The sequence below is a fragment of the Halomonas eurihalina genome (assembly GCF_008274785.1).
Taxonomy (GTDB): Bacteria; Pseudomonadota; Gammaproteobacteria; order Pseudomonadales; family Halomonadaceae; genus Halomonas; species Halomonas eurihalina.
In genome coordinates this window covers 1-55,639 of record NZ_VTPU01000014.1, presented here as the reverse complement: position 1 = coordinate 55,639, position 55,639 = coordinate 1, and the positions used below count along the sequence as shown (strand labels likewise).

Genomic DNA, 55,639 nt, shown 5'->3' with positions numbered 1-55,639 from the left:
TGCCTATGGTGACCTGACGCGACGCTACCGGGACTAGCTTCGAAGCGTACGGGATGCGAGAGGCAAGCACCGTCTCCCACAAGCTCGAAGCTCGAAGCTCGAAGCTCGAAGCTCGAAGCAGCATGCCGATCCTCCCTCAGAAACATCAAACCCTCCGCGGCATCGCCGGGAGGGTTTTTCTTACAGCTTATCGCTTACAGCTCCGGCGAAGCCGGTCACTTCCAGAAATCGCGGATCGATGCGATGCCCTGGGCGCCGACGGCCCGCGCATGGTTGGCATCATGGCGCGTCATGCCGCCCAGCGCGAAGACCGGCATGCCGGCATGCTCGACGAGCTGCTGGAAATCGTGCCAGCCGATCGGCGCCACCTCGGGATGCGAGGGCGTGGTGCGCAACGGCGAGAGCGTGACGAAATCGCAGCCGATCCGGTGGGCCTGGGTCAGTTGCACTTGATCATGCGTCGATGCCGAGAGCCACTTCTCCTCGCTGATCGGCCGGCGTTCCAGGCTCATCATCCGATCACTGGTCAGATGGATACCGTCGGCGTCCACCCGCTCCAGCAGGGACGGCTCGCCGTTGAGCATCAGGCGCGCCCCGAAACGCCGGCACAAGGCCAGCGCCTGCTCGGCCCGAGCCACATAGGCGTCTTCATCCAGCGTTTTGGCGCGCAGTTGCACCAGGCGAACGCTATCCTCGCGCATGGCGCGCTCCAAACGCTCCAGGAATACGTCCTCGTCGTCTTCCTCGGCACTGATCAGGTACTCGGTGGGCAGCATCACCGCGCGTAGGATCGGCAGATTGGCGGCGGGGAATGGATAGCTATGCAGCTCTTCCATGGGCACCCAGCGCACCGCCTGCCCCTCGCGTCCGAAAGGCTCGCCGGCGAAATCATGCACCTGCCAGACATCGAGCAACACGTGCTTGTCGGCGTATTCATGATGGATGCGAATCAACGGCTGGGCACGACGAATCTCCACGCCCAGCTCTTCGTGCAACTCGCGCTTCAGCGCTTCCAGGCCGGTCTCGTAGGGTGCCAGCTTGCCACCGGGAAATTCCCAGAGACCGCCTTGATCCACATTGGACGGACGCCGGGCGAGTAATACTTCACGACCATCGGCGCTGATGATGGCGGCAGCCGCCACATGCACCCTTCTTTTCACCATTGCGTTCATTTACCTTTCCAACGTTTCCGCCGCGTGCGGCGGGGATTGCTATGGGGCTCATCGACTCGCGAACGCTGTCGCCCGCCTCTCAGCTACGGTAGTCGGCATTGATAGCGACATATTCCCGTGTCAGGTCCGTGGTCCATACGGTGGCACCGCGGTCGCCACGTCCCAGGTCGATGCGAATGCCGATCTCTTCCTGGGCCATGACCTCACTACCGGCTTCCTCGGTGTAACCCGGCGCGCATCCACCCTGCTCGACCAGGCGCACGCCACCGAGATCGATGGTCACCCGAGACACATCGAAATCCGCCACCGGCGCTCGGCCCACGGCGGCGAGAATCCGCCCCCAGTTGGCATCGCTGGCCGCCAGTGCCGTCTTGACCAACGGCGAATGCGCCACCGTGAAAGCCACATCCAATGCCTCGTCGCGGGTTACCGCGCCATCCACCTGGAGGGTAACGAACTTGGTTGCACCCTCGCCGTCACGCACGATGGCCTGTGCCAGCTCGTTCATCACCCGCTGCAGACCTTCGCGGAACACGGCCAGGCGATGCTCATCGTTCACTGCCGCGCCACGCCCCGTGGCGATCAGCATGCAGGCATCATTGGTGGAGGTATCACCATCCACGGTGATGCAGTTGAAGGACTGATCCACGGCCCCGCGCAGCACTTCGTCCAGCACGGCCGGCGCGATGGCCGCATCGGTGGCCACGAAACCCAGCATGGTCGCCATGTTCGGCTTGATCATGCCCGAGCCCTTGCTGATGCCGTTGATAGTGATGGTCTCGTCACCCAGGGGCAGCGTGACGCTGGCCCCCTTGGGGCGAGTATCGGTGGTGAGGATTCCCTCACCCGCCGCCGCCCAGCCTGCGGGACCGTCATCCAGGGCACGCAGCGCCTCGGGCAACCCTGCCAGCAGCCGTTCCATGGGGAGCGTTTCGCCGATCACGCCGGTGGAAAACGGCAGCACCGAGGTCGCCTCCACATCGACGAGACCGGCCAGCTCGGTACAGGTGGCCCGAGCATCGCGCAGGCCTGTCTCGCCCGTCCCGGCATTGGCGTTGCCGGTATTGATCACCAGATAGCGCGGTGCCGTGCCGCGGGTGGCACAGGCTGCCAAGTGTTCACGAGCCACCGTCACCGGAGCCGCACAAAAGGCATTGCGCGTGAAGGTACCGGACACGGCGGCGCCTTCCGGCACCTCGATCACCACCAGGTCACGACGGTGCGCCGTCTTGATGCCGGACATCGCTGCACCCAGCCGTAACCCTTCGATCCGGGGCATTGCCGGGAAATGCGTCTCGCCCACCGCCATGCTGAGTTCTCCTGTATTCAGTTGAGCTTCGAGCTTCGAGCTTCGTCCCCCCAAGTCCAAAGCAAGGTTGTCGTGGCTCGGATCTCGTCACTCGGGCCTCGTGGCCATTAACTAAGCTTGCCGCAGCACTGCTTGAACTTCTTCCCGGAACCACAGGGGCAAGAATCGTTGCGCCCGACCTTGGGCCCCTCGCGACGTGCCGGACGACCTTCCCCCCCCGACGCCGGCGCGGGTTCCAACGATTCCTGTGCTTCGTCTTCGACATCGTCTCGCCGATTGGCGGAGGCCGCCTGCTCGCGCTCCAGGGACTCGCGGCGCTGGCGTTCCAGTTCTTCCACTTCCTCGGGGCGGCGCACCTTGACGTGGCTGAGGATGCGCGTGACATCGGCCTTGATGTTGGTGAGCAGCAACTGGAACAGCTCGAAGGACTCGCGCTTGTATTCCTGCTTGGGATTCTTCTGCGCATAGCCTCGCAGGTGAATACCCCGGCGCAGGTGGTCCATGGACTGCAGGTGTTCCTTCCAGCGGGTATCCAGCACCTGCAGCATGACCTGCTTCTCGAAACGCCGCATCAGTTCGGGCCCGGCGACTTCGACCTTCTCCTCGTAGGCTTCGCGGTGCATGGCCTGGAGACGCTCTCGCAGTTGCTCCTCATGGAAGCGCTGGTCATTCTCGGCCCATTCCACCACTGGCGCATCGAGGTTGAACTCGCTCTTGAGGTGCGCCTCGAGGCCTGTCAGGTCCCACTGCTCCGGCAGGCTCTGGGGCGGCACGAAGCTGCTGATGGCTTCATCCATCACCTCTTCGCGGATGCCCATGACATTCTCGGAGACATCTTCCGCCCCGAGGATGTCGTTGCGCTGCTCATAGATCACCCGACGCTGGTCATTGGCCACGTCGTCATATTCAAGCAGCTGCTTGCGGATATCGAAGTTGCGCCCCTCGACCTTCTTCTGGGCTCGCTCCACGGCATTGGAGACCATCTTATGCTCGATGGCCTCGCCCTTTTCCAGCCCCATGGCCTGCATCAACCGCTGCACGCGGTCGGAGCCAAACAGGCGCATCAGGTTGTCTTCCAGGGACAGGAAGAAACGGGTCGAACCCGGATCGCCCTGCCGGCCCGAACGGCCACGCAGCTGATTGTCGATACGACGCGATTCGTGCCGCTCGGAACCGACCACATGCAGCCCGCCCGCGGCCAGCACCGCCTCGTGGCGCGCTTGCCACTCGTTCTTGAGGCGCTCGATCTGCGCCTCATCGGGAGACTCCAGCTTGGCGACCTCGGCTTCCCAGTTACCGCCCAGCACGATGTCGGTACCACGCCCGGCCATGTTGGTGGCAATGGTGATCGCGCCGGGTCGACCAGCCTGGGCGATGATCTCGGCCTCGCTCTGGTGCTGCTTGGCATTGAGCACGTTGAACTCGAGCCCTGCCTTGCGCATCAGCTCGGCCAGATACTCGGATGTCTCGATGGACGCCGTACCCACCAGAACCGGGCGACCGTTCTCGGTCTGCGCCTTGACGTCCTCGATGATGGCGTCGAACTTTTCCTCGGCGCTCAGGTAGACCAGATCGTTCTGATCCTTACGGGCCAGCGGACGGTTGGTCGGGATCACCACGACATCGAGCCCATAGATCTGGCGGAACTCGAAAGCTTCGGTATCGGCGGTGCCGGTCATCCCGGACAGCTTGTCATAGAGGCGGAAGTAATTCTGGAAGGTCGTCGAGGCCAGGGTCTGACTCTCGCGCTGCACGGTCACGCCTTCCTTGGCCTCCACGGCCTGGTGAAGCCCCTCCGACCAGCGGCGCCCGGGCATGCTGCGCCCGGTGTGCTCGTCGACGATCACCACCTGGCCGTCGTTGACGATGTAGTCGACATCGCGGTGGTAAAGGTGACGGGCACGCAGGGCCGAGTGCATGTGCTGAAGCAGGTTGAGGTTCTGGGCTGCATAGAGCGAGTCCTCGGCACCGAGCAGACCCTCGGCGCGCATCAGTTCCTCGACCCGGTGGTGGCCACCCTCGGTGAGCTCCACCTGCTTCTGCTTTTCGTCGAGCGTGAAGTCGCCGCTCTCCGGGTCTTCCTCGTCGCTGCATACCGTCAGGCCAGTGGCCAGGCGGTCGACGATCCGATAGAGCTCGGTGTTCTCGTCCACGGCCCCGGAAATGATCAGAGGCGTGCGCGCCTCATCGATCAGGATCGAGTCGACCTCGTCGACGATGGCGAAGTGCAGGTCGCGCTGAACCTTGTCCTCGAGGGAGAAGGCCATGTTGTCGCGCAGATAGTCGAAACCGAACTCGTTGTTGGTCCCGTAGGTGATGTCGCAGGCGTAGGCACGACGCTTTTCCTCCGGACTCTGGCCGGCATAGATGGTCCCCACCGACAGCCCGAGACTCTCGTACAGGGGGCGCATCCAGTCAGCGTCACGGCACGCCAGATAATCGTTCACCGTCACCACGTGCACGCCCCTGGCGGGCAGCGCATTGAGATAAACAGCCAGGGTCGCCACCAGGGTCTTGCCCTCACCGGTCTTCATCTCGGCGATGCGCCCATTGTGCAGCGTGATACCACCGATCACCTGCACATCGAAATGGCGCATGCCCATGACACGCTTGCTGGCCTCGCGAACCGTGGAGAAGGCCTCGGGCAGCAGGGCATCCAATGTCTCGCCATTGTTCAGGCGCTCGCGGAATACGTCGGTCCGCGCCTTGAGGGTCTCGTCATCGAGGCCCTCGTATTCCGATTCCAGCGCATTGACACGCGTCACCATACGGCTCATGCGCTTGACTTCACGGTCGTTCTTGGAACCGACGACCTTGCGTAGCAGGTTGTTGATCATGAAGGGTCCTGTCACTACATGTGGCATCCGGCCGGCACTCGGGCACGGCCGCTTCGTCGCTCATCCACTCACGGAGGATGGCGGGCCACGGCGGGTCAGGACATCATGGGCAGCGACGGCGCGCAGCGGTTCGCGAGATACCACCGGGCGGGGCTGCCCGGTGGGGCGATACGGCGCTACCCGGGACGGCCAGCGGCGACGCGACCGACGCCTGGCCTGAAGCTGTGAGCTGGCACGGATCAGGGCCGGCGCCAGGATGCACATCTGCACAACACGCTCGATGGGGCGCCATTCGGCCTGGGACAGTCCGGCTGGCAGCAGGCAGCCCACCAGCAAACTGGCCAACCACCAACGCGCCGGCGCCCCACGAGGGCGTCGCGATGGCGCCGCTGGGGCGCGAGTGTCCGCGGTGAGCGTGGTGGCCATGCTGTCGAGAAACTCCCGTGCGTGCTAGGCTCTAGCTATCTGACGGTCGCCAACGTCCGGCGAGACGACCATGCATCATGTCAGGGGGATTACCCCGAGAATCAAGCTGATGAGTATAAAGGTTAAGCGGTTCCGAGCACAGCCCATGTCGAGACTCCTGGAGGGCCGGGGCGAGCTCGGGTCACTGATGCAAATGGCACGGTTGATCGAGCGTGCCCAGGACCACCTGCGGGCCCAGCTTCCCATCGAACTCGGCGAGCATCTTTACGTCGGAGGCTTCCGGGAGGGCCGGCTGACCCTGATCACCGACCGCGCCACCTGGCTGACGAGACTCCGCTACGAACAACCGCGCCTTCTGAAGCGACTGCATGAGCTCGCCGGCTTCGAGGCGGTCAGCGGCTTCGACCTCAAGGTCAGGCCGGTCCGCCCGCCGAAGGCGCCGCTACGCCAGACACGACGTCTCCCCTCACGCGCCGCCGACGAACTGTCCAGCTGTGCCGCCGACGTCGACAACCCGCGCCTGAAGCGCGCCCTGGAGCGCCTCGCGTCGCACGCGGAAACCTGATCACCCGCCGACACCTACGCTACCGAACGCCCATACGAAAACGCCGCCCAGCAAGGGCGGCGTTCAAGGACTGCATTACAGCGAAACACCCTGCGTGACCTCACGCCATGGCGGGCGCCGCGTAGGAGATCGGGGCCTTCTGGGTATCATCCTCGAAAGTGACGATTTCCCAGGCCTGAGGATTGGCCATCAAGGCTCGGCACAGCTGATTATTGAGCGCATGGCCGGATTTCACGCCACGAAACTCACCGATCAGGCTGTGACCCAACTGGTAGAGATCACCGATGGCATCCAGCACCTTGTGTTTGACGAACTCGTCGTCGTAGCGCAGCCCGCCCTCGTTCACGATGCGGTAATCATCGACCACGATGGCGTTATCGAGGCTGCCACCCAGCGCCAGATTGTTCGAGCGCAGATGTTCGAGATCGCGCATGAAGCCAAACGTGCGGGCACGGGACACTTCCTTGACGAAAGACGTCGTGGAGAAGTCGACCGTGGCGGTCTGCTTCTGGTCCTCGAACACCGGGTGGTCGAAGTCGATGGCGAAGGAAACCTTGAAGCCCTGATGAGGCAGGAACATCGCTTCCTTGTCGCCCTCGCGCACCACCACTTCACGCTTGATACGGATGAATTGCTTCGGCGCATCCTGCTCGGCGATGCCCGCCGACTGGATGAGAAACACGAAGGGTCCGGCGCTACCGTCCATGATCGGCACCTCGGGCGCGCTGACATCGACATAGGCATTGTCGATGCCGAGCCCGGCCAGGGCCGACATCAGGTGCTCGACGGTCGCCACCTTGACACCGTCCTGCGACAGGGCCGTGCACAGGGTCGTGTCAGTGACGTTCTCGGCGCGAGCCGGAATCTGTACTTCGGGCTCCAGGTCGGTGCGCACGAAGACGATGCCAGTGTCGACGGGTGCGGGGCGGAGGGTCAGGTAGACCTTCTTGCCCGAATGCAGGCCGACGCCAGTGGCGCGAATGACGTTCTTGAGCGTGCGTTGTCTAATCATGGGCGTTCGCCAGGCAGTCGTTGATTATCAAACACCGTTCACTATAACACCGAACGCACGTTTCAACAAAAATAACATCATCGACTACTGCCTATGCGAACAATAGCCCGCGTCAATCGGCCTGGCGGCGCAGGAAGGCCGGAATGTCCAGGTAATCATCCAGCTCCTGGGACTTGCGCGATTCCGGCTGCGGCTGCGAACGCTGAGACTCCTGCGGTTCGGGCCTGGATGCGGCGGCAGAGCGATTCTGCTGGGCACGGCTGGCGGCAGCCTGCTGCCGGACCGCGGCCGCATCGCTGCGGCGGGTCGTCTCACGGCTCGCCGACGATGCCTGGCGCTGCTGGCCATCCAGACCGGCGGCCACCACGGTGACGCGCAACTCGTCGCTCATTTCCATGTCGATGGACGTACCGACGACGATGGTCGCATCCTGGGAAGCGAATTCCTGAACCGTGGCCCCCACATCGTTGAATTCCCCGATGGAAAGGTCCGGACCGGCCGTGATGTTGACCAGGATGCCCCGGGCGCCATGCAGGTCGATGTCCTCGAGCAAGGGGCTGCGAATGGCCTTCTCGGCCGCTTCACGGGCGCGATTCTCGCCGGTGGCGCCTCCCGTGCCCATCATCGCCATGCCCATCTCGGACATCACGGTACGCACGTCGGCGAAGTCGACGTTGATGATACCCGGGCTGGTGATCAGCTCGGCAATGCCCTGAACGGCACCGAGCAGAACATCATTGGCGGCACTGAAGGCAGACAACAGGCTCGCGCTCTTGCCCAGCACCGACAGCAGCTTCTCGTTGGGAATGGTGATCAGCGAGTCGACGTGCTCGGAGAGCTCCTTCATGCCCTCCTCTGCAGAACGCATCCGCTTGGGCCCCTCGAAGGGGAAAGGCCGGGTCACCACCGCTACGGTGAGGATGCCGAGCTCCTTGGCAACCTGCGCCACCACCGGCGCACCGCCGGTTCCGGTGCCGCCACCCATGCCGGCGGTAATGAAGACCATGTCGGCACCGCCCAGCAATTCGGCGATGCGTTCGCGATCCTCCATGGCCGCCTGGCGCCCGACCTCGGGGCTGGCGCCAGCGCCCAGGCCCTTGGTAATCTCGCTGCCAAGCTGGAGAACGGTCTTGGCCGACACGCTCTTCAGCGCCTGAGCATCGGTATTGGCGCAGATGAACTCCACGCCTTCGATGCTGCTTTCGACCATGTGGTTGACGGCATTACCACCACCGCCACCGACACCGATCACCTTGATAACCGCACTGCTAGAAGGTGCGCTATCCACTAATTCAAACATTAGCCCCGTCTCCTGGACCGCTCGGGCGGCCCTGTCAGAAATTTCCTTTGAACCAGCTCTTGAGCCTTACCAGCGCCGGAGTCCCTTCCTCTGGTCCACGCCGGGAGACGTCATTGCGTCTCGGTTGCGCCGAGAGACCGCCATCGCGCTCCTGGTGGCCGAGCCCCTGACGGGTCTCATTCAGAGCGTAATGTAGCAAACCGACCCCCGTCGAATAAATCGGGTTACGCACCACATCGGCCAGCCCGCGGACATTCTGCGGGCAAGCGATACGTACCGGCATGTGGAAGATCTCTTCAGCCAGTTCGACCACGCCTTCCATGCGTGACGTACCACCGGTCAATACCACACCGGCGGCCACCAGGTCCTCGTAGCCGCTGCGCCGCAATTCGTCGCGCACGAGGGTGAAAAGTTCCTCGTAACGCGGCTCGACGACCTCGGCCAGCGACTGCCGAGACAGATCGCGAGCCGCTCGGTCGCCGACACTGGGCACTTTGATCATTTCATCGCCTGACGCCAGCTGTGTCAGGGCGCAGGCATACTTGACCTTGATTTCCTCGGCATGCTGGGTCGGCGTGCGCAGCGCCATGGCGATGTCGTTGGTGACCTGATCACCAGCGATGGGAATCACTGCGGTATGGCGGATAGCCCCTTCGGTGAACACCGCGATATCCGTCGTGCCGCCGCCGATATCCACCACGCACACGCCGAGCTCTCGCTCGTCTTCGGTGAGGACGGCATGGCTCGACGCCAGTTGCTCGAGAATGATGGCATCGACATCGAGCCCGCAGCGACGCACGCACTTCTCGATGTTCTGCACCGCATTCAGTGCCGCGGTGACCAGGTGCACCCGCGCCTCGAGGCGCACGCCGGACATGCCCAGGGGTTCGCGGATGCCGCCCTGGGTATCGATGGCGAATTCCTGGGGCAGCACATGCAAGACACGCTGCCCCTCGGAAATGGCCCGCGCACGGGCCGAATCAATCACGCGATCGATATCAGAGGGGGCCACCTCGCGTTCCTTGATCGCCACCACGCCGTCGGAGTTCATCGAGCTGATATGGCTCCCGGCGATCCCTACGTACACGGAATGAATATCGCAACCAGCCATGAGTTCGGCTTCTTCCACGGCGCGCTGAATCGACTGCACCGTGGACTCGATATTGATCACCACCCCTTTCTTCATTCCTCGAGAGGGATGGGAGCCGATACCGGCAATTTCAATTCCGCCATCGTCAGTGGGTTGCCCCACGATCGCCACGACCTTGGATGTTCCGATATCCAGCCCGACTACCATATTGGACACATTGGATGGACCTGCCATGAGCCGGGAATTCTCCTCGAGCCAGACCCGCTAGGGGAAATGCATGTTTGTCACGAAAAAAGCTGGACTAATTATAGGAACAATTAGCGCCGTTCCACCAGCCCGTAATCGAAAAACGGGCTTTAACGATACGGTTATTTTCGCATTAAAGGAATCCCCCCAACCCACGTCGGACGGACGATTCGCACAGCCGAGCCTTCACCCTTCCACTTCGGAATCGCTTTCGACGGGTTCGGTTTCACCATGCCAGGCAACGGCGACACCATTAGGATAACGAAGATCGATGTAGCGAATGTGCGACGCCCATTCACCAAGCTCTCGCCTCCAGGCGGCCTCGAATCGTTCCAGGCGACCCGGCCGGTGATTCCGGCCCAGCATCACCCAGACACCATCATCCAATTGGAAGCGCCAGGCCCCCCCTGGGCTCGAGTCGCAACTGACGTACATCGAGCTGTTGGTCGGCAAAACGCGACACCAGTTGATCGTGATAAGCGAGAACCTCAGCGCCGCTGCCTTCAGGGCCGGACAAGTCCGGCAAGCCTTCGGGCGGAGTCACGGGGGCGAAGTCAAAGGGCTCGCCCTGAGCATTCAGCAGCCGGTCATCGTTCCAGCGTGCCACCGGCACCTGCTCCTCCAATTCAAAGCGCAGGGCGTTGGGCCACTCACGGTGAAGCCTCACCTCGTTCAGCCAGCCAATTTTCCGAGCCTGCTCTCGCATGGCATCGATATCCACCGACAGCCAGCTCTGCCCCTGAACGAGCGGTGCCAATCGATCCCGCAGATAATCGGCGCTGACATGGTGAAGCTCGCCGCGGATCGACACTCGTTCGATGGGACGATCCAGCCACAGCCACAGGGCTCGGCCACCGGCACCCAGCAAGAGCGCCAGCAACAGCAGACCGATGAGGGAGGAACGACGCGCCATATCAGTCGCACCGCCCGGCGGTGTCGAGAATGCGCAGCACCAGGGTATCGAAGTCGATACCGGCATGCGCCGCGGCCTGGGGCACCAGGCTGTGATCCGTCATGCCCGGCACGGTGTTGACCTCGAGCAACCAGAAATGGCCTTGGTCATCGCGCATGACATCCACGCGGCCCCAGCCACGGCAACCGATGGCCTCGAAAGCCTCGCGACACAGTTCGGCCAAGGCCTTTTCATGCGTTTCCGACAGACCGCATGGCAGATGGTAAAGCGTTTCATCGGACAGATATTTGGCTTCGTAATCATAGAAGCCGCCCGGTACTTCCACGCGGATCGCAGGCAGCGCCTCGTCGCCAAGCAGCGACACCGTATATTCCTCGCCTCGAATGAAGCGTTCGGCCATGACCCGCGCATCATAGCGCGCCGCATCCCGGTAGGCCGCCGCCAGGGTTTCGGCACTATCGACAATGGTGATTCCCAGCGTCGAGCCTTCGTGGACCGGCTTGACGATCAGCGGCAATCCGAGCCGCTCGACCACCGCGTCCCAGTCGGATTCAGCATTCAGCATCACGCATTCCGGGGTCGGCAGGCCAAGGGCCTGCCAGACCAGCTTGGTGCGTTGCTTGTCCATGCCCAATGCCGAGGCCAGCACACCACTGCCGGTGTAGGGAATGCCCAGCAATTCCAGGGCGCCCTGCAGGGTTCCGTCCTCTCCACCCCGGCCGTGCAAGGCAATGAACACTCGATCCGGTGCCAGGGCCTCGAGCCCTGCCAGCCCGCCCTCGGCCGGATCGAAGGCGATCGGCGCCACACCGCCACGCTGGAGCGCTGCCAATATCGCCTCGCCGCTCTTCAGCGACACTTCGCGTTCGGCGGAATCCCCGCCGTAAAGCACCACCACCCGTCCATGGTCGATCGTCATAGCGTCACCTCGTCAAGCACCAGCCGGGCATCGGACAACTTCTGGGAAATACCACCCACATCACCCGCTCCTTGAGTGATCAGGATATCACCAGGGCACAGCACCTTGGCCAGCAGCTCAGGAAGCTCGCCCTTGTCCTGCACGAAGATGGGATCGACTTCGCCACGCTGGCGAATGGAGCCCGCCAGGGTACGGCCGTCGGCACCCGGCAGCGGCGACTCGCCGGCACTATAGACATCCAGCAGCAGCAGCGTGTCGACCCCCGCCAGCACCCGCACGAAATCCTCGAACAGATCGCGGGTGCGCGAATAGCGATGCGGTTGATAGAGCATCACCAGGCGCCGCTCGGGCCAGCCTTCCCGGACCGCCTTGATCACCATTTCCACTTCCCGGGGATGGTGGCCGTAATCGTCCACCAGCATGATCTCACCCTCGCCTTGCGGTGCGGCGAAGTGGCCATGCACCTGGAAGCGACGGCCGACCCCGGCAAAGCTCGCCAGGCCACGCAGGATGGCCGCGTCCTCGACCCCCGCGTCGCTGGCCACCGCGATGGCGGCCATGGCATTCAACGCATTGTGCTCGCCCGGCATGGCCAGCCGCACTTCGAGCGGGGCCAGCCCATCGGGACGACGCGCGATAAAGCTCACCTCGCCGCCATGCTGAACGAAGTTCTCGAGGCGATAGTCGGCATCCTCGCTGAACCCATAAGTCACGAACTGGCGATTGACCCGCTCGATCAGCCCGCGCACGTTGGCATCATCAATGCACAGCACTGCCAGACCGTAGAACGGCAGGTTGTGCAGGAACTCGATGAAGGTGCCCTTGAGCCGCTCGAAGTCGCCACCATAAGTGGCCATGTGATCAGCATCGATGTTGGTGACGATGGCTACCATGGGCTGCAGGTGCAAGAAGGAAGCATCCGACTCGTCGGCCTCTGCCACCAGATAGTCGCCCTCCCCCAGACGCGCGTTGACACCAGCACTGGTCAGCCGACCACCGATCACGAAGGTCGGGTCAAGCCCACCTTCACCGAGCAGCGTTGCCGTCAGGCTGGTCGTGGTCGTCTTGCCGTGGGTACCGGCCACGGCGATACCGTGGCGAAAGCGCATCAGCTCGGCAAGCATCTCGGCCCGGCGCACCACTGGTATGCGATGCTGCTGGGCCCAGCGGATCTCGGGATTGGTCTCGTCGACAGCGGTCGAGACCACCACGACATCGGCGTCCCGGGCATTCTCCTCGGCATGACCGATGGCGACCGTGATACCGCACTCGCGAAGACGCATCACCACCGGCGAGAGCTTGAGGTCGCTACCGCTGACCGCGTACCCCTGGTTGGCCAGCACCTCGGCGATACCACACATGCCGGCGCCGCCGATGCCGACGAAGTGAATGCGCCGGATGCGACGCATTCCCAGACCATGCCCATGGCGGGGCGGATTCGCCTGACCGGGGACCGGTCCTAGTCTGTCATCACTCAAAACCTGTCTCCATGCAGCCAGCCGCCAGGCGTTCCATGGCATCGAGACGCGCGCAGCGCCGGGCCTGCGACGCCATGGCGGCCAATGTATCGGGGTCCAGCAGCGTCGCCAGGCGTTCGGCCAGCGCCGCCACGGTCATCTCATTCTGGGGCATCAGAGAGGCGGCACCCTCTTCCACCAGCGCCGCAGCATTGGCGGTCTGGTGGTCATCCACCGCATGCGGAAACGGCACGAACAGCGCCGGCTTCGCCGCCGCCGCGAGTTCCGCCACCGTCAGGGCGCCGGCACGACACACCACCAGGTCGGCCCAGTCGTAGGCCTCGGCCATGTCATCGATGAAGGCCGGGACCCGCGCCTGCACGGCGTATTCGTCATAGCGTGCCCGGGTCGGTTCGTCCTTGTCGCGGCCGGCCTGGTGGCACACCTCGGGACGGCGCTCGCGCGCAAGCGTCGCCAGCGCCTCGGGAAGTCGCTCATTCAGGGCCTGGGCGCCCAGCGATCCGCCGACCACCAGCAGGCGCAGGGGACGCTCACGCATCGTCGCCGCCTCGCGGGGATGATCGCCGAGCGCGGCGATCTCGGCACGTACCGGGTTGCCGACCACCTCGCCGCGTCCTGGAAAGGCTTGCGGGAAGGCCGCGAAGGTACGTTTGGCCAGTCGCGACAACACTCGGTTCGTCAGGCCGGCCACGGCATTCTGCTCATGGATCACCAGGGGGCGGCGAGCGAGCCAAGCGGCCAGCCCGCCCGGACCACTGGCGAATCCCCCGAGTCCCACCACCAACTGCGGATCGAAATCGCGCACCACCCGACGCGCCTGGAGAACCGCTCGTACCAGCCGCCAGGGCGCCACCAGCCAGCCGGTCACGCCCTTGCCGCGCAGGCCGCTCACCGCGATGCGGTGCAGCGGAATGCCGGCCTCCGGCACCAGACGATTCTCGATACCTCGCGGACTACCCAGCCACTGCACCTCGACGCCGCGCTCGGCCAATGCGCCGGCCAGCGACAGAGCGGGAATCACATGCCCACCGGTGCCACCGGCCATGATCAACACCCGGCGCGTCTGGTCATCCTTCATGATCGGGCCTCTCCTGTCCTTGGCGCAGCAGGTTGTTCACGTCGCCTGGCCTGCCTCGTCTCGATGTCAACCCTCAGCAGCATGCCGACCATCACGGCACTGATCATCAGGCTCGAGCCGCCGTAACTAAGCAGCGGCAACGTCAACCCCTTGGTCGGCAACATCCCGGTGCTCACCGCGATATTGATGAACGCCTGGGCTCCGATCACCAGGGCAATGCCGTAACAGAGGTAGGCCGCAAAGGGCCGCTTGGCCAGTTCGGCGCGCCGGCCCACTGCCATGGCGCGCCATACCAGCAAGGCAAACAGCCCAATCACGGCAATAGCGCCGATCATGCCCAGTTCCTCGGCCAGTACGGCGAACACGAAGTCGGTATGGGCCTCGGGAAGGTAGAATAACTTCTGCACGCTGTTGCCAAGCCCGGTGCCGAACCACTCGCCGCGCCCGAAGGCGATCAGCGCCTGAGTCAACTGATAGCCGCTGGCGAACTGATCGGCCCAAGGATCGACGAAACTGGTCAGGCGCGCCATCCGATAGGGTTCGGCAATGGCAAGCAAAGCGCCCAGCGCTGCCACCAGTCCCATCAATAGCAAGAAGCGTCCCCAGGGCGCCCCCGCCATCAGCAGCATGCCCATGACGCAGCCCGTCATGACCACCACCGCGCCATAGTCCGGCTCGAAGATCAGCAGGACGCCCATGACCGCCATCACCATCAGCGGGCGGAGAAAGGCGCCCCACTGACGACGCACCTGGGGAAGGAAGCGTTCCAGATACCCCGCCAAATAGACGATCAGGCACAGCTTGGCGATCTCCGAGGCCTGCAGGTTCAAGGGAATGCCGGGAACCGACAGCCAACGCCGACTTCCATTGACCTCGCGCCCCACCAGCAGCACCAGTAGCAGCATGGCCAGGCCGACAAGCAGCAGCAAGGGGCCGTTGGCCTTCCACCAGGCCATCGGTATGCGCAGGACCAGCAGGGCGACCGCCATGGAACACAGCACGAAGACACCATGACGGACGCTGAAGTACCAGGGGTTGCCGGTAAGACTGGTGGCGACTTCCGTGGAGGCGGAGGTGACCATGACCCAACCGATCAGCATCAGGGCCAGAGTGGCCACCAGCAGCCAGCCATCGCAGAAGTGATCTCGGGTCGACAGTTGTTCACGCAAACGGGATAAGCGGCTCATGGAGCCTCCTGACTCGCGCGTCGTTCGACGGCCCGCCGAAAGGCCTCGCCACGCGCTTGATAATTCAGAAATTGATCGAGGCTCGCACAGGCTGGCGACAACAGCACGCAGTCGCCGGGCACCGCGATCTCGGCGGCCCGTTCCATGGCCGTTGCCAGATCCTCGACCCGATGCCGAGGCAAGGCACCCTCGAGCGCGCGCTCGAGCTTGTCCGCGTCGCGCCCGAAGAGGATCGCCTCCCGGCCATATCGCTGCAGCGGCGCGGCCAGCGGCGTGAAGTCCGCCCCCTTGCCGACGCCCCCCGCCAGCAGGATCACGCGCCCTTTCAGGGTCGGTCCGATGCCGGCGATGGCAGCCAGGGCCGCCCCCACATTGGTACCCTTGGAGTCGTTGATCCAGCGTACACCGTCGAGGTCGGCGATCCATTCGCAGCGATGCGCTAGCCCACCGAAACGCTCCAGCACCCGCGTCATGGCGGACAACGACAGGCCCAGGCGGTGGCCCATGGCCAGGGCGGCCAGCGCATTCGCCTGATGGTGCAGCCCCTGCAGGCGCAGGGACTCGGCAGGCATCAAGGGACTGTCGCCATGCATCAACCAGGCACGTTGCCCGCTGCCATCATCGTGGAGCGAAATCCCCCATTCACCCGGCTCAGGCGGCCGGGTGGAAAAACGCTCGAGCGCCGGCAACGGCGACGCCGGCCAGGTCTGCGGATCCTCGGCATTGACCACGCCGTGCTCGGCGCCACGGAAGATGCCGAGCTTGGCGGCTCGATAGCCGGCCATGTCGCCATGGCGATCCAGGTGATCCTCGGAGAGATTGAGAAAGGCCGCCGTGGTGGCACCAAGCCGCGGAGTGGTCTCGAGCTGGAAGCTCGAAACTTCCAGCACATAAAGCTCAGCATCGGGCGATTCGGCCAGCAGATCCAGGGCGGCGGTGCCCAGGTTGCCGCCCACCGCCACGCGCCAGCCCGCCTCGGCCGCCATCTCGCCCAACAGAGTGGTTACCGTGGACTTGGCATTGGCGCCGGTGATGGCGGCGATGGGCGCTCGACAGGCCCGCGTGAACAGGGCCATCTCGCCCACCACCAGCGGATCGCCGGACTCGCCGACACGCCCTTCCAGCACGGCCAGTTCGGGCAGGTGCGGGTCCACGCCCGGACTGAGCACCACCTCATGCGCCTCCTGCATGTCGATACCGGCCAGCGAACCGCAATGAACCTCGACCCCCGGATGCGCATCACGGAAAGCATCGAGCCCCGGCGGTGCCTCTCGGGTATCGGCCACCATGAAACGCCGGCCCAGGCGTTCCAGATGGCGGCAGATGGCGCGCCCGGATATCCCGAGCCCGACCACCAGCGTGACTCCCTTGGGCACCTTGACCATGAATGGCTCCTCGCGTGAACGACGACTTCCGGCTCCGCGCGGGAACCTCAACGAATCTTCAGCGTGGCCAGCCCCAGCAGCACCAGTACGACCGTGATGATCCAGAACCGCACGATGACCCTCGGCTCCGGCCAGCCCTTGAGCTCGAAGTGATGATGCAGCGGTGCCATACGGAAGATCCGCCGGCCGGTCAGCTTGTAGGAGCCCACCTGCAGGATCACCGACACGGTTTCCATGACGAAGATGCCGCCCATGATGAACAGCACGATCTCCTGGCGCACGATGACGGCGACCACGCCAAGCGCCGCCCCCAGGGCCAGGGCGCCCACATCGCCCATGAAGACCTGGGCCGGATAGGTGTTGAACCACAGAAAGCCCAGGCCCGCCCCGGCGATGGTGGCGCAGAACACTGCCAGTTCACCGGCGCCGGGAATCATCGGAATTTGAAGGTATTCGGCGAACACCGCATTGCCACTGGCATAGGCGAACACGGCAAGCCCCATGGCCACCAGCACGGTAGGCATGATGGCCAGGCCGTCGAGGCCGTCGGTGAGATTCACCGCATTGGAACTGCCGACGATCACCAGGTAGCTGAGCAGTATGTAGAAGACGCCCAGGGACAACACGAAGTCCTTGAACAGCGGCACGATCAGGCTCGTTTCCACCGGCGAGGCAGCGGTGACATAGAGGATGACCGCCGCCGCCAGACCGATCACCGACTGCCACAAGTACTTCCAGCGGGCCGGCAGACCACGCGGATTCTTCTCGACCACCTTGCGATAGTCGTCGACCCAGCCGATGGCGCCAAAGCCCAGCGTCACCGCCAGCACGACCCAGACATAATGATTAGAGAGATCCCCCCACAACAGGGTACTGACAGCAATGGCCATTAGGATCATCGCGCCGCCCATGGTCGGCGTGCCAGCCTTGGACAGATGCGATTGGGGGCCATCATCGCGCACGGCCTGCCCGATCTGGCGTTCCACCAGGCGTCGGATGACCACGGGCCCCAGCCAGAGGCACAGGATCAAGGCCGTCAGGGTCCCCAGAATCATCCGCAGGGTCAGATAATTGAATACGTTGAAGGCGCTCTGGAATTGCGCCAGGAATTCAGCCAGAAAAAGCAGCATGTAATGCGTTACCTTGATGCATCCGAGCGCAGCGCGGTCACCACGTGCTCCATTCCAGCACTGCGCGACCCCTTGACCAGCACGCTGGCTCCCGGCGGCAGATGGTGGAGAACATGGCGCGTCAGCGCCTCTCTATCGTCGAAATGGTACCCTCCTTCACCGAAGGCACGGCTGGCCGGCCGTGCCGCCTCACCGAGAGTACCGAGAAAATCGATTCCCAGCTTCCGCGCATGATGCCCGACCTCGGCATGCCAGTACGCGGAAGCATCACCCAGCTCCCCCATGGCGCCCAACAGGCACCAACGAGGGGCTGGCAGCGTTGCCAGGGTCTCCAGCGCCGCCTTCACGGCACCGGGATTGGCGTTATAGGTATCGTCCAGCACCCGTGCGCCATCACGCCCGGCGAACACGCCGAGCCGGCCGGCTACAGGCTCGACCTTTTCCAGCCCGGCCAGCACATCCGCCGGATCGGCCTGCAGGGCCAGTGCCGCCGCCGCCGCTGCCAGGGCATTGGCAACATTGTGCCGTCCCATCAGCGACAACTGTACTCGCCCGAGTTCGCGACCATCGAAAGATAGCGTGAAAGCATAGCGCCCGAACTCATCGCAGACCAGTGTCTCGGCACGCAGACGGGCTTCTTCTCCTTCCAGCCCGAAGTCGAGTACCTCCCTAGGCGCCGCCTGGCTCGCCCAGAGCCTGAAGTAGCGGTCGTCGCGATTGAGTACCGCCACGCCGTCGCGGGACAGCCCGCTCAGTATCTCGCCCTTGGCCTGAGCAATGCGCCCCATGCCGCCGAATTCGCCGACATGGGCACCGGTCACATTGGTGATCACCGCCACGTCGGGCATGGCCAGCGAGGTCGTCCAGGCGATCTCGCCGAGATGATTGGCGCCCAGCTCTACCACCGCCTGGCAGTGCTCCTCGGCCAGCTCGAGCAGCGTCATGGGCGCGCCGAAATCGTTATTGAGGTTGCCCCGCGTGGCCAGTGTCGCGCCGGATCGCGACAGAATGGTCGCCAGCATCTGCTTGACGGTCGTCTTGCCGCTGTTGCCGGTCACGGCCACCAGCGGACCGCCCCAGGCCAGACGCCGGGCCCGCCCCAGCAACCCGAGCGCCAGGCGGGTATCGGCGACCTCCAGTTGCGGCAGCGGATCGTCCTGGCGTTGCTCGACCAGCGCCGCCGCCGCCCCGGCCTCGCGCGCCTGAGCAATGAAGTCATGGGCATCGAAACGCTCGCCGACGAGCGCCACGAACAGCGCCCCCGGCCCCAGACGGCGCGTATCGGTGGTGATCGACGTCAACGCCACTTCGACACCTGGCGGCGTTTCACCCAGCGCCCGGGCCACCGCCCCAAGGGAGTCCAGACCAACAGCGCTCATTGCGGCGCCTCCCCATGCCGCTCGGCCAGCGCAGCCTGTGCCTCATCGAGATCGGAAAATGGATGACGCACACCCTCGATCTCCTGATAAGTTTCGTGCCCCTTGCCGGCGATCAGGATCACGTCCTCGGCATCAGCCTCGGCAATGGTCTCGCGGATGGCCGCTGCCCGACCGCCCCGGACCCGAGCCGAGCGACGCGTGCTCTCGGACAGGCCGGCCAGGACCTGCTCGCGGATCGTCGCCGCCGACTCGCCGCGCGGGTTGTCGTCGGTAATCACCGGCACATCCGAGTACCTCTCTGCGGCGGCGGCCATCAAGGGCCGCTTGCCCGCATCCCGATCACCGCCACAGCCGAACAGGCACCACAGGCGGCCCTGATCCGGCAAGTGCGCCCTCAGTGCCTGCAGGGCATTCTCCAGGGCGTCCGGCGTATGGGCGTAGTCGATCACCACCGTTGGCCCCCGGGCATCGGCCAGTACCTGCATGCGCCCCGGTACCGGCGTCAATTCGGCAGCCGCGGCGAACAATGCCTCGAGGTCCTCGCCCAGGCCGTGGAGGGTCGCGATGGCCAGTAGCACATTGGTCAGGTTGAACCCGCCCATGAGGGCGATTTCCAGCACCCGCTCCCCTTCCGGGGTGGCGATGACGGCGCGCTGCCCCTGTGCCAGGGGCTCGACGCCCACCACACGCAATGTGACCGCCTCGTCGTCACCAACCGCCAGCACGCGCGCACGCTCTCGTTCGCCCGTGGGCAGACCGGCCAACATCAGGCGCGTCAGGGGATCGTCGCCATTGACCACCGCCAGGCGCAGCTCGGGGCGCTGGAACAACCGGGCCTTGGCGGCCGCATAAGCGGCCATGCTGCCGTGATAATCGAGGTGATCGCGGCTCAAGTTGGTGAAGACGGCAGCCGTCAGCCGACACCCCGCGAGCCGCTCCTGCTCCAGAGCGTGGGACGAGGCCTCCATGGCTACGCGCTCGACGCCTTCGGCGGCCAGCTCGCCCAGGGCCGACTGCAGCGCCAGCGGCCCCGGCGTGGTCAACCGGCCTTCGTGCAGCGCGCCGGGGCGCCCATGCCCCAGGGTGCCGACCATGCCGGCATCACGCCCGAGGAGGCGACTCAGCGCGGCGATATAGTGCGTCACCGAACTCTTGCCATTGGTCCCAGTGACGCCGATCAGTTCCAGCGACGCCGGCACCTCGAACAACGATCGCCCGAGTTCACCAAGCTGCCCGGCCAACCCCTCGAGATGGATCACCCGGGCAGCGGCGGATACGGACTCTCCCGACTCGACATGCCTCAGCACCGCAGCGGCACCCGCCGCCAGGGCCTGGTCGATGAAGTCGCGCCCATCGACGCTCACGCCGGGCAACGCCAGAAAGACATCGCCCTCGGCCAGCTCTCGGCTATCCAGGCAGAGGGCGACATCACCGGTAAGCCCGAGCGCTTCCAGCGCGGCGGATTGCTCCGGCCACTGGCTCGCCAGTGCCGCCATCAGTCGTGATGCATTCACGTGCATGGCGGCCTCGCATCGGTCGGGGAAGAAGAATCAAGCATCGTCGTCCTGGCTAGGTCGGTCGGGTGGAACATCCAGTATGCGCAGAGCGTTGCCAGCCACGCGGGAAAAGACCGGTGCGGCGATCGCCCCGCCATAATAGGCGTCGCCACGCGGATGGTCGATCATCACCACGGCGATGATACGCGGATCAGAGACCGGCGCGATGCCGACGAACAAGGCGCGATAGGTGCGTTCCTGGTAACCCCCGCTTCCGCTCTTGCGCACCGTGCCCGTCTTGCCCGCCACACTGTAGCCCGGCACCATGCCGCGACGTGCTCCGGCGCCGGGTGCCACCACCTCGTCCATCATGTCGAGCACGCGATCGGCGATTCGCGGTTCGATGACCGGCTCGCCCTCGGGCGCCTTGGACAAGCGCAACAGCGATGGGGGCAAGCGCCGCCCGTCATTGGCGATGGCCGTATAGGCGCTGGCCAGCTGCAATGCCGACACCGATAGGCCGTATCCATAGGAAAGCGCCGCCCATTGGCTGCTGGACCAGACCTGCGGCGACGGCACACTGCCCGTGGCTTCACCAGGAAAGCCGGTGCCCGGAGCGCGGTCGAAGCCAAGCGCCCGATAACGCTGGGGCACCTTGGGCTCATCGAGCTGCAGTGTCAGCTTGGACATGCCGATGTTGGATGACTTGCGCAGGATACCGGCAAGGGTCAGCTTGCCGTTGTTGGAAACATCCCGGATGGTATAACCATCGATCACCATCCAGCCCGGCGAGGTATCGACGACGGTATCGGGCGGAAACTTGCCGGTTTCCAGCAACGCCGACATGGCCAGTGGCTTCATCACCGACCCCGGCTCGAAGACATCGACGATGGCCTGATTGCGCAACCCCGCCGGGTCGAGGCCGGCACGGTTGTTGGGGTTGTAGGATGGCTGGTTGGCCATCGCCAGGACCTCGCCGGTATCGGCATCGAGCATCACCAGGGTGCCGCCGTCGGCCTCGTTCTCGTCGACCGCCTTCTTGAGCTCCCGGTAGGCCATGTACTGCAGGCTTTGATCGATGGACAGCGTCAGGTCGCCACCGGGCTGGGCCTCCTCGAGCACTTCCAGGTCGCGCACCAGGCGCCCACGACGATCCTTGAGCACCCGGCGCTTGCCCGGCACCCCGGCGAGGTAGGGCTGATAGGCCAATTCAAGCCCTTCCTGGCCTTGATCATCGATGTTGGTCACGCCGAGCAACTGGGCGGTCACCTCCCCGGCCGGGTAATAGCGCTTGTATTCACGCCGTGCATGCACGCCGGGTACGTGGAGATCGAGTACCTCCTGGGCCGCGGCTGGCGTCATGCGACGCTGCAGGTACATGAACTCGCGCTCGGCGTAGCGCTCGATGCGTGCGTCGAGCGCATCGAGATCCTGGCCTAGCGCCTGGGCCAGGCGCAGGCGCTGAATACCATCGTCGGGCAGATCCTGAGGGTTGGCCCATAGCGTCACCACGGGCGTCGAGATAGCCAGCGGATCACCATGGCGGTCGGTAATCATGCCGCGATGGGCGGGAATCTCATCGACACGCAGAGTACGGGCATCGCCCTGGCCCTGCAGGAAGGAGTGATCGAACACGTGCAGATCGACGATGCGCCCCATCAGCAATCCCAGGCCAACGAGCACCAGCGTCATGATCACGACATAGCGAGCCCGCCCCATTGGGGCCATGGGCGGCGGACGACGCGGCGTGACGCCATTCGACGCATCTCGGCTCATGGCTGGATCACCTCCACCTCATCGACATCGGGCAGGCGCATTTCCAGGCGTTGCGAGGCCAGTCGCTCGATCCGCGACGGCGACGACCAGGCGCTTTCCTCCAGCAACAACTGCCCCCACTCGGTCTGTAGTTGCTGTTGCTCGTTCTCGAGCTGCTGGAGGCGCGCGTAGCGCTCGCGGATTTCATGACTGGTGGCAATCACCGCCAGCGCCGTGACCAGACAAAACCCCAACAGCACGCCGTTGAGCAGCAGCTTGAAAGTCGGCCGCGGCCGGGCGGTTGGCCAGCCGAAGTCCGATGTCCTGGTCGTGGAGGCATTGCGTCCCTGTGCCATGTCACTCCCTTCAATAGCGTTTACGCGCCGCACGCATCACGGCGCTGCGGGCGCGGGGGTTGTCCTCGATTTCTTCGCGGGAGGGACGGCGCGCCTTGCCCAGCGCCTCGAGACGGCGCTGAATCTGATCATCACGCAGCGGTATCCCGCGCGGCAAATGAGTATCGCCCCGAACATGATCACGGATGAAGCGCTTGACCCGGCGGTCCTCCAGCGAGTGAAAACTGATCACCACCAGGTGGCCACCCGGCGCCAACGCCTCGAGAGCCGCCCCAAGGGCGAGATCGAGCTGCTCGAGTTCGCCGTTAACCTGAATGCGCAGTGCCTGGAAAGCGCGAGTCGCCGGATGCTTGCCCTTTTCCCAGGCGGGATGTGCGGCCTTGATCACCTCGGCAAGATCCGCCGTGCGCGTGAAGGCACGTTCACCACGCCGCGCCACAATGGCGCGTGCCAGGCGTCGCGCGAAACGCTCCTCGCCGTAGGTCTTGAGCACGCGGACAATCTCGTCTTCACCTGCACGGGCGATCCAGGCCGCCGCGCTCTCGCCGTGCTCCGGATCCATGCGCATGTCCAGTGGGCCATCGCGCAGGAAGCTGAAGCCCCGTTCGGGGTCATCGAGCTGCGGCGAGGAGACCCCGACATCAAGCAGGATACCGTCGAGCTTGCCATGCAGATCATGCGCCTGGGCGAAATCACCGAGGCGCGCGAAATCCCCTCGCTCGAAGGCAAAACGCGCGTCCTCGATGGCGGCCGCTTCCTGGATGGCCTGCGGATCGCGATCGATGGCCAGCAGACGCCCTTGGGGCGAAAGGCGTTCCAAGATAGCGCGGGAGTGCCCGCCGCGTCCGAAAGTGCCGTCCAGATAGCGGCCCGACGGGTCGTGAATCAGGGTCTCGACCGCGCCATCGAGCAATACGCTGGCATGGCGAAATCCGCGGGAGGGTTGTTCGGAAGCGGGTGACGACATGCGGTTCTCGTGGCGGGCTGGGAGGGGCCGTACGTGACGGCGTCATCATGAACGATAGCGGAAATTAGGGGGAGTCGGCCGATAAGCCGGGTTCTGTCTTGGACAGTCATTCGTCTAGGAACGTCGTCACCGTCGTTCTCAAGCGACCTACCCGAACCCAGCGCGGGCCACGCCATTGGGTTCCTATTTGGTCTTGCTCCGAGTGGGGTTTACCGTGCCACGCACTGTTGCCAGGCGCGCGGTGCGCTCTTACCGCACCCTTTCACCCTTACCGGCCTCCCGCGGGAGGCGTAGGCGGTCTACTCTCTGCTGCACTTTCCGTCGGCTCGCACCGCCCAGGCATTACCTGGCACTCTGCCCTATGGAGCCCGGACTTTCCTCCCCCGATCCCGCAAAACGGCGACCGGCGGCGACTGTCTGGCCAACTCCCGGAGGCAAGCATACCAGTGCCGCGACACCCCCTCAATCCCCGTCCTTGAGCTGCTGTGCTCGGGCATACCAGGTTTTCTTTGTACCACCCAACAAACGCGCCGCCGCACTGGCCGCCTGCTTGACACCAACCCCCTCGGCCAGCAGCGAGGCCAGCAGAGCCTCGGCCTCGAGCGTGACGGTCTCGCCGACCTCCCTCAGCGCCGCACCCTCCACCATCACCACAAACTCGCCACGCGCCTGGTCGGGATCAGCCTCCAGGCGGGCGATCAGTTCATCGGCGCTGCCGTCGAGAAACGTCTCGAAGGTCTTGGTCAGCTCTCTCGCCAAGACTAGCCGCCGCTTGCCGAAGACCGTCGAGAGATCGGCGAGCGTGGCTTCGATGCGATGGGGGGACTCGTAGAACACCAGGCTCTCCTCACGTTCGACCAGCGCCTCCAGACGGGCACGCCGGGCGCCTCCCTTGGCCGGCAGAAAGCCGTTGAACAGGAAGCGGTCGGTGGCCAGGCCAGCCGCCGAGAGCGCCGCCACCAGGGCACACGCTCCCGGCACCGGCACCACGCGACGCCCTCTGGCCCGCAACTCGCGCACCAGCACGAATCCCGGGTCACTGATCAACGGTGTGCCGGCATCGCTGACCAGCGCCACGTCCTCACCGGCCGCCAGGCGCGCATCGATATGCTCGACCCGCCCAGCCTCATTATGCTCATGCAAGGACACCACGGCCGGCGCGATGCCCAGATGCCGTAACAAGCGTGACGTATGCCGGGTATCCTCGGCGGCCACCAGCGCCACCTCGCCCAGCACACGGGCGGCTCGCGGGCTAAGGTCCTCCAGATTCCCAATCGGCGTGGCAACCACGTACAATGAACCTGCACTCGCGTCTGACATTTCGGCCCTCTGGGATGCATTCCGGAACAATGGGACAAGGAAGGATCGATGAAGATTTCGTCTCGCGGCCCCCTGGCCGCCGCGCTTCTAGCGCTACTCCTGGCCGGCTGCGGCATGCAACCGAGCATGACCCAACGCCAACCGGCGGATGACCCGGAGCAGCTGCTGCAAGAAGCCAACCAGCAAGCACCGGCCGAGGCCGCTCGCTCTCGGCTGGAAGCCGCCGACATCCTAGCACGCCAGGGACGCGCTCCCCAGGCACTGGAGATCGTCAAGAACCTCGACGACGCGCAACTGTCGGTCGAACAGCGCCGCCGCTGGGCCCTGCTGCTCTCCGAACTGGGCGAATCCCAGAGCGACCCGCATGCCGTGGTCCAGGCGGGCCAACTGCTCAAGAGCGACACTCCGCCCCGCCAGCAGGCAAACCTGCTGCTGGAACGACTCGGCCGCGCTCTCGGCGAGCTCGACAAACCCTTGCCCGCCGCCGCGGCCTTGCTACGCCTCCAGGCCGCCAATGACAGCGAAGACCTCAACGATCCGATCTGGGCACAGCTATCCCGCCTGCCCGCCGGCTCTCTGAGCAAGTTGCGCAGCAGCCAAGAGGCCGATACTCGGGCCTGGCTGACCCTGACCGACCTGGTTCGCGACGGCAGTGGCGACATCGAACGCCTCTTCCAGCAGATCGACAACTGGCGCGATCAGCACCCGGACCACCCCGCCGCGCGCCGCCTGCCGTCCAAGATCCTGGCGCTGCGTGACCTGCGCGGCCGCGAGATCCACCATATCGCCGTCTTCCTGCCCGAGAGCGGGCCACTCGCCAATGTCGCCGAAGCCATCGAGCAAGGCATGCGCGCCCACCACCTCAACGAGGTCAACAGCGGCGCCAGCGGCACCCAACTCAGCTTCATCGATTCTTCCGGCGGCAATCTCGACGAACTCTACCGCGAGGCGCGCAACCGTGGCGCCCAGGCCGTGATCGGCCCGCTGGACAAGGAGCTGGTCAGCCGTCTCGAACAGCGCGAACAAGTTCCCCTGCCGACCCTGGCACTCAACTACGGGACGGCCGACCACAACCAGGCCGAAAACCTCTTCCAATACGGATTGTCCGCCGAGAATGAAGCGCGCCAAGTGGCGCGGCGGGGCCGAGTCGACGGCCTACGCAGCGCCGCCGTGATGGTTCCCGGCAACGACTGGGGACGCCGGGTCGGCGAAGCCTTCCGCGACACCTGGCTCGCTAACGGCGGCGAGATTACCCGCACCGAACGCTACAACCCCGGGCAACCGGCCACCGAGAGCACCCGGCAAGCCGTCGGCTCTCCCAAGCCCGACATGCTCTTTTTGCTGGCGTTGCCGGAATACGCTCGCCAGGTACCGCCAACCCTCGATTATTATTCCGCCTCGGAGCTGCCGGTCTACGCCACCTCCCATCTCTACGAAGGGCGTCCCCAGCCACGCCTGGACAAGGACCTCGACGGCGTTCGATTCATCGATATCCCCTGGCAGATTCCGGATGCCGCCGTGGGAGGCGAGGACGCTCTGCCCTTCCTCGACAGCTATCACCAGCTGCGCCAGGAATCCGAACCCTCGCTGTTCCGGCTGATGGCCATGGGGGTGGATGCCTATGAGCTGACACGCCGCCTGCCTCAGTTCCAGGCCATCCCGGGTAGCGAACTGTTCGGCGCCACCGGCACCCTGAGCGTGGGCGAGGACGGTCGTATCCAGCGCCAGCTGCCCTGGGCCCGCTTCAGCGACGGCGTTCCTCAGCCGATGATCGTAGGCCCCCTCGGCGATGCCCTGCGCTGACGCCCGCACCCGGGGAGCCCGGATCGAGCGGCTCGCCGCCGACTGGCTGGTGGCGCGAGGGCTTTCCCTCGTGGCCACCAACCAGCATGCCAAGGGCGGTGAGCTCGACCTGGTCATGCGTGACGGCGACACATTGGTGTTCGTGGAGGTGCGGCATCGTGCCGACATCCGCCACGGCCATCCGCTGGAAACCGTCACCGCCACCAAGCGTCGCCGCCTGATCAAGGCAGCGCGTTTTTATCTCCAGCGCAACCGGCTATCATGTGCGTGCCGCTTCGATGTACTGGCCGTGACCGGCACGCCCCCCAAGCTCGAGTTCGAATGGGTGGCAGGGGCCTTCGAAGCGTTCTGACCCAAGGACCAGGAAGCCAAGATGGATTTCCAGACCCGCATTCTCGGACACTTCAACGCCAGCATCGACACCAAGACCTATGCCAGCGAGGTGCTGCCACCCTTCATCGAGGTGGCCAGCCAGATGATGGTGCAGGCCCTGGTCAACGAAGGAAAGATACTGGCCTGCGGCAACGGCGGCAGCGCCGGCGACAGCCAGCACTTCTCCTCGGAGCTGCTCAACCGCTTCGAGCGGGAACGCCCCAGCCTGCCCGCTCTGGCTCTGACCACCGACACCTCGACCCTGACCTCCATCGCCAACGATTACAGTTACAACGATGTCTATTCCAAGCAGATACGCGCACTGGGACAACCCGGCGACGTACTGCTGGCCATCTCCACCAGCGGCAACTCCGGTAATGTCATCCAGGCCATCCAGGCCGCCCACGATCGCGAAATGACCGTGGTCGCACTGACCGGCCGCGATGGTGGCAACATGGCCTCCTTGCTGGGCCAGGACGACTGCGAGATTCGCGTCCCGGCCACTTCCACCGCACGCATCCAGGAGGTTCACCTGCTGGTGATCCACTGTCTGTGCGACCTGATCGACGAACAGCTTTTCGGCGCAAGCGAGTGACCCCCATGTCCTATAAATCCCTGTGTACCGTCCTGACCCTCATCTGCCTGCTCGTCCTGACCGGCTGCGCCAGTTCGGCCCCCGTCAGCGAGCACTACGGCCAGCGTACCGAAGGCACCAAGGTCGAGGACTCGAACATCGAGGACAAGATCTACCATAACCTCAAGGCCAACGATGCCCGACTCGGCGACGCCCGCATCAATGTCAACGCCTTCAATGGCGTGGTCCTGCTCACCGGCCAGGTACCCAGCCAGGAACTCAAGGACATGGCCGTGCAGGTGGCCGAGCAGGTACGCAATGTGCGCAAGGTACACAACGAGCTCACCATTGCCGCCAACCTGCCCCACAGCCAACGGCTCACCGACACCTGGATCACCACCAAGGTGCGCACGGCCCTGGTCGCCAACGAGGCCATCGACTCCGGTCGACTCCTCGTCGTCACCGAGAATGCCACCGTCTACCTGATGGGCATCGTCAGCCGAGCCGAGGCCGAGCGCATCGTCTCGGTAGCCTCGAATGCCGGCGGCATGCAGCGCATCATCAAAGTCTTCGACTACCTCGACTGATCGTCCGGACATCACATACGCAAACGGCAGGCCCTGAGGCCTGCCGTTTGCATTTTTCCGCTCGGCCGGTGCCGAAACAACGGCCGGCGACTCACCGGCTCACTTGATGACGCGCAGGGAGGGACGCCCCTTCTTGGGCGCCTCGCCTTCCTTCTCCGAAGACGACGCTTCGGTCTCGTCGACACTGGCCAGCGCCGGTCCCGTCTTCTCATCCTCCACGGTCTCGGTCTCGCTATCGTTGTGGCCAGCATCGGGCATCACCGGCTCATGACCGAAGACCATGCCAACACCATTCTCGCGAGCGTATATAGCGATCAGCGCTTCCATCGGCACCATGAGCTGCATCGGCTTGCCGCCGAAACGCGCCGAGAAGGCAATCGCCTCATTCTCCATCGACAAATCATGAATCGCCGACACGCTCATGTTGAGCACGATCTGGCCATTCTGGACGAATTGCCTGGGAACCTCGACGCCTTCCTGCTCGGCATCGACCACGATATAAGGCGTCAACTCGTTGTCCAGCAACCACTGATAAAGGGCCCGGGCAATATAGGGACGGCTTGAATGCATCGTTCGGCCCTCCTGGGTCAGTACCTCGAACGGGGTGAAAATTCAGGGGCGCATCTCGCGCTCGCCCTCACTCAACGCGGCCTTGAAGCCCTCGCGCTCGAAGACTCGCTCCATATACCCCATCAACGGCTGAACCTGCTTTTCGGGCAGCTCGATGCCCAGCGACGGCAGACGCCACAGGATCGGTGCCAGGCAGCAATCCACCAGGGTAAATTCCTCACTCATGAAGAACGGCATGTCCTCGAAGATCGGCGAAATCCCGATCAGACTCTCGCGCAGCTCCTTGCGCGCCTTGTCGGCGTCCTTCTTCGACCCGTTACGGACCTGTTCGACCAGCGGACACCACTCGCGTTCAATGCGGTGCATCCACAGTCGACTCTGGGCGCGGGCCACCGGATAGACCGGCAACAGCGGCGGATGCGGGAAACGCTCGTCCAGATACTCCATCATCACCTTGGACTCGTAGAGCACCAGATCGCGGTCGAGCAGCGTGGGGACACTGTTGTACGGATTGAGATCGGCGAGTTCCTCGGGATGGTTATCCTCGGTTACCTCGACGATGTCCACGGCCACGCCCTTCTCGGCGAGCACAATACGCACACGATGACTGTAATGATCATCGCCCCCGGAATAGAAGATCATCGATGACCGCTTGGCCACTACACCCATGAAACAATCCTCGCATCAGTTCGTCGCGGAATGATAACACGACGCACCCCCGACGGGGGGCGTCGTGAAATGTCGCATCAACAAATCGGAACGACTCAGTGAACGTCGCGCCAGTACTCTCGTTTGAGCAGATAGGCCACGACAGCGAAGACGAAGAGGAAGATCAGAACCTTGGGTGCCAACGCCTGGGCCTTCAGCTTCGACGGCTCACTGGCATAGGCCAGAAAATTGGTCAAATCGAACATCGCGCGCTCGAACTCATCGGGTGACATGGAGCCCTCGTGGACGAGTTCGAGGTGGCAATCCGAGCCGTCTCCTTCATGCTCCGCATCGCCACACACCTGCCGCTGCACGCCCTGGAGTGGCTCCAGTACATTGGGCATGGCCACCAGCGGGAAAACGGTATTGTTCACGCCCGTGGGTCGCTCTGGATCACGGTAGAAACCCAATAGATAGGAATACACCCAGTCGACTCCATGCAGGCGAGTCGTCAGGGTCAAGTCAGGCGGTGCAGCACCGAACCAGGCCTCGCCCTGCGCGGTTTCCAGCGCATTGCTCATCTGATCATTGAAGGCATGAGCATCGGCGAAGATCAGGTTGTCCTCGACCAGTTCTCGCGGCATCTCCAGATCCTCGGCAGCCCGCGAGAAACGTTGATGCTTCAGGGAATGACATCCCATGCAGTAGTTGACGAAGAGTTTCATGCCATTCTGCAACGAGGCCTTGTCGTGCAGATCCGGCGTCATGTCCCGCAGGTGGGCATCACCGCCACTGGCGGCGAGACCGGTTACCGGCAGCAAGACGATACACAGTACAAGCAGTGATTTTCTCATCAGTCGGTCACCCTTTCCGGCACAGGCCTGGTCTTTTCCAGACGGGTGTAGAACGGCATCAGCAGGAAGTAGGCGAAATACCCCAACGTGCATAGCTGGGCGATCGTCGTGCGTGTTTCGGTGGACGGCAGCACACCGAGCACGCCGAGCACGCTAAAACAGATCACGAACAGCCCCAGCATCACCCGGGAGATCCACCCCTTGTAGCGCATTGAGCGCACCGGGCTGCGATCCAGCCAGGGCAGCACGAACAACAGCCCGATCGCCAGCCCCATGCAGACGACACCGAGGAACTTGGCCTCCAGCCCGAACACCGAAAAGGTGACGCCACGCAGAATCGCGTAGAAAGGCGTGAAGTACCATACCGGCGCGATATGATCCGGCGTCTGCAAGGGATCGGCTGGCTCGAAATTGGGCTTCTCGATGAAATAGCCGCCCCCTTCGGGGAAATAGAAGACCACCACGCAGAACACGAACAGGAAAACGGCTACGCCGACCAGATCCTTGACCGTGTAGTAAGGATGAAACGGAATGCCATCCAGCGGTTTGCCATTGCTATCGGTCTTGTCCTTGATCTCGATGCCATCGGGATTGTTGGAGCCGACCTCGTGCAACGCCACGATATGCAATACCACCAGCGCCAGAATGACGATCGGTAGCGCCACCACATGCAGGGCAAAGAAGCGATTCAGGGTAATCCCCGTGACCAGATAGTCGCCACGAATCCACTCAGCCAGCCCCGGCCCGATGGCCGGAATGGCCGAGAACAGCGATGTGATCACCTGGGCTCCCCAGTAGGACATCTGCCCCCAGGGCAGCAGATAGCCCATGAAGGCCTCGGCCATGAGCGCCAGGTAGATGGCCATACCGAAGACCCAGACCAACTCTCGGGGCGCCTTGTAGGAGCCGTACAGCAGGCCACGGAACATGTGCAGATAGATCACCACAAAGAACGCCGACGCCCCAGTGGTGTGGAGGTAACGAATCAGCCAGCCCCACTCCACATCACGCATGATGTACTCGACGGAGTCGAAGGCCCCCTCGGCCGTCGGCGTGAAGCTCATGGTCAACCAGATGCCGGTGAGAATCTGGTTGACCAGCATCAATAACGCCAACGAGCCGAAGAAGTACCAGAAGTTGAAGTTTCTCGGCGCGTAATAACGCGACAGGTGATCCTGCCACAACTGCGTGGCCGGAAATCGCTCATCGACCCAGCGCATCACGCCACGCTGCGCCTTGGGCTTGTTGGGATTTCCCATCAGGCAGCCTCCTCGTCTTCACCGACACCGACGACGATCACCGCGTCGCTCTCGAAGTAATAAGGGGGAACCTCGAGGTTGAGCGGCGCAGGCACGTTACGAAAGACCCGCCCCGCCAGGTCGAAACGCGAGCCATGACAAGGACAGAAGAAACCGCCTGGCCAGTCATCGACGCCGACACCTTCGGCATTGGGTTCCGGCTTGAAAAGCGGCGAACAGCCCAGGTGGGTACAGATACCGATGAAGACACCGATCTCGGGCCGGATGGAACGTAGCGGCCCCTGGGCGTAGCCTGGCTGCTGCGGCTCTCTGGAATCTGGATCGGCCAGGCGGTCGCTGCCCAGCCCCTCGGTGCGCTGAATCATTTCCGCGGAACGGTCGAGAATCCAGACCGGCCGGCCACGCCATTCAACGACCATCCGCTGGCCGGGCTCGAGCTTGGAAATATCCGCCTTGACGGGCGCTCCCGCGGCCCTTGCCCTGGCGCTGGGCTGCCAGGAAGACAAGAAGGGAACTGCCACACCGACCGCTCCCACCGCCCCGATGACCGTGGTCGCCGCCACGAGGAAACGGCGTCGTCCCTTGTTCACGCCATCGTCTGCCATGTGCTGGTTTCTCCGTCGGCTTGTCCGTCCGGAAAACGCTGACGAGCGACGACACGGCTGGCTCCTGGGCCGGCGCACCATGTTGTCATGCGCCCTGAACGATGCCGCACGCCGAAATGCTCAGCGTCTCCTTATTGTTGTCATCCGCCTTATTGTTGTCATTCGTCACGCCTGGGCGCCACGTAATCACGGATCTCGCAGATAGCTAAAGCTAACATAGCAATAAAAACGACCACCTCGCACGATAATGCATTCCACGCGACCAAAGATAATGCCTACAAAAATCATACCCATAAAAAAACGCCCGGGTCGCAAGACCCGGGCGCTCATCTCGACGAGCGTCGAAAAACTTAACGCTTGGAGAACTGCGGACGGCGACGCGCCTTGCGCAGGCCGATCTTCTTACGCTCGACCTCACGAGCGTCACGCGTCACGTAACCAGCGGCGCGCAGCGGCTTGCGGAAGTCCTCGTTGTACTCCATCAGGGCACGGGTAATGCCGTGGCGGATGGCGCCAGCCTGGGCTGAACCACCGCCGCCCTTGACGGTAACATAGACGTCGAACTGATCGAGGGTCTCGGTCAGCTCGAGGGGCTGACGCACCACCATATGACCGGTAACGCGACCGAAATAATCGTTCAACTCACGATTATTGACGGTGATCTTGCCGGTACCCGCTTTCAGGAACACGCGGGCGGTGGAGGTCTTGCGGCGACCGGTACCGTAATACTGCTGTGTCATGGCGAAGACTCCCTCAGAGGTTCAATTCTTGCGGCTGCTGGGCGGCGTGGGGGTGCTCGGTGCCGGCATAGACCTTGAGCTTGGAATGCATGGCGCGACCCAGCGGGCCCTTCGGGAGCATGCCCTTGACCGCGAACTCGATGACCCGCTCCGGAGCGTGATCGATCATCTGTTCGAAATTCATGGAACGCAGACCACCCGGATAACCGGTGTGGCGATAATAGTTCTTGGCGGTGGCCTTGTTGCCGGTGACCTTCACCTTCTCGGCATTGATCACGACGATGTAATCGCCGGTATCGACATGCGGGGTGTATTCCGGCTTGTGCTTGCCGCGCAGGCGACGAGCGATTTCAGTGGCCAGGCGACCAAGCGTCTTGTCCGCAGCGTCGACGACGTACCAGTCACGCTGGACAGACTGCGGTTTGGCAGTGAACGTCTTCATGGGTGAATCACCAGATTGATGCGTTGGGTCCTGACCGGCATGCGGTGGAGGACCATCCCTATTTTTCTTGGTTGTCGCCCCGGCCCATCGAGCCGAACGACAACTTTCGAGCGAGCGCGCATTCTACACGACACGCCACAGCCATGGCAATCGCGGGAAGGCCACGAGATACGAGCTGCGAGATACGAAACCCGAAAACCCAGCTCGAAGCTCGGGCGCAGCGGACGATCCTCCAGCTCCTGGATGAAGTCCGGGTCAAGGCTTGTGCGGCAGTGCGAGGTAGTCGTGGGACTGCATTTCCTGAAGCCTCGACAGGGTCCGCTGGAACTCGAATTCCAGCTTGCCGTTGTGATACAGCCGTTCCGCCGGTGCTTCGGCGGACATCAGCAACTTGACGCCGCGGTCGTAGAATTCATCGACCATGTTGATGAAGCGCCGTGCCAGGTCATCGGTGGCGCCGTCCATGCAGGTGACGTTGGAGACCAGCACGCTGTGGTACTCGCGCGCCAGTTCGATGTAATCGTTCTGGCTCCGGGGGCCATCACACAACTCGGCGAACTCGAACCACACCACATCCTCGTGCAACCGGCGCGCCTGCAGCATGCGGTGATTGACCTCGACCGCGACATCCCGCTCGCCCTCACCACCAGCCAAGGAACGGAAGCTGCGCTCCAGTTCGGCCTCGGCAGCCTCGTCCAGCGGCGAATGGAAGATCTCGGCCTGCTCCAGGGCGCGCAGCCGGTAGTCGACGCCCGAATCCACATTGACCACCTCACAGTGGCGCTCGAGCAGGTCAATAGCCGGCAGGAAGCGAGCACGTTGCAGACCGTCCTTGTAGAGATCGGCAGGCACGATGTTGGAGGTCGCCACCAGCACCACGCCCCGGGCGAACAACGCCTCGAGCAGGTTGGCCAGGATCATGGCGTCAGTGATGTCCTTGACGAAGAACTCATCGAAGCAGATCACCCGCGCCTCGTCGGCGAACTTGTCGGCGACCAGCGTCAGAGGGTTGCGCTGCCCCTTGTAATGCTCGAGCTCATTGTGCACCCGCTGCATGAAGCGATGGAAATGGGTGCGGATCTTCTCGGGAAAGGGCAAGGCCTCGAAGAAGGCGTCCACCAGATAAGTCTTGCCACGGCCCACGCCGCCCCAGAAATAAAGACCGGAAATCGACGGCATGACGGGCTCTTCCGGCGCCTCACGCTTGCCGAGCCAGTTCGACATGCGTGCCTTCAGGCCCTTGGCGGCGGATGCCGGTGCGCTGTGGGTACGTGGCGTCGCCAGCAGCTCATCAAAAAGGCGCTGCAGATGCTCAACGGCCCGCTCCTGGGCCGGGTCGTACTGAAAACCATCCCGCTTGAGGTCGGCGCGGTAGCGCGCCAGAGGCGACCCCGCTCGCGGCGCTTCTTGAGTCCTGTCGCTATCGCTCATGGACATTCCTGGCGATCCATCCTGGCATGACGAAAGACAAGCATTATACGCATCGCGAACGGGCTTTGGCACCGTCACCGCGGGTCGTTGACCCCGGCTCTAGCCCTGGCTCTATAATGGGATGCCATGCGGCTTCGCCAGGAGGTCGTCGTCATCGCAGGACAGTTCAGGGAGACGAATGTGGAACAAGGCAATATCAATTGGGTACTGGCCATCGCTTGCTTGCTGGCCGGCGTGGGCATCGGCGCCCTGGGCTATCACCTGCTCAACGGCGGCGCCAGGACCGCACAGAAACTGCGACAGCGGCTCGCCGAGCGCGACCGCGAACTCAGTGAGCTACGCGCCGGGCTGAGCGAGTACTTCGAGCGTGCGGACGGATTGCTCGACGCCCTGCTCGCCAATGGGCAGAACCTGCAGCAGGAAATGCGCGACAGCGCCACCCGGCTCGGCTCATCACAGCCGCGCAAGCCCGACCTCCACCAGGCCGACGAGACGAATGACAACCTCGACACTCCCCGCGATTATGCCGATGGCAACCGCGGCACGCTTTCCGAGGACTTCGGCCTAAAGTCCAAGAGCGACGAGTCTCCCGCCCAGCCGCCACGTTACTGATGTGCCGACGGGCCCGCCCCGGCTGGGGCGGGCCTGCACGTCGCTTCAGGCCGGGTTGTCGATATCCACGAAGCGGTGCTCGATGCCAAAACGCTCGGCCAGCCATTCGCCGAGCGCCTGGACGCCGTAACGCTCGGTGGCATGATGCCCCGCCGCCAGGTAGTGAATGCCCATCTCGCGGGCCAGATGCGTCGTGCGCTCGGAGATTTCGCCGGAGATGAAGGCATCGGCACCGGCCTCGGCAGCTTGAACGATCATGTCCTGGGCACCACCGGTGCACCAGGCCACGCGCCGCACCTCACCCGCCTCCGGCGACTCGATCAGCAGCGGCGAACGCGCCAGGCGCTCACCGACATGCTCGGCTAGATGCTGCGGCGCCATGGGTTCGGACAGTGTGCCGTGCCAGATCAACCCTTCACCGAGCGCGCCATCGACGCAACCCTCGACACGAAACCCCAGACGCCCGGCCAGAGTCGCGTTATTGCCCAGAATGGCATGGGCATCCAGTGGCAAGTGATAGGCGAGCAGGTTGATATCGTGGCGCATCAGGGTCGCCAAACGTCGCCGCTTCATGCCAACGATATTGGCCGGCTCGTTCTTCCAGAAATAGCCGTGATGCACCAGCACCAGGTCGGCCTGCCAGGCAACCGCCTCGTCGAGCAGCGCCTGGCAGGCCGTGACGCCACTCATCACCCGGCAGACGCGCTCGCCACCACTCACCTGGAGGCCGTTGACGGTGTAATCCTTGAAACGTGCGGAAGCCAATTCCTGATCGCAGGCTGCCACCAGATCATCGCATGTCGTCATGAACCCTCCGGGCGTGGTACAGGATGAAATGTTACAATCGCGGCATTGTAACCAGCACTCACTCCCCCCGCGACCACGCAGAAGGAACCACGCCGCATGCGACGCGCCCTCCCCTACCTCTGGCCTGCCCTGATCGGTGTGCTGGCGGCCATTGTGCTGCTCAATGCCTTTCCGCAATTACTGGGACGCCAGGACAGCGATGGCGAGGCCGACTCCATCCTCCAGATTGGCCAACAGGATGAAAACACCGCCGCCGACCGCCCAGCGCCGGATATTCGTCAGGCAGCTCCAATGTCTCGTGACGCGGGGCCGGTAAGCTATGCCGAGGCAGTCGAGCGTGCAGCGCCCGCCGTGGTCAACATCTACTCGTCGCGGGTGGTCGAGCGCGATTCTCATCCGTTGATGTCGGATCCCTTCTTTCGTCAGTTCTTCAGCGACAACGCCCCCAGCCGCCAACGCATGCTCTCAAGCCTGGGTTCCGGCGTCATCGTCAGCGAACAGGGGTATGTGCTCACCAATCACCACGTGATCAGCGGAGCCGACCAGATACAGGTGGCACTGCGCGACGGCCGCGAGACCCTGGCCGAGGTCGTGGGTACCGACCCGGAAAGCGATCTGGCGGTACTGCATATCGACCTCGAAGACCTGCCGGTGATCGAGCTCACCGACTCCCGAGAAGTCGCCATAGGCGATGTATCACTGGCTATCGGCAATCCGTTCGGTGTCGGCCAGACCGTCACCATGGGCATCATCAGCGCCACCGGCCGCAGCCATCTGGGCCTCAGCGCCTACGAGGATTTCATCCAGACCGACGCGGCCATCAACCCCGGCAACTCCGGCGGCGCCCTGATCAACCCCGAAGGTGCCCTGGTCGGTATCAACACTGCCATCTTCTCGCGTTCGGGCGGCTCCCAGGGCATCGGCTTCGCCATTCCGGCCAACCTGGCCAGCAATATCCTCGAAGAGATCGTCACCAAGGGGCGGGTCATACGTGGCTGGCTGGGGATCGAAGCGCAGAAGCTCGACACCGAACTGGCCGCGTCCTTCGGACTCGAAGCTCCCAACGGCGTGGTCATCGCCAGTATCGTGCCGAATGGCCCGGCGGCCCAGGCGGGGCTGCAACCCGGCGACATCATGCTCAAGGTCGACAACGAGGCGATCCTCGATCCGCGTCAGACCATGAGCGACATTGCCGCCGTGGCGCCGGGCACCGAGCTGCCGGTGACGATTGTACGCGGCGGCGAGACCATGGAAGTCACTCTCGAAGTCGCCGAACGGCCCACACCGAGCCGCCCTTTCCTCTCCGAGCCTCAGGATCCCTCTCAGGATGAAGATGACGAATAAAAAGACGCCCCGCGATGCGGGGCGTCAGTGAGCCTGAGCCGAGAGAACGTGAGCCGAAAAATGCTGCCGGCTGTCGTCGCCCAGAAGGTGCTTACCAAAGTCACGAGAACGGCCAGGGCTAGGGTTAGGCCCGCTCCCTACGGGCCAACGCATTCCCCACATCCATGTAGGCCACAAGGCGACATTCAGCAAGAAGGCGGAGCGTAGCCGCACCAAATGAGCACTTCGAGCTGAACTTCAACGCCGTATGGACGAGCGCAGTAATTTGTACACGCCCTCTCAGTCTCGAATACGATACTCGGCACTACGGGCATGAGCAGTCAACGACTCCCCCCGTGCCAACACCGAGGCAGTCGGCCCCAGGCTGGAGGCTCCCTTCGCCGAGCAGTGAATCAAGGAGGAACGCTTCTGGAAGTCGTAGACCCCCAGCGGTGACGAGAACCGTGCCGTGCCGGACGTCGGCAGGACGTGATTCGGCCCGGCGCAATAATCCCCGAGCGCCTCGGCGGTATGCCGGCCCATGAAAATGGCGCCGGCATGTCGTACCTCGGGTAACCATGACTCTGGCTCCGCCACCGAGAGCTCCAGGTGTTCGGGAGCAATGCGATTGATCAAGGCCAGCGCCTCGTCACGGTCGCGGCATTGTATCAAGGCACCACGGGCGGCCAGCGAGGCACGCACGATCTCCTCGCGCTCCAGGGTCGGCAACTGGCGCGCCATGGAATCGGCTACCGCGTCCAGGTGCGACGCGTCCCAGCTTACCAGGATGGCCTGGGCATCCTCGTCGTGCTCGGCCTGAGAGAAGAGATCCATGGCTAGCCAGTCGGGATCGGTCTCGCCGTCGGAAACCACCATGATCTCCGAGGGTCCGGCGATCATGTCGATGCCGACCCGCCCGAACACCGCCCGCTTGGCGGTGGCTACGTAGATGTTGCCGGGCCCGACGATCTTGTCCACCCGTGGTACGGTCTCGGTGCCATAGGCCAGCGCCGCCACCGCCTGGGCGCCACCGATGGTGAATACATGATCGACCCCGGCCAGGTGGGCAGCGGCCAGCACCAGGTCGTTGAGCACGCCATCCGGCGTCGGTACCACCATGACGATCTCGCCGACTCCGGCGACATGCGCCGGGATGGCGTTCATCAGCACCGATGACGGGTAAGCCGCCTTGCCGCCGGGCACGTAGATGCCGGCCCGGTCCAGCGGGGTCACCTGCTGCCCCAGGACGGTACCGTCCTCCTCGGTGTACTGCCAGGACTGCGGTTTCTGGCGCTCGTGGTAGCGCCGGATTCGCTCGGCGGCATCGGCCAGCGCCTGGCGCTGTATTGGCGGCAGGCTGTCGTAGGCCTGGCGCAGCCGATCGGGGCCCAGGGTCAATTCCGCCATGCTCTCGACGGACAGGCGGTCGAGACGGTTGCTGTAATCCACCAGGGCGGCGTCGCCATGCTGCTTCACCGCCGCCAGGATCTCGTCGACGCGCTGCTGAACCTCGGCATCGGAGACGCCCTCCCAGGCCAGCAAGTCATCGAGGCGCACCTCGAAATCAGCATCCGTGGTAGCCAGGCGGGCAATGTCCAGGGCACCGGCAGGGGATTCGCTCATGGCGGTTCCGTCCTCTCGCAACGGTTAAAAGATGAGGCTCAGGCGGAGGCCTGTTCGCGACGATGCGCGACCGCCTCCTGCAGGCGCTGTATCAGCGGCTTGAGCCTGTCATGCTTCATGGTCATGGCCGCCTTGTTGACCACCAGGCGCGTGCTGATCGGCGCGATCAATTCGCGCGGCTCCATGCCATTGGCGCGCAGCGTGTTACCGGTGTCGACGATATCGACGATCTCGTCGGCCAGATTCATCAAGGGGGCCAGCTCCATGGCGCCGTACAGCTTGATCACTTCGGCCTGGATACCCTGCTCCGCGTAATAGCGGCGGGCCACCTCAACGAACTTGGTGGCCACTCGACGCCGGGCCCGCGCCGGCTCAGCTCCGGTGACGCCGGCCGTCATCAGTTTGCAACGAGCGATCTCCAGGTCCAGAGGCTCATAGAGCCCCTCGGCGCCATGCTCCAGCAGCACGTCCTTGCCGGCCACACCGACATCGGCCGCACCGAGCTGCACATAGGTCGGCACATCGGTGGCGCGTATCACCACCAGCTTGACGTCCGGTAGGTTAGTGTCGAACAGCAGCTTGCGGCTGGCCGACAGATCCTCGGCCGGCGTGATGCCGGCATCGGCCAGCAGCGGCAGAGTCTCGTCGAGAATGCGGCCCTTGGAGAGGGCCAGAATCAATTGCTTGCTCATGGTATTGCCCGTTGTCGGCTTAGCCCGGCACGCGTCGAATCTTCGCACCCAGCAGTTGCAGCTTTTCCTCGATGCACTCGTAGCCGCGATCGATATGATAGATACGATCCACCAAGGTCTCGCCGGCCGCCATCATCGCCGCTATCACCAGCGAAGCCGAAGCGCGCAGGTCGGTGGCCATCACCGGCGCACCGGATAGGCTTTCGACACCGGTGATCACGGCGGTATTGCCCTCCAGGGCAATGTCGGCGCCCATGCGGTTGAGTTCCTGGACATGCATGAAGCGATTCTCGAAGATCGTCTCGACGACCCGCGCGGTTCCCTCGGCCACCGCATTCAGCGCCACGAACTGGGCCTGCATATCGGTGGGAAAAGCCGGATAAGGAGCCGTACGCACGCTGACCGCCCTGGGACGCTGCCCATGCATGTCCAGCGCGATCCAGCCGTCGCCGGACGTAACCTCCGCACCAGCTTCTTCCAGCTTGGCCAGGACTGCATCGAGCAGATCGGCACGAGTGTTGCGCACCCTGACCCTCCCTCGCGACAGCGCTGCCGCGACCAGGAAAGTCCCCGTCTCGATACGGTCGGGCATGACATCGTGGACCGCCCCGTGCAGGCGCTCGACACCCTCGATGACGATGGTGTCAGTGCCATGACCCTGGATATTGGCGCCCATCTTGATCAGGCACTCGGCCAAGTCGACCACCTCGGGCTCGCGGGCAGCATTCTCGAGTACCGTGGTGCCTTCGGCCAACGCGGCGGCCATCAGCAGGTTCTCGGTGCCGGTCACCGTCACGGTGTCGAGGAAGATGGTCGCCCCTTTTAGGCGTCCGTTGACCCGCGCCCGGATATAGCCGCCCTCGACGCGGATGTCGGCGCCCATGGCTTCGAGCCCGCGAAGGTGCAGATCGACCGGCCGCGAGCCGATGGCACAGCCGCCGGGCAACGACACGTCGGCCTGGCCGAAATGTGCCAGCAAGGGACCCAGCACCAGGATGGAAGCACGCATCTTCTTGACCAGCTCATAGGGCGCGTGACAGTCATGCACCTGGGAACCGTCGAGCTGGATGCTCATGCGCTCGCCCATTACCGGCTGCACGCCCATGTGGCCGAGCAGTTCCAGAGTCGTGGTGATATCCTGCAGATGTGGCAGGTTTCCGATGGTCACCGGCTCATCGGCCAGCAGGGTCGCGCAGAGTATCGGCAAGGCGGCATTCTTGGCGCCGCTTGCCCAGACCTCGCCATCGACGGGTCCGTTACCGGTAATGATCAGCTTGTCCATGATTGGGTCGACCCTCAGGCCCCCTTGTTCTCGGCAGCGTCTTGCCACTGTTGCGGAGTATAGGTACGGATGGTTACCGCATGCAGCGCACCGGAGGCAATTTCCTCCGACAGGGCGCCATAGATCAGTTGCTGGCGCTTGACTCGCGACAGTCCCTCGAAGACCTCGCCCACGGCGACCACCTGGAAGTCACAGCCCTCGCCCTGGATATGAAATTCGCAATCGTCGAGCCGGCTCTCGAGCAGCGCCTTGACCTCACTGGGGTGCATCGAATCCTCACTTGTCTGTTATTGACCTGGCTAGTTCGGCATCAAGAAGTTCGCACAGAACGCCTTGATGGTCAGCAAAAGGCAGACCCGACATGGTAAAGAAAAGCGTGGCACTTGGCGATGGCAGGCGGGGGAATGCTTCAGGCACCGGCACCGGCCGGCTCGACCACGGGCAACAGGCTGTCCAGGTCGGCGACGTCGGTCAAGCGCGCCAAGGGAGCCGAAAGGCGCACCTCAGCCACCTCCAGCCCCGAATGGCGAGCCTGACGCAACCATTCGAGCAGCACGCTGACAGCGGCACTGCTGACGCGGTCGACGCCGCTCAGATCGAAGGTCACCTGCTCACCGCGACCACAACCCTCGAGCCAGCGACGACCGGCCTCGGCCAGGGCAGAAGCTCCCTCGAAATCGGCGCTGCCGACCACCGTCAGGGTGTCGTCGGCAGCGTCCAGGCGATTGGCACCATCCTCGAGCAGGACGCTCACTCGCCCTCCTCCAACTGCTCCACGTCGAGCTCCGGCGACCAGCCACCGATTACCGCGTCATAATCGCGGTTGTGCTGGCGCATGGCCTCATCGAACTGATTGCGGAAGGTCAGGCCGAGATTGATGCCATTGACGATCACGTTGACGACTTTCCACTGTCCGTCGTCGAGACGCATCGTATAGCTGACCGGATAGATGGTGCCATCGACCCCGACGACTTCCATGGACACGCTGGCCTGGTCGTCATAGCGCGATGCCTGCTGCGCCTCCGGCACGCGAATCTCGCGGTAGTCGAAGGTAACCAGTCCCTTGGCATAAGTATCGATCAAGGACTGGCGGAAAACCTTGACGAAGCGCGAACGCTGCTCAGGGGTCGCGTTGCCGAAATAGCGGCCCATCACGCTGGCACCGATGTAGCGGAAATCGGCCACGTCGGCCAGGTTGTCCTCAACGACCGCCTCGAGCTCGTCGGGATTCTGGGCAAAATGGTCCCTGCGCCCCTCGATCTGCGACATCAGCGCCTCGACACTATCGCGTATCAGCGCCTCGGGATGTTCGACATCCTGCGCCTGGGCCGGCAGGGCCGCCGTCAGCAGAATGAGAAGCAGCAGGCCGGCATTCAGCCGAACCAGTGGGGAAATCGACATCATTATCGTCACTCCTTGGCTATGTTGGACACGAACTGCTGGATAAGCTCCTCCAGCACCAGGGCGGACTGGGTGTCGCGAATGCGGTCGCCGTCGCCCAGGGTCTCGGGGGCGCCTCCCACCGAGAGCCCGATGTATTGCTCTCCCAGAAGCCCGGAAGTCAGGATCGCGGCAGTACTGTCCTCGGGGAGTGTGTCCTCAAGCCTGCCATCGAGTTCCATGACCACATGGGCATCGTACCAGTCGGTATCCAGCTCGATGCTCCGCACTCGTCCCACGGTGACACCGGCCATGGTGATTCGAGCACGTGGCTTCAGGCCACCGATATTGGCGAAGTTGGCTTCCAGCTCAAAGCTGCTTGCGGGACGCTCGAGACTGAGACCGCTAACCCTCAGGCCGAGAAATACCAGCCCGAGAATACCGGCCAGCATGAACAGCCCGACCCCCAGCTCCATCGTCTTGCTACGCTTCATTGCGTGTCTCCGAACATCAGGATAGGCCTCCGAACATTACCGCAGTCAGTATGAAATCCAGCCCCAGCACCGCCAGGGATGCATAGACCACCGTGCGCGTCGTGGCCCGGGAGATTCCCTCCGAGGTCGGCACCAGGGCATAGCCCTGATACACCGCGATCCAGGTCACCACCAGGGCAAATACCAGACTCTTGAGCAAGCCATTGCCGACATCCGCGACGAAATCGACGCTCGCCTGCATATTGCCCCAATAGGAGCCCTCGAAGACACCGAGCCACTGAACTCCTACCAGTTGACCGCCCCAGACACCGACCACGCCGAAGCCGATGGTCAGCAGCGGCAGCGCCACGAACCCGGCCCAAAGACGCGGCGCCACCACGCGACGCAAGGGGTCGACACCGATCATCTCCATGCTGGTGAGCTGCTCGGTAGCCTTCATCAGGCCGATCTCGGCGGTCAGCGCCGACCCCGCGCGACCAGCGAACAACAGAGCCGCAACCACCGGCGCCAGCTCGCGCAGCAACGACAGGGCCACCATCTGGCCCAGGGCGTCCTCGGCACCGAAATCAACCAGGATGGTATAGCCCTGCAGCGCCAGCACCATGCCGATGAACAACCCCGACACCAGCACGATGGCCAGCGACATCACACCGACGAAGTGCATCTGGCGCAGCCACAGCCGCATGCCCTCCGCCGAGGGCTTGCCGAACATCGACTGGGCCAGGAAGATGCCAGCGTCCCCGAGGCTCTCGAGGGTGTCGCATCCCCAGCGTCCCAGTCGCGCGATGCGCTCGATCATCGTAGCTCCCCCTCACCCAGCAGATCGGCATAGAAATCACGGGCCGGGTAATGGAACGGTACCGGCCCATCGGCTTCACCATGGATAAACTGCCGCACCCGAGGGTCACGATCCACGTCGAGTTCGGATGGCGCCCCGCGGGCCATGACCTGACCATCGGAGATCACATAGACATAGTCGGCGATGGACAGTGTCTCCTTGATGTCATGGGAGACCACCACGGCGGTCAGCCCGAGGGCATCGTTGAGCCGACGAATCAACTGCACCAGCACGCCCATGGAAATCGGGTCCTGGCCGACGAAGGGCTCGTCATAGAGGATCAATTCCGGGTCCAGGGCAATAGCACGCGCCAGCGCCACCCGGCGCGCCATGCCACCGGACAGCTCGGCGGGCGTCAGCTTGCGGGCGCCGCGCAGCCCGACCGCCTGCAGCTTCAGCAGTACCAGGTCGCGAATCATCGACTCGGGGAGATCGGTATGCACGCGCAACGGGAAAGCCACGTTCTCGTACACATCGAGATCCGAGAACAACGCACCGCTCTGGAACAGCATGCCCATGCGCCGGCGCAGCTTGAACAGCGCCTTGCGCGACAACGCATGCACATCCTCGCCGGCGATGCACACGCGTCCGGCATCCGGCGTGAGCTGCCCTCCGATCAACTTGAGAAGGGTCGTCTTGCCAGTACCGCTAGGGCCCATGATGGCGGTGATCTTCCCACGCGGTATGACCATGTCGACGCCACGGAAAATCGACGTCTCGCCGCGGGAGTAATGCAGGCCCTCCACTGTAACAAAGGGGGAGTCGCTCATCCGTTCGCTTTCCCAAGAATAATTATCGAACATCGTATCCTAACCAGGTCTCGGCGCGCCAGCATAGCGGCCGTCTGCTTGCGCCGGCATGACGCAGCATGTTCAATAGGCCCTTTTCTCCACCACGGATCGCTTGCTTCCGATGCTGATTCCCAGCCTTCTCATACTTGCCGGCCTCATTGGCCTGCTATGGAGTGCCGACCGCTTCGTCGGCGCCGCCGCCGCCACGGCCTGCCGTGCTGGCATGAGTACCATGCTGGTCGGCATGACCATCGTTTCCATCGGCACTTCGGCCCCCGAGATCGTCGTCTCGCTCATGGCCTCGCTGGATGGTGTCCCCAATCTCGCCACCGGCAACGCCCTGGGCTCGAACATCGCCAACATCGGCCTGGTACTGGGCGTGACCGCCATGGTCGTGCCGATCCCCGTGCGCTTTTCCATCGTGCGCAAGGAACTGCCGTTACTACTCGGCGCCACGGGGCTCGCCGGTTACGCGCTGGCCAACAGCCAACTCGACCGCCCTGACGGCCTGCTGCTGATTCTCCTGCTGATCTTCAGCCTCTGGTGGCTATTTCGCGCCGATACGCCCGGCGTGGCAGATACCGACGCCGACATTCCCGACATGTCCCTGCTGCGTGCCCTGGCCTGGCTCACCCTGACCCTGATCGTGATGATAGCCAGTTCCCGCGCCCTGGTCTGGGGAGCCAGCGAAATGGCCCGCGCCTTCGGTATCAGCGAGTTGGTGATCGGCCTGACCATCGTTGCCATCGGCACCAGCCTACCCGAACTCGCCGCCTGCGTGGCCAGCGCCCTGAAGCGCCACCACGACCTGGCCATCGGCAATGTCATCGGCTCGAACCTGTTCAACATGCTCGCCGTGCTTCCCATCCCGGCACTGATACGTCCGGGCGCCACTGACCCGGCCGCGGCTGGACGCGACTACCCGGTGATGCTGCTGATGACCCTGGCACTGGGCATGCTGTTACTGTGGCAGCGCCACGGAAAGATCAACCGCCTGCCGGGCGCCGTACTGACCCTGTCCTACCTCGCCTACCTGATCTGGCTGGGTAGTGGCCAGAACATCACCGGCGTCTGATCCTTGAGTGAAACCCCATGACGGGCAACAATCTCTACTATGAATGACGCTACCTTTTCTTCCAGCCAGCTGCGTGCCAGTGCCATCCGCACCCTGACGCTGGAACAGCAGGCCATCGGCGCCTTGATCGAGCACATCGACGAGGGCTTCGAGCATGCCTGCGAACTCATCCTGGCCTGCTCGGGCCGGGTCGTGGTCACCGGCATGGGCAAGTCCGGCCACATCGGCGGCAAGATCGCCGCCACCCTGGCCAGCACCGGCACGCCGGCCTTCTTCGTGCACCCCGGTGAAGCCAGTCACGGCGATCTGGGCATGATTACGCCGGGCGATGTGGTCCTGGCGCTGTCGCACTCGGGCGAAACCGCCGAGGTCACCGCCCTGTTGCCGCTGCTCAAGCGCCTGGGCACGCCGTTGATCAGTATGACGGGGCGCCCCGCCTCGACACTGGGCCGCCATGCCGAAGCCCATCTCTACGCCGGCGTCGAACGCGAGGCCTGCCCGCTCGACCTGGCGCCCACGTCATCGACCACCGCCGCCCTGGCGCTCGGCGACGCCCTGGCCGTAGCCCTGCTCGAATCGCGGGGCTTCACCGCCGAGGACTTCGCCCTTTCCCACCCCGGCGGCAGCTTGGGAAAGCGGCTGCTGCTGCGCGTCTCGGACCTCATGCATCAGGGGACCCGCCTGCCCAGGGTGGCATCCGGCAGCCCGCTGCGCGATGCCCTGCTGGAAATCACCCGTCAGGGGCTGGGCTTCACCTGTGTCGTCGACCCCGATGACCGCCTGGTCGGCGTCTACACTGATGGCGACCTGCGGCGCACCCTTGACCAACATGCCGACTTGAGCGACCTCAAGGTCGATGACGTCATGACCGCACCGGGCAAGCGCATCTCACCCGACACCCTGGCCGCCGAAGCCGTACGCATCATGGAAGACAATCGCATCACCGCGCTGGCCGTGGTTGACGACGACGGCCACCCGGTCGGCGCCCTGCACATGCACGACCTGCTGGCCAGCGGCGTCATCTGAATCCAAGGAGTAGCCATGCGTCACGATGCCCCCTCACTCGCCCCCCAGTTGCTCGATCGCCTGCGGCAGGTGCGCCTGTTGGCACTGGATGTAGACGGCGTGCTCAGTGACGGACGGCTCTACTTCCAGACCGACGGCAACGAGATCAAGGCTTTCCACACCCTGGACGGCCATGGCATCAAACTGGTCCAGTCTGCCGGTGTCGAAGTGGCATTGATCACCGGGCGCGACTCACCGATGGTTAGCCGGCGCGCTGACGCACTCGGCATTTCCCACCTCCATCAGGGCATCTCGCACAAGCTACCCGTGCTGCGCCAGCTCTGCGAGCAACTCGGCATCGAGCTCGACCAGGTCGCTTACTGCGGCGATGACATGCCCGACCTCGCGGCCATTCATCAGGCCGGCGTCGGCATCAGCGTACCCGGCGCGCCGAGCTACATCCGCCAGCATGCCGACTGGGTCACCGAACGCCCCGGCGGTCACGGCGCCGTTCGCGAGATCTGCGATGCCCTGTTGCAGGCCCAGGGGCAATGGGATGCCATACTCGACACCTACCTGAACGATCGGGCCTGATCCCATGCAACTGCCGCGCCCCGGTTTTCGCACCTGGCTCTTCCTGCTGCTGCTGGCGCTCGGCGGCGGCCTGACCGTGCTCGACTTGCGTGACGACGACGCTCCCGGCCCAGTGCCCCGGGATGCCGCCGGCGAACCGGACTATTACCTGGAAGACGTCGAGGCGACGCGCTTCGATGCCGAGGGCTACCCTCACCAGCGGCTTGACACCCCGCGCCTGGTGCACACGCCCATCGACGACGTCACGCGGCTGGAAAACCCCGACGTGAAGCTGCGCGACGACGATGGCCGGCACTGGACCGCCCGGAGCGAACAGGGGCGCCTGGAAACGGGCGGCAATCCCCTGATACTCAGCGGTGACGTGCGGCTCGAAGCACCCAGGGAACACTGGCAACTGAGCACTCAAAGGCTGCACTACGATGCTGACACCGGCCACGCCTGGAGCGACACACCGGCCACGCTGAGCCAACCGCCCCAGTCGATGCAGGGCGATCGTTTCGACGCCTGGCTTCATGACAATCGCGCCCGACTGACCGACAATGTTCGCGGTCATCATCCGCCGGCAACCGACAAGGACCCCGAGTCATGACGCGACCGACTATCGCCTCCCTACTGGGCCTGACACTGGCCATCCTGACACTCGCCGCCTCCCAGGCACAGGCACTCGAGGGCGACGCTAGTGCGCCGATCCAGGTCGAAGCCGACCGCCTGGACCTCGACGACCGCGCCGGCACCGCCGTCTACCAGGGCGACGTACGCATCCAGCAGGGCAGCATGCTGCTGACCGGCGCACGGGTGGAAATCCGCCGCAACGACGCCGGCCAGTTATCCCAGGCCATCGCCACCGGCCAACGCGCCTACATCGAACAGCAACCCGCTCCCGACGAATCCGTGGTGCGCGGCTGGGGGCAACGCATCGTCTATCATGTTGCCGAGCGCCGCATGGAGCTCGTCGACCAGGCCGAACTGCACCGGGGCGGCGATACGTTCGATGGTGGCTACCTGGAATACTTCCTCGATCGCCGCGTGGTCCAGGCGCGCTCCTCCGCCGAGGGCGTCGAAGGCAACCAGCGAGTACGCATGACCCTGGAGCCCGAGAAGCAGGATTCTCAATGAAGACACTCCATGCACGCCACCTGGCCAAGAGCTACAAGCGCCGCCGTGTGGTCCACGACATCAGCCTGGAGATCGACCAGGGGCGTATCGTCGGCCTGCTCGGCCCCAACGGGGCCGGCAAGACCACCTCCTTCTACATGATCATAGGACTGGTCCGCGCCGATGCCGGGCAAGTCGCCATTGGCGACCACGACCTGTCCGGCACCGCCATGCACGAGCGCGCCCAGGCCGGGATCGGCTACCTGCCCCAGGAAGCCTCGATCTTTCGCAAGCTCAGCGTGGCCGACAACATCATGGCCATCCTCGAGACCCGCAAGGACCTCGATCGCGCCGGGCGTCGGGCCCAACTGGAATCGTTGCTGGAAGACTTCCACATCACCCATATCCGCCACAACCTCGGCATGAGCCTGTCCGGTGGCGAACGTCGTCGAGTGGAAATCGCCCGCGCCCTGGCCACCGAACCCGACTTCATCCTCCTGGATGAACCCTTCGCGGGCGTGGATCCCATTTCCGTCGGCGAAATCAAGGCCATCATCCGCCAACTCAAGGCACGCGGCATCGGCGTGCTGATCACCGACCACAATGTCCGCGAAACGCTCGATATCTGCGACGGCGCCTACATCGTCGGCGACGGCCAGATCATCGCCGAGGGCGATGCCGAGGCAATCCTCGCCAACCAGCGGGTGCGCGATGTCTATCTGGGCCAGGACTTCCGGCTCTGACCCCCATGCCTGTCGCTGGCAGGCATGGCCCTATTCTCCCGCATCATCCATGCACGTCTGATCACAACAAGCTGATATAAGGAATGCTTTATCACCAAGGCACGAAAATTGCCAATGGCATGATAATTGCTTAGAACAGGGCTTGCATGCGTCGAACCAGCGGACTAGGGTGGGGACTTTCTCGCACGTTGAGCGGATCTCTTTTCTATGGCCATGAAGGCTTCCCTGCAACTGCGGCTTGGCACCCAGCTCACCATGACACCTCAGCTGCAGCAGGCCATTGCCCTGCTGCAGCTTTCTACCCTCGACCTGCGCCAGGAAGTCCAGCAGGCCCTGGAAGCCAACCCCATGCTGGAGCTCGACGAAGACTTCGGCGAGATGGCGGTCGGCGAGACAGCCGAAGACGACTGGGCCAGCGAGATTCCCGATGAACTGACCGTCGACAGCGACTGGTCCGACACCTATCAGGATGCTGGCCTGGGAAGCCTGAGCGGCTCAGGCAGTGGCGAAGCCCCTGACTTTGAACGTCAGGCGGCCGGCCAGAGCCTGCAGGGCCACCTGGCCTGGCAACTGGCCATGAGCGGCCTCGAGGAACGCGCCTCGCGTATCGCCGAAAGCCTGATCGATGCGGTAAACGACGACGGCTACCTGGACCAGCCGCTGGACGACATCCGTGACGGCCTGCGCGCCCAGGAACTGGAAGGGCTGTCCAGCCGTGAGGTCGAAGCCGTCCTGCTGCGTGTGCAGCAATTCGAACCCACCGGCGTCTTCGCCCGCGACCTGCGGGAATGCCTGTTGCTGCAACTCGCCGCTCTGCCCCAGGACACCCCTCGGCTCCCGCAGGCCCGGCGTCTGGCCCGCCAGTTCCTCGAGGCCCTGGCCGGCGATGACCGGCGCCTGCTGAAGCGACGCCTGAGCCTGGACGACGACGCCCTCGACGAAGTGATCGCCCTGATCAGAGGACTCGACCCACGCCCCGGCAGTGCCTTCGCCAGCGACAGCGATGACTATGTCATCCCCGACCTGATCGCCCGACGCGACGAGCAAGGCTGGCAGGTCGAACTCAATCCCGAGGCCATGCCACGACTACGCATTCAGCCCGACTACGCCGCCCTGATCCGGCGCGCCGACAAGAGCCAGGACAACCAGTTCCTCAAGGACCACCTGCAGGAAGCCCGCTGGTTGCTCAAGAGCCTGTCCAGCCGCAACGACACCCTGCTGCGGGTTGGCCGCGAGATCATGGTTCGCCAACTGGACTTTCTGGAGCACGGCGAGGAAGCCATGAAACCGCTGATACTGGCCGACATCGCCCAGACCGTGGAGATGCATGAATCGACCATTTCGCGGGTGACCACCCAGAAATACATCCACACACCGCGTGGCGTTTTCGAGCTCAAGTACTTCTTCTCCAGTCATGTCGGCGGTGGCGACGACGCTCACTCCAGCACCGCCATCCGTGCTCGGATCCGCAAACTCATTCAGGAAGAGCCGGCCCGCAAGCCACTCTCCGACAACAAGCTCGTCACCCTGCTCGCCGAGGAAGACATCGACGTAGCACGGCGAACGGTCGCCAAGTATCGCGAATCGATGAACATCCCCTCCTCGAGCCAACGCAAGCGCCTTCGTTGACTCTCTGCTGGAAGGCGAGCAAGGCGCTTTCCACAGGGGGTTTGCTCGGCTCCAAAAAGGGTTACAATCGAGGCACAATCCCAGGAGCAAGGAGCGTGTCATGCAAGTCAACCTCACCGGCCATCATGTGGAATTGACCGACGCCCTGCGTGACTATGTCCAAGAGAAACTCGCGCGCCTCGAACGTCATTACGACAACATCACCACCGTGCAAGTCACGCTCTCCGTGGAGAAGGAACGCCAACAAGCTGCCTGTACCCTGCATGCTGCCGGTGCCGACCTGCATGCCGAAGCAATGGACGGCGACATGTACGCCGCCATCGACGCCCTCGCCGACAAGCTCGATCGCCAGTTGGTGAAGCACAAGGAAAAATCCCAAGCGCGCGCCCAGGGCGCCGCCGGCGCACGCTGACCTGCCATGTCACTGGAAACCATCCTACCCCCCGAGCGCACCCTGTTCGACGTGCCCGGGGGGAGCAAAAAGCGCGTGCTGGAATTCTTCAGCACCTTCATCGCCCAGAACACCCCCAGCCTGGATAGCCAGGAGGTCTTCAGCCGCCTGATCGGTCGGGAACGCCTGGGCAGTACAGGCATCGGGCATGGGGTCGCCATTCCCCATTCCCGCAACCCGCACTGCAAAGCCCCCATCGCCGGCTTCCTGAAGCTCTCCGAGCCGATCGATTTCGACGCCATCGACGGCGACCCCGTCGACCTGGTGTTCGTCCTGCTGGTTCCCGAGCAGGCCGACGACGCTCATCTGGCACTGCTCGGCCAAGTCGCCGCCGTGATGAACGACGCCGACACACGCAATGCCCTGCGTCGCGCGGATAGCCAACAGGCCCTGCACGAACGGCTCATCGAGGCGATTCGCCGACAGGCATCGGCCGAAAACAACTGACGCAACCACTCAGCGGCCTCGCCCCGGCCAGCATTCGACCAGGAGACCGCCATGCAGATCGTGATCATCAGTGGCCGTTCAGGCTCGGGCAAGTCGATCGCCCTGCAGGCGCTGGAAGATCTCGGCTTCTACGCCATCGACAACCTGCCGGCGATGCTGCTCGGCTCACTGGCGAAAGAGTTGCGTGATGGCCAGACGCGCAGCTCCATCGCCGTCAGTATCGATGCCCGCAACCTGCCACACGCCCTGCAGCGCTTCCCAAGCTTGCTGCATGACCTGCGTGCCCAGGGCATACAATGCCAGGTCGTCTACCTGACCACCGACGCGCGTATCCTGCTTGAGCGCTACTCGACCACTCGACGACGCCATCCGTTGACCCGCAATAACCGGATGACGCTGGCCGAAGCCATTGAGCAGGAAGAAGTGTCCCTGACGGACATTCGCGATCTCGCTGACCTGGTGATCGATACCTCGCGACTCTCGGTGCATGAACTTCGCGGCCGCATCGCCGACCAACTGGCCGATCGCGGGCAGGAAAGCCTGACCCTGACCATCGAATCCTTCGGCTTCAAGCGCGGCGTGCCCCTCGACGCCGACATCGTCTTCGACGCGCGCTGCCTGCCGAACCCCTACTGGGATCCCTCGCTGCGTGACGCCACCGGACGCGACGAGAGCGTCATCGCCTTTCTCGATAGCTACCCGATGGTCGAGGAGATGCACCAGGATATCCTCGCTTGGGTGGAACGCTGGCTCCCCCGCTACCAGGCCAGCCAGCGCAGCTACCTGACGGTGGCTGTCGGCTGTACCGGCGGCCAGCATCGCTCGGTCTACCTGGCCGAGCATCTGGCCCACGATCTCTCCACCCGACAATCCGGCGTTCGTCTGCGGCACCGCGAACTCGGCATCCACCTCAGCCGCCTCCCCCCGGAAACGGCTCTCGAACAAGACGACCCAGACCACGACCATGAAAAGGAACCCTGAGTCCGTGCCGAGTCGCAAGCTCACCCTGACCAACAAGCGCGGCCTGCACGCCCGCGCTGCTACCCGCCTGGTCCAGTGCTGCCAGCCCTACAACGCCAGCGTCACCGTCTCCCACGGCGGCCAGCGGGCCGACGCCACCAACATCATGTCGCTGCTGATGCTCGCCGCCCCCTGCGGCACCGAACTGACGCTGGACGCCGAAGGCGATGACAGCGAAGCGGTTCTGGATGCCCTCGAGACACTGTTCAACGCCCGGTTCGACGAGGAAGCCTGACCGCGTGAGGCGAGACGCGAGATGCGAGATGCGAGATGCGAGATGCGAGATGCGAGATGCGAGATGCGAGCACTATGATGAATGCTCGAGAGCTTAAAGGCCCGCGACATTGTCGCGGGCCTTTGCTCGAAGCTCGAAGCTCGAAGCTCAGCCGCCCGCGACCGTCATTTCGTCGATCAGCCAACTGCCGGTATGAATACTACCGCGGGTATCGATGTCGTCGCCGACGCCAATCAGCCCCTGGAACATCGTCTCGAGGTTGCCAGCGATGGTGAACTCTTCCACGGGGTGCTGTATCCGGCCGTTCTCGACCCAGAAACCAGCGGCACCGCGGGAATAATCCCCGGTCACGCCATTGACGCCCTGTCCCATCAACTCGGTCACCAGCACACCGCGATCCATCCGCGCCAAAAGCGTCTCGAGCGACTCCAGCGGTGCAGCAATGCGCAGGTTGCGGGCACCGCCGGCATTGCCGGTGGTCGACATGCCCAGGCGACGCGCGCTATAGGCGGAAAGCAGGTAGCTGGCCAGGCGCCCCTGATCGACGAAGACATTGTCACGCGTCTGGACGCCGTCGGCATCGAAAGAGCTACTGGCCATGGCGCCGACTTCCATCGGGCGCTCGCTCAACGAGAACCACTCCGGGAACAGCATGGTGTTCAAGCGTTCGCACAAGAAGGAGGACTGGCGATACAGGGCGCCGCCGGCGATGGCTCCCATCAGGTGTCCGACCAGCCCTGAGGCCAGCGAAGGGTCGAACAACACCGGCATGCGACCGGTGGCCGGACGCCCGGCACCCAAACGCTGCAGGGTACGTTGCGCCGCGCTCTCCCCCACGGCGGCGGGATCGCGCAGGGCACGTGGATCACGCGCTGTAGTGTAGTCGTAGTCGCGCTGCATGCCCGAGTCATCCTCGGCGATCAGCAGGCAGGACAGCGAGTGTCGGCTGCCACGCTGCCCGCCCAGGAAACCGTGACTGTTGGAATAGACATGAACGCCCTCGCCGCTGGACAAGCTGGCGCCCTCGGAACTACGAATCCCCTCGACGCCACGACCGGCGCTCTCGCAGGTCAGGGCCAGCTCGATGGCCTCCTCGGTGGACAGCGGCCAAGGGTGGTGCACGTCGAGATTCGGAAAGCGAGTGGCCATCAGCTCGGCATCTGCCAGGCCGGCGGCCGGATCCTCGCCGGTATAGCGCGCAATGGCCAACGCCTTCTCGACCACATCACGCACCGAGGCCTCGCTGGCGTCGGACGACGAGGCACTCCCCTTGCGCTGGCCCACGTAGACGGTCACCGCGATGCCCTGATCCCGCGACAGTTCCACGGTTTCCACATCGCCCTCGCGCACGCTGACGCCGATGCCCTGATCGACGCTGGCGCCCACCTCGCAGGCATCGGCCCCCAACCGGCGAGCCAGGGCCAGGGCCGCTTCGGCGCGAGTTTCCAGCAGGGCCTGCTGATCGGCGGCATCGAAAGCCTGTGTCATCGATCTGTCTCCTCACTCGGCCGGCGCTCAGGGCCGGCACTTCACAATAGCGTGTTTGTCCAGCCCATGACGATGGGCTGGTATACTGGGCCGATGCGCCACGCCCCGATGTTGGCAACCCCGTTGGCAACCCTGCAGGCAATCCAAGTTTCATAACCCCAGGACACGGCATGACCCAGGACGATTCCTTCCCGGCCGACGAGCGGCCCAGCAAGTCCCAGCTCAAGCGCGAGATGCACGCTCTCCAGGCACTCGGCGAGCGGCTCATCGCCATGAACGAGAGCGAGCGGGCTCGCTTTCCCCTCTCCGACGAGCTCCTGGCCGCCATCGAGGAGACCGGCCGCATTCGCGCTCGGGAGGCTCGCCGGCGCCACATGCAATACGTCGGCAAGCTGATGCGCCGCGAAGACCTCGACGGCATCCAGGCGGTGTTCGACGAAATCGACCGCGAACAGCTGCAACGCGACCACGCCTTCCACCGCCTCGAGAAATGGCGGGACCGGCTGATCGACGAAGGCGACGACGCCGTCGCCGCCTTCATCGAGGCCTTCCCCGACACCGACCGCCAGGCCCTGCGCCAGTTGATCCGCAACGCCCGCCGCGAACGCGACCAGGGCAAGCCCCCCACCAACGCCCGCCGGCTGTTCAAACTGATCCGCGAGACGGCCGGACTCTAAAGCAACGAGCCGCGAGCCGCGAGCCGCGAGCCGGATGGTGCCACCGCCCTCTAAAGCGTCAACCCTTCAGCTCGTAGCTCGTAGCTCGTAGCTCGTAGCTCGTAGCTCGTAGCTCGTAGCTCGTAGCTCGTAG

The 55,639-nt window shown here is 64.0% G+C and carries 58 protein-coding genes, 1 other RNA gene and 1 pseudogene (1 of these 60 cut by a window edge); 20 read left to right on the top strand and 40 right to left on the bottom strand.

From position 1 onward, the window contains the following. Window positions 1-37: the final stretch of a carbon-nitrogen hydrolase gene (locus FZZ93_RS13815; RefSeq protein ID WP_149322902.1), read on the top strand. 866 nt of this gene lie to the left of the window's left edge; the window shows 37 of its 903 coding nt (coding positions 867-903); its start codon lies beyond the left edge, outside the window; the stop codon is at window positions 35-37. A 178-nt stretch (window positions 38-215) separates the two neighbouring features. On the opposite strand, the gene FZZ93_RS13810 is transcribed toward FZZ93_RS13815, so the two are convergent. From FZZ93_RS13810 to FZZ93_RS13795, 4 genes are all read right to left on the bottom strand, one after another. Continuing rightward, window positions 216-1,163 carry a Nudix family hydrolase gene (locus FZZ93_RS13810; protein ID WP_149322941.1) on the bottom strand — a complete coding sequence of 316 codons (948 nt, stop codon included), beginning with the start codon at window positions 1,161-1,163 and terminating at the stop codon, window positions 216-218. Between the two features lie 88 nt (window positions 1,164-1,251). Further along, window positions 1,252-2,481, bottom strand: a complete 1,230-nt coding sequence (argJ, locus tag FZZ93_RS13805; protein ID WP_149322901.1) for a bifunctional glutamate N-acetyltransferase/amino-acid acetyltransferase ArgJ — start codon at window positions 2,479-2,481, stop codon at window positions 1,252-1,254. Window positions 2,482-2,588: 107 nt separating this feature from the next. Further along, entirely contained in the window at window positions 2,589-5,318 is a 2,730-nt protein-coding gene (secA, locus tag FZZ93_RS13800) for a preprotein translocase subunit SecA (RefSeq protein ID WP_149322900.1), read from the bottom strand. Between the two features lie 60 nt (window positions 5,319-5,378). After that, a complete protein-coding gene (locus FZZ93_RS13795; protein WP_149322899.1) occupies window positions 5,379-5,744 on the bottom strand; it encodes a hypothetical protein in 366 nt (121 codons plus the stop codon). 145 nt (window positions 5,745-5,889) lie between these two features. Here FZZ93_RS13795 and FZZ93_RS13790 point away from each other — a divergent pair, with 145 nt between their 5' ends. Continuing rightward, window positions 5,890-6,309, top strand: coding sequence for a DUF721 domain-containing protein (locus tag FZZ93_RS13790; protein WP_149322898.1), 420 nt, complete (start codon window positions 5,890-5,892; stop codon window positions 6,307-6,309). A gap of 100 nt (window positions 6,310-6,409) precedes the next feature. Here FZZ93_RS13790 and lpxC read toward each other — a convergent pair whose 3' ends face one another. From lpxC to rsmI, 17 genes and pseudogenes are all read right to left on the bottom strand, one after another. Continuing rightward, entirely contained in the window at window positions 6,410-7,321 is a 912-nt protein-coding gene (lpxC, locus tag FZZ93_RS13785; RefSeq protein ID WP_149322897.1) for a UDP-3-O-acyl-N-acetylglucosamine deacetylase, read from the bottom strand. Between the two features lie 112 nt (window positions 7,322-7,433). Beyond that, window positions 7,434-8,621: a cell division protein FtsZ gene (gene ftsZ, locus FZZ93_RS13780; protein WP_149322896.1), complete on the bottom strand. Its 1,188-nt coding sequence runs from the start codon at window positions 8,619-8,621 to the stop codon at window positions 7,434-7,436. A gap of 34 nt (window positions 8,622-8,655) precedes the next feature. Continuing rightward, window positions 8,656-9,945 (bottom strand): cell division protein FtsA, encoded by a 1,290-nt coding sequence (gene ftsA, locus FZZ93_RS13775; protein WP_149322895.1) that lies wholly within the window; start codon window positions 9,943-9,945, stop codon window positions 8,656-8,658. Between the two features lie 198 nt (window positions 9,946-10,143). After that, a pseudogene (locus FZZ93_RS13770) lies at window positions 10,144-10,870 on the bottom strand (cell division protein FtsQ/DivIB). Window position 10,871: 1 nt separating this feature from the next. Next, a complete protein-coding gene (locus FZZ93_RS13765) occupies window positions 10,872-11,789 on the bottom strand; it encodes a D-alanine--D-alanine ligase (RefSeq protein ID WP_149322894.1) in 918 nt (305 codons plus the stop codon). Continuing rightward, complete coding sequence (murC, locus tag FZZ93_RS13760; protein WP_149322940.1) at window positions 11,786-13,198, bottom strand: UDP-N-acetylmuramate--L-alanine ligase; 1,413 nt, start codon at window positions 13,196-13,198, stop codon at window positions 11,786-11,788. Before murC ends, FZZ93_RS13765 begins: the two co-directional genes overlap by 4 nt. Before the next feature lie 61 nt (window positions 13,199-13,259). Continuing rightward, on the bottom strand, window positions 13,260-14,345 hold the full coding sequence (gene murG / locus FZZ93_RS13755) for an undecaprenyldiphospho-muramoylpentapeptide beta-N-acetylglucosaminyltransferase (RefSeq protein WP_149322893.1): 1,086 nt from the start codon (window positions 14,343-14,345) through the stop codon (window positions 13,260-13,262). After that, window positions 14,342-15,532 carry a putative lipid II flippase FtsW gene (gene ftsW / locus FZZ93_RS13750; protein ID WP_149322892.1) on the bottom strand — a complete coding sequence of 397 codons (1,191 nt, stop codon included), beginning with the start codon at window positions 15,530-15,532 and terminating at the stop codon, window positions 14,342-14,344. Before ftsW ends, murG begins: the two co-directional genes overlap by 4 nt. Beyond that, complete coding sequence (gene murD / locus FZZ93_RS13745) at window positions 15,529-16,917, bottom strand: UDP-N-acetylmuramoyl-L-alanine--D-glutamate ligase (RefSeq protein WP_149322891.1); 1,389 nt, start codon at window positions 16,915-16,917, stop codon at window positions 15,529-15,531. Before murD ends, ftsW begins: the two co-directional genes overlap by 4 nt. Before the next feature lie 47 nt (window positions 16,918-16,964). Next, complete coding sequence (gene mraY, locus FZZ93_RS13740) at window positions 16,965-18,047, bottom strand: phospho-N-acetylmuramoyl-pentapeptide-transferase (protein ID WP_149322890.1); 1,083 nt, start codon at window positions 18,045-18,047, stop codon at window positions 16,965-16,967. Window positions 18,048-18,055: 8 nt separating this feature from the next. Beyond that, window positions 18,056-19,426, bottom strand: coding sequence for a UDP-N-acetylmuramoyl-tripeptide--D-alanyl-D-alanine ligase (locus FZZ93_RS13735; protein WP_149322889.1), 1,371 nt, complete (start codon window positions 19,424-19,426; stop codon window positions 18,056-18,058). Further along, entirely contained in the window at window positions 19,423-20,946 is a 1,524-nt protein-coding gene (locus FZZ93_RS13730) for a UDP-N-acetylmuramoyl-L-alanyl-D-glutamate--2,6-diaminopimelate ligase (RefSeq protein WP_149322888.1), read from the bottom strand. Before FZZ93_RS13730 ends, FZZ93_RS13735 begins: the two co-directional genes overlap by 4 nt. A 30-nt stretch (window positions 20,947-20,976) precedes the next feature. Next, window positions 20,977-22,698, bottom strand: a complete 1,722-nt coding sequence (locus FZZ93_RS13725; protein ID WP_149322887.1) for a peptidoglycan D,D-transpeptidase FtsI family protein — start codon at window positions 22,696-22,698, stop codon at window positions 20,977-20,979. Continuing rightward, a complete protein-coding gene (gene ftsL / locus FZZ93_RS13720; protein ID WP_149322886.1) occupies window positions 22,695-23,033 on the bottom strand; it encodes a cell division protein FtsL in 339 nt (112 codons plus the stop codon). The genes FZZ93_RS13725 and ftsL overlap by 4 nt, the downstream gene beginning before the upstream one ends. Before the next feature lie 10 nt (window positions 23,034-23,043). Beyond that, a complete protein-coding gene (gene rsmH, locus FZZ93_RS13715) occupies window positions 23,044-24,000 on the bottom strand; it encodes a 16S rRNA (cytosine(1402)-N(4))-methyltransferase RsmH (RefSeq protein ID WP_149322885.1) in 957 nt (318 codons plus the stop codon). Window positions 24,001-24,066: 66 nt separating this feature from the next. Beyond that, window positions 24,067-24,429: RNase P RNA component class A (gene rnpB, locus FZZ93_RS13710), an RNA gene on the bottom strand. Between the two features lie 33 nt (window positions 24,430-24,462). Further along, window positions 24,463-25,320 carry a 16S rRNA (cytidine(1402)-2'-O)-methyltransferase gene (rsmI, locus tag FZZ93_RS13705; RefSeq protein ID WP_149322884.1) on the bottom strand — a complete coding sequence of 286 codons (858 nt, stop codon included), beginning with the start codon at window positions 25,318-25,320 and terminating at the stop codon, window positions 24,463-24,465. Window positions 25,321-25,368: 48 nt separating this feature from the next. On the opposite strand from rsmI, the gene FZZ93_RS13700 reads away from it, so the two are divergent. The 4 genes from FZZ93_RS13700 to FZZ93_RS13685 are packed head-to-tail and all read left to right on the top strand — an operon-like array spanning window position 25,369 to window position 28,656. After that, complete coding sequence (locus tag FZZ93_RS13700; RefSeq protein ID WP_149322883.1) at window positions 25,369-27,123, top strand: penicillin-binding protein activator; 1,755 nt, start codon at window positions 25,369-25,371, stop codon at window positions 27,121-27,123. Continuing rightward, window positions 27,110-27,475 carry a YraN family protein gene (locus tag FZZ93_RS13695; protein ID WP_149322882.1) on the top strand — a complete coding sequence of 122 codons (366 nt, stop codon included), beginning with the start codon at window positions 27,110-27,112 and terminating at the stop codon, window positions 27,473-27,475. Before FZZ93_RS13700 ends, FZZ93_RS13695 begins: the two co-directional genes overlap by 14 nt. 21 nt (window positions 27,476-27,496) lie before the next feature. After that, entirely contained in the window at window positions 27,497-28,090 is a 594-nt protein-coding gene (locus FZZ93_RS13690; RefSeq protein WP_149322881.1) for a phosphoheptose isomerase, read from the top strand. A 5-nt stretch (window positions 28,091-28,095) separates the two neighbouring features. Then, complete coding sequence (locus FZZ93_RS13685) at window positions 28,096-28,656, top strand: BON domain-containing protein (protein ID WP_149322880.1); 561 nt, start codon at window positions 28,096-28,098, stop codon at window positions 28,654-28,656. A gap of 99 nt (window positions 28,657-28,755) precedes the next feature. Here FZZ93_RS13685 and FZZ93_RS13680 read toward each other — a convergent pair whose 3' ends face one another. The 8 genes from FZZ93_RS13680 to zapE all read right to left on the bottom strand — a co-directional run bounded on the left by FZZ93_RS13680 (window position 28,756) and on the right by zapE (window position 35,205). Then, window positions 28,756-29,226 carry a ClpXP protease specificity-enhancing factor gene (locus FZZ93_RS13680; RefSeq protein ID WP_149322879.1) on the bottom strand — a complete coding sequence of 157 codons (471 nt, stop codon included), beginning with the start codon at window positions 29,224-29,226 and terminating at the stop codon, window positions 28,756-28,758. Between the two features lie 42 nt (window positions 29,227-29,268). Continuing rightward, entirely contained in the window at window positions 29,269-29,895 is a 627-nt protein-coding gene (gene sspA / locus FZZ93_RS13675) for a stringent starvation protein SspA (protein WP_149322878.1), read from the bottom strand. Window positions 29,896-29,990: 95 nt separating this feature from the next. After that, window positions 29,991-30,728 carry a cytochrome c1 gene (locus FZZ93_RS13670; protein ID WP_149322877.1) on the bottom strand — a complete coding sequence of 246 codons (738 nt, stop codon included), beginning with the start codon at window positions 30,726-30,728 and terminating at the stop codon, window positions 29,991-29,993. Continuing rightward, window positions 30,728-31,987: a cytochrome b gene (locus tag FZZ93_RS13665; RefSeq protein ID WP_149322876.1), complete on the bottom strand. Its 1,260-nt coding sequence runs from the start codon at window positions 31,985-31,987 to the stop codon at window positions 30,728-30,730. The genes FZZ93_RS13670 and FZZ93_RS13665 overlap by 1 nt, the downstream gene beginning before the upstream one ends. Next, on the bottom strand, window positions 31,987-32,592 hold the full coding sequence (petA, locus tag FZZ93_RS13660; RefSeq protein ID WP_149322875.1) for a ubiquinol-cytochrome c reductase iron-sulfur subunit: 606 nt from the start codon (window positions 32,590-32,592) through the stop codon (window positions 31,987-31,989). The genes FZZ93_RS13665 and petA overlap by 1 nt, the downstream gene beginning before the upstream one ends. A 350-nt stretch (window positions 32,593-32,942) precedes the next feature. Continuing rightward, on the bottom strand, window positions 32,943-33,332 hold the full coding sequence (gene rpsI / locus FZZ93_RS13655) for a 30S ribosomal protein S9 (protein ID WP_149322874.1): 390 nt from the start codon (window positions 33,330-33,332) through the stop codon (window positions 32,943-32,945). A gap of 13 nt (window positions 33,333-33,345) precedes the next feature. After that, window positions 33,346-33,774, bottom strand: coding sequence for a 50S ribosomal protein L13 (gene rplM, locus FZZ93_RS13650; RefSeq protein ID WP_149322873.1), 429 nt, complete (start codon window positions 33,772-33,774; stop codon window positions 33,346-33,348). Between the two features lie 255 nt (window positions 33,775-34,029). Continuing rightward, entirely contained in the window at window positions 34,030-35,205 is a 1,176-nt protein-coding gene (gene zapE / locus FZZ93_RS13645) for a cell division protein ZapE (RefSeq protein WP_149322872.1), read from the bottom strand. Window positions 35,206-35,385: 180 nt separating this feature from the next. Between zapE and FZZ93_RS13640 the strand changes: the two genes are divergently transcribed. Beyond that, the gene (locus FZZ93_RS13640) at window positions 35,386-35,817 is read left to right on the top strand and encodes a Z-ring associated ZapG family protein (protein ID WP_187774537.1); all 432 of its coding nucleotides are present in this window, start codon (window positions 35,386-35,388) and stop codon (window positions 35,815-35,817) included. A 45-nt stretch (window positions 35,818-35,862) separates the two neighbouring features. Here the strand turns inward: FZZ93_RS13640 and FZZ93_RS13635 are convergent, their stop codons facing one another. Beyond that, complete coding sequence (locus tag FZZ93_RS13635; RefSeq protein WP_149322870.1) at window positions 35,863-36,624, bottom strand: Nif3-like dinuclear metal center hexameric protein; 762 nt, start codon at window positions 36,622-36,624, stop codon at window positions 35,863-35,865. A 96-nt stretch (window positions 36,625-36,720) separates the two neighbouring features. Between FZZ93_RS13635 and FZZ93_RS13630 the strand changes: the two genes are divergently transcribed. Then, window positions 36,721-37,968 (top strand): Do family serine endopeptidase, encoded by a 1,248-nt coding sequence (locus FZZ93_RS13630; RefSeq protein WP_149322869.1) that lies wholly within the window; start codon window positions 36,721-36,723, stop codon window positions 37,966-37,968. Between the two features lie 279 nt (window positions 37,969-38,247). Here FZZ93_RS13630 and hisD read toward each other — a convergent pair whose 3' ends face one another. The 9 genes from hisD to FZZ93_RS13585 form a co-directional block, all read right to left on the bottom strand. Further along, window positions 38,248-39,570 carry a histidinol dehydrogenase gene (hisD, locus tag FZZ93_RS13625; RefSeq protein WP_149322868.1) on the bottom strand — a complete coding sequence of 441 codons (1,323 nt, stop codon included), beginning with the start codon at window positions 39,568-39,570 and terminating at the stop codon, window positions 38,248-38,250. 38 nt (window positions 39,571-39,608) lie between these two features. Continuing rightward, window positions 39,609-40,262, bottom strand: a complete 654-nt coding sequence (hisG, locus tag FZZ93_RS13620) for an ATP phosphoribosyltransferase (protein ID WP_149322867.1) — start codon at window positions 40,260-40,262, stop codon at window positions 39,609-39,611. A 19-nt stretch (window positions 40,263-40,281) separates the two neighbouring features. Further along, window positions 40,282-41,544, bottom strand: a complete 1,263-nt coding sequence (gene murA / locus FZZ93_RS13615) for a UDP-N-acetylglucosamine 1-carboxyvinyltransferase (RefSeq protein ID WP_149322866.1) — start codon at window positions 41,542-41,544, stop codon at window positions 40,282-40,284. Between the two features lie 14 nt (window positions 41,545-41,558). Beyond that, window positions 41,559-41,813, bottom strand: coding sequence for a BolA family protein (locus FZZ93_RS13610; protein ID WP_013331690.1), 255 nt, complete (start codon window positions 41,811-41,813; stop codon window positions 41,559-41,561). A gap of 140 nt (window positions 41,814-41,953) precedes the next feature. Beyond that, window positions 41,954-42,298: an STAS domain-containing protein gene (locus FZZ93_RS13605; protein WP_149322865.1), complete on the bottom strand. Its 345-nt coding sequence runs from the start codon at window positions 42,296-42,298 to the stop codon at window positions 41,954-41,956. Then, the gene (locus FZZ93_RS13600) at window positions 42,295-42,948 is read right to left on the bottom strand and encodes an MlaC/ttg2D family ABC transporter substrate-binding protein (RefSeq protein ID WP_407650239.1); all 654 of its coding nucleotides are present in this window, start codon (window positions 42,946-42,948) and stop codon (window positions 42,295-42,297) included. The genes FZZ93_RS13605 and FZZ93_RS13600 overlap by 4 nt, the downstream gene beginning before the upstream one ends. Before the next feature lie 5 nt (window positions 42,949-42,953). After that, complete coding sequence (gene mlaD, locus FZZ93_RS13595; protein ID WP_149322864.1) at window positions 42,954-43,418, bottom strand: outer membrane lipid asymmetry maintenance protein MlaD; 465 nt, start codon at window positions 43,416-43,418, stop codon at window positions 42,954-42,956. 16 nt (window positions 43,419-43,434) lie between these two features. Next, entirely contained in the window at window positions 43,435-44,217 is a 783-nt protein-coding gene (gene mlaE / locus FZZ93_RS13590) for a lipid asymmetry maintenance ABC transporter permease subunit MlaE (protein ID WP_149322863.1), read from the bottom strand. Beyond that, window positions 44,214-45,026 carry an ATP-binding cassette domain-containing protein gene (locus FZZ93_RS13585; RefSeq protein ID WP_149322862.1) on the bottom strand — a complete coding sequence of 271 codons (813 nt, stop codon included), beginning with the start codon at window positions 45,024-45,026 and terminating at the stop codon, window positions 44,214-44,216. Before FZZ93_RS13585 ends, mlaE begins: the two co-directional genes overlap by 4 nt. A 142-nt stretch (window positions 45,027-45,168) precedes the next feature. Between FZZ93_RS13585 and FZZ93_RS13580 the strand changes: the two genes are divergently transcribed. The 11 genes from FZZ93_RS13580 (at window position 45,169) to FZZ93_RS13530 (ending at window position 53,341) form a co-directional block, all read left to right on the top strand. Further along, window positions 45,169-46,122: a calcium/sodium antiporter gene (locus FZZ93_RS13580; protein ID WP_149322861.1), complete on the top strand. Its 954-nt coding sequence runs from the start codon at window positions 45,169-45,171 to the stop codon at window positions 46,120-46,122. Between the two features lie 39 nt (window positions 46,123-46,161). Continuing rightward, window positions 46,162-47,148, top strand: coding sequence for a KpsF/GutQ family sugar-phosphate isomerase (locus FZZ93_RS13575; protein WP_149322860.1), 987 nt, complete (start codon window positions 46,162-46,164; stop codon window positions 47,146-47,148). 15 nt (window positions 47,149-47,163) lie between these two features. Further along, window positions 47,164-47,721: a KdsC family phosphatase gene (locus tag FZZ93_RS13570; RefSeq protein WP_149322859.1), complete on the top strand. Its 558-nt coding sequence runs from the start codon at window positions 47,164-47,166 to the stop codon at window positions 47,719-47,721. A 4-nt stretch (window positions 47,722-47,725) separates the two neighbouring features. After that, window positions 47,726-48,310: an LPS export ABC transporter periplasmic protein LptC gene (lptC, locus tag FZZ93_RS13565; protein ID WP_149322858.1), complete on the top strand. Its 585-nt coding sequence runs from the start codon at window positions 47,726-47,728 to the stop codon at window positions 48,308-48,310. Continuing rightward, complete coding sequence (lptA, locus tag FZZ93_RS13560; RefSeq protein ID WP_149322857.1) at window positions 48,307-48,837, top strand: lipopolysaccharide transport periplasmic protein LptA; 531 nt, start codon at window positions 48,307-48,309, stop codon at window positions 48,835-48,837. Before lptC ends, lptA begins: the two co-directional genes overlap by 4 nt. Further along, complete coding sequence (lptB, locus tag FZZ93_RS13555) at window positions 48,834-49,559, top strand: LPS export ABC transporter ATP-binding protein (protein ID WP_149322856.1); 726 nt, start codon at window positions 48,834-48,836, stop codon at window positions 49,557-49,559. The genes lptA and lptB overlap by 4 nt, the downstream gene beginning before the upstream one ends. Before the next feature lie 207 nt (window positions 49,560-49,766). After that, window positions 49,767-51,188, top strand: coding sequence for an RNA polymerase factor sigma-54 (locus FZZ93_RS13550; protein WP_149322855.1), 1,422 nt, complete (start codon window positions 49,767-49,769; stop codon window positions 51,186-51,188). A gap of 100 nt (window positions 51,189-51,288) precedes the next feature. Then, window positions 51,289-51,600: a ribosome hibernation-promoting factor, HPF/YfiA family gene (hpf, locus tag FZZ93_RS13545; RefSeq protein ID WP_013331678.1), complete on the top strand. Its 312-nt coding sequence runs from the start codon at window positions 51,289-51,291 to the stop codon at window positions 51,598-51,600. A gap of 6 nt (window positions 51,601-51,606) precedes the next feature. After that, window positions 51,607-52,086 (top strand): PTS sugar transporter subunit IIA, encoded by a 480-nt coding sequence (locus tag FZZ93_RS13540; RefSeq protein WP_149322854.1) that lies wholly within the window; start codon window positions 51,607-51,609, stop codon window positions 52,084-52,086. Between the two features lie 51 nt (window positions 52,087-52,137). Continuing rightward, window positions 52,138-53,067: an RNase adapter RapZ gene (rapZ, locus tag FZZ93_RS13535; RefSeq protein ID WP_149322853.1), complete on the top strand. Its 930-nt coding sequence runs from the start codon at window positions 52,138-52,140 to the stop codon at window positions 53,065-53,067. A gap of 4 nt (window positions 53,068-53,071) precedes the next feature. Next, complete coding sequence (locus FZZ93_RS13530) at window positions 53,072-53,341, top strand: HPr family phosphocarrier protein (RefSeq protein WP_149322852.1); 270 nt, start codon at window positions 53,072-53,074, stop codon at window positions 53,339-53,341. A gap of 147 nt (window positions 53,342-53,488) precedes the next feature. Here the strand turns inward: FZZ93_RS13530 and pmbA are convergent, their stop codons facing one another. Further along, window positions 53,489-54,829: a metalloprotease PmbA gene (gene pmbA, locus FZZ93_RS13525; protein ID WP_149322851.1), complete on the bottom strand. Its 1,341-nt coding sequence runs from the start codon at window positions 54,827-54,829 to the stop codon at window positions 53,489-53,491. 170 nt (window positions 54,830-54,999) lie between these two features. Here pmbA and yjgA point away from each other — a divergent pair, with 170 nt between their 5' ends. Continuing rightward, complete coding sequence (gene yjgA, locus FZZ93_RS13520; RefSeq protein WP_149322850.1) at window positions 55,000-55,506, top strand: ribosome biogenesis factor YjgA; 507 nt, start codon at window positions 55,000-55,002, stop codon at window positions 55,504-55,506. Window positions 55,507-55,639 lie beyond the last annotated feature (133 nt).

Bases quoted from the DNA above. Each gene is read 5' to 3' on its own strand.
- yjgA (WP_149322850.1), top strand. From the start codon at position 55,000: ATGACCCAGGACGATTCCTTCCCGGCCGACGAGCGGCCCAGCAAGTCC.
- hpf (WP_013331678.1), top strand. From the start codon at position 51,289: ATGCAAGTCAACCTCACCGGCCATCATGTGGAATTGACCGACGCCCTG.
- pmbA (WP_149322851.1), bottom strand. From the start codon at position 54,829: ATGACACAGGCTTTCGATGCCGCCGATCAGCAGGCCCTGCTGGAAACT.
- FZZ93_RS13670 (WP_149322877.1), bottom strand. From the start codon at position 30,728: ATGAGAAAATCACTGCTTGTACTGTGTATCGTCTTGCTGCCGGTAACC.
- FZZ93_RS13665 (WP_149322876.1), bottom strand. From the start codon at position 31,987: ATGGGAAATCCCAACAAGCCCAAGGCGCAGCGTGGCGTGATGCGCTGG.
- mraY (WP_149322890.1), bottom strand. From the start codon at position 18,047: ATGCTGCTTTTTCTGGCTGAATTCCTGGCGCAATTCCAGAGCGCCTTC.
- murA (WP_149322866.1), bottom strand. From the start codon at position 41,544: ATGGACAAGCTGATCATTACCGGTAACGGACCCGTCGATGGCGAGGTC.
- FZZ93_RS13550 (WP_149322855.1), top strand. From the start codon at position 49,767: ATGGCCATGAAGGCTTCCCTGCAACTGCGGCTTGGCACCCAGCTCACC.
- rsmI (WP_149322884.1), bottom strand. From the start codon at position 25,320: ATGTCAGACGCGAGTGCAGGTTCATTGTACGTGGTTGCCACGCCGATT.
- lpxC (WP_149322897.1), bottom strand. From the start codon at position 7,321: ATGATTAGACAACGCACGCTCAAGAACGTCATTCGCGCCACTGGCGTC.
- FZZ93_RS13685 (WP_149322880.1), top strand. From the start codon at position 28,096: ATGTCCTATAAATCCCTGTGTACCGTCCTGACCCTCATCTGCCTGCTC.
- FZZ93_RS13700 (WP_149322883.1), top strand. From the start codon at position 25,369: ATGAAGATTTCGTCTCGCGGCCCCCTGGCCGCCGCGCTTCTAGCGCTA.
- hisG (WP_149322867.1), bottom strand. From the start codon at position 40,262: ATGAGCAAGCAATTGATTCTGGCCCTCTCCAAGGGCCGCATTCTCGAC.
- FZZ93_RS13680 (WP_149322879.1), bottom strand. From the start codon at position 29,226: ATGCATTCAAGCCGTCCCTATATTGCCCGGGCCCTTTATCAGTGGTTG.
- ftsL (WP_149322886.1), bottom strand. From the start codon at position 23,033: ATGGCACAGGGACGCAATGCCTCCACGACCAGGACATCGGACTTCGGC.
- FZZ93_RS13580 (WP_149322861.1), top strand. From the start codon at position 45,169: ATGCTGATTCCCAGCCTTCTCATACTTGCCGGCCTCATTGGCCTGCTA.
- FZZ93_RS13765 (WP_149322894.1), bottom strand. From the start codon at position 11,789: ATGACGATCGACCATGGACGGGTGGTGGTGCTTTACGGCGGGGATTCC.
- argJ (WP_149322901.1), bottom strand. From the start codon at position 2,481: ATGGCGGTGGGCGAGACGCATTTCCCGGCAATGCCCCGGATCGAAGGG.
- FZZ93_RS13795 (WP_149322899.1), bottom strand. From the start codon at position 5,744: ATGGCCACCACGCTCACCGCGGACACTCGCGCCCCAGCGGCGCCATCG.
- FZZ93_RS13575 (WP_149322860.1), top strand. From the start codon at position 46,162: ATGAATGACGCTACCTTTTCTTCCAGCCAGCTGCGTGCCAGTGCCATC.
- FZZ93_RS13570 (WP_149322859.1), top strand. From the start codon at position 47,164: ATGCGTCACGATGCCCCCTCACTCGCCCCCCAGTTGCTCGATCGCCTG.
- rapZ (WP_149322853.1), top strand. From the start codon at position 52,138: ATGCAGATCGTGATCATCAGTGGCCGTTCAGGCTCGGGCAAGTCGATC.
- murG (WP_149322893.1), bottom strand. From the start codon at position 14,345: ATGAAGGATGACCAGACGCGCCGGGTGTTGATCATGGCCGGTGGCACC.
- FZZ93_RS13730 (WP_149322888.1), bottom strand. From the start codon at position 20,946: ATGCACGTGAATGCATCACGACTGATGGCGGCACTGGCGAGCCAGTGG.
- FZZ93_RS13790 (WP_149322898.1), top strand. From the start codon at position 5,890: ATGTCGAGACTCCTGGAGGGCCGGGGCGAGCTCGGGTCACTGATGCAA.
- FZZ93_RS13635 (WP_149322870.1), bottom strand. From the start codon at position 36,624: ATGACGACATGCGATGATCTGGTGGCAGCCTGCGATCAGGAATTGGCT.
- murC (WP_149322940.1), bottom strand. From the start codon at position 13,198: ATGCGTCGCATCCGGCGCATTCACTTCGTCGGCATCGGCGGCGCCGGC.
- FZZ93_RS13540 (WP_149322854.1), top strand. From the start codon at position 51,607: ATGTCACTGGAAACCATCCTACCCCCCGAGCGCACCCTGTTCGACGTG.
- murD (WP_149322891.1), bottom strand. From the start codon at position 16,917: ATGGTCAAGGTGCCCAAGGGAGTCACGCTGGTGGTCGGGCTCGGGATA.
- petA (WP_149322875.1), bottom strand. From the start codon at position 32,592: ATGGCAGACGATGGCGTGAACAAGGGACGACGCCGTTTCCTCGTGGCG.
- lptB (WP_149322856.1), top strand. From the start codon at position 48,834: ATGAAGACACTCCATGCACGCCACCTGGCCAAGAGCTACAAGCGCCGC.
- FZZ93_RS13600 (WP_407650239.1), bottom strand. From the start codon at position 42,948: ATGATGTCGATTTCCCCACTGGTTCGGCTGAATGCCGGCCTGCTGCTT.
- FZZ93_RS13735 (WP_149322889.1), bottom strand. From the start codon at position 19,426: ATGAGCGCTGTTGGTCTGGACTCCCTTGGGGCGGTGGCCCGGGCGCTG.
- ftsZ (WP_149322896.1), bottom strand. From the start codon at position 8,621: ATGTTTGAATTAGTGGATAGCGCACCTTCTAGCAGTGCGGTTATCAAG.
- rpsI (WP_149322874.1), bottom strand. From the start codon at position 33,332: ATGACACAGCAGTATTACGGTACCGGTCGCCGCAAGACCTCCACCGCC.
- sspA (WP_149322878.1), bottom strand. From the start codon at position 29,895: ATGGGTGTAGTGGCCAAGCGGTCATCGATGATCTTCTATTCCGGGGGC.
- lptA (WP_149322857.1), top strand. From the start codon at position 48,307: ATGACGCGACCGACTATCGCCTCCCTACTGGGCCTGACACTGGCCATC.
- FZZ93_RS13690 (WP_149322881.1), top strand. From the start codon at position 27,497: ATGGATTTCCAGACCCGCATTCTCGGACACTTCAACGCCAGCATCGAC.
- ftsA (WP_149322895.1), bottom strand. From the start codon at position 9,945: ATGGCAGGTCCATCCAATGTGTCCAATATGGTAGTCGGGCTGGATATC.
- secA (WP_149322900.1), bottom strand. From the start codon at position 5,318: ATGATCAACAACCTGCTACGCAAGGTCGTCGGTTCCAAGAACGACCGT.
- FZZ93_RS13585 (WP_149322862.1), bottom strand. From the start codon at position 45,026: ATGAGCGACTCCCCCTTTGTTACAGTGGAGGGCCTGCATTACTCCCGC.
- FZZ93_RS13810 (WP_149322941.1), bottom strand. From the start codon at position 1,163: ATGGTGAAAAGAAGGGTGCATGTGGCGGCTGCCGCCATCATCAGCGCC.
- FZZ93_RS13695 (WP_149322882.1), top strand. From the start codon at position 27,110: ATGCCCTGCGCTGACGCCCGCACCCGGGGAGCCCGGATCGAGCGGCTC.
- lptC (WP_149322858.1), top strand. From the start codon at position 47,726: ATGCAACTGCCGCGCCCCGGTTTTCGCACCTGGCTCTTCCTGCTGCTG.
- rplM (WP_149322873.1), bottom strand. From the start codon at position 33,774: ATGAAGACGTTCACTGCCAAACCGCAGTCTGTCCAGCGTGACTGGTAC.
- mlaD (WP_149322864.1), bottom strand. From the start codon at position 43,418: ATGAAGCGTAGCAAGACGATGGAGCTGGGGGTCGGGCTGTTCATGCTG.
- mlaE (WP_149322863.1), bottom strand. From the start codon at position 44,217: ATGATCGAGCGCATCGCGCGACTGGGACGCTGGGGATGCGACACCCTC.
- ftsW (WP_149322892.1), bottom strand. From the start codon at position 15,532: ATGAGCCGCTTATCCCGTTTGCGTGAACAACTGTCGACCCGAGATCAC.
- FZZ93_RS13630 (WP_149322869.1), top strand. From the start codon at position 36,721: ATGCGACGCGCCCTCCCCTACCTCTGGCCTGCCCTGATCGGTGTGCTG.
- zapE (WP_149322872.1), bottom strand. From the start codon at position 35,205: ATGAGCGATAGCGACAGGACTCAAGAAGCGCCGCGAGCGGGGTCGCCT.
- hisD (WP_149322868.1), bottom strand. From the start codon at position 39,570: ATGAGCGAATCCCCTGCCGGTGCCCTGGACATTGCCCGCCTGGCTACC.
- rsmH (WP_149322885.1), bottom strand. From the start codon at position 24,000: ATGTCGTCACCCGCTTCCGAACAACCCTCCCGCGGATTTCGCCATGCC.
- FZZ93_RS13610 (WP_013331690.1), bottom strand. From the start codon at position 41,813: ATGCACCCCAGTGAGGTCAAGGCGCTGCTCGAGAGCCGGCTCGACGAT.
- FZZ93_RS13725 (WP_149322887.1), bottom strand. From the start codon at position 22,698: ATGAGCCGAGATGCGTCGAATGGCGTCACGCCGCGTCGTCCGCCGCCC.